Raw genomic sequence first — 54,489 nt, 5'->3', positions numbered from 1 at the left:
GGGCAGACGGTGCTCAGCCGCGCCGTGCAGGCCGCCGGCCTGCCCTGGGACGGCGACCAGGCCCACTCGGCCGTGTACGACACCGAACGCACGGCGCAGCTGTTCTGCGCGGTGCTGAACCGCTGGCGCCAGTTCGCCGAGAAGGACCTGGAAGCCGCGCACGAGGATTGATCGCCGCACCTCCACCGGGAGTCACGCCATGATCCACGACAGCATCCTCGGCACCGTCGGCGACACGCCGATCGTCCGCATCAACCGCCTCGCCCCCGCGGGCGTCACGATGTACGCCAAGCTCGAGTACTTCAACCCGATGTCCTCGGTGAAGGACCGCCTCGCGCTGGCGATCATCCTGGACGCCGAGCAGCGCGGCGAGCTCAAGCCCGGCCAGATGGTGGTCGAAGCCACTTCGGGCAATACCGGCGTGGCGCTTGCGATGGTGTGCGCGGCGCGCGGCTATCCCTTCGTGGCCTTCATGACCGAGACTTTCTCGGTCGAGCGCCGCAAGCTGATGCGGGCACTGGGCGCAAAGGTCATCCTGACGCCGGCGGCCGAGCGCGGCAGCGGCATGGTCAGGCGGGCGGCGGCGTTCGCGGAAAAGCACGGCGCCTTCCTGGCGCGCCAGTTTGAAAACCCGGCCAACCCCGCTTACCACCGCAGCACCACCGGGCCGGAGATCCTGCGCGACTTCGCGGCGAAACGGCTGGACTGGTTCGTCACCGGCTATGGCACCGGCGGCACGCTCACGGGCGTGGGCGAAGTGATGAAGGCCGCGCGTCCCGACCTCAGGATCGCCGTCACCGAGCCCGACGGCGCCGCCCTGCTGAGCGGAAAAGACTGGCAACCGCACAAGATCCAGGGCTGGACGCCGGACTTCGTCCCGGCGGTGCTCAACCGCGACATCTTCGACCTGATCGTGCCGGTGACGGACGTGCTGGCCCGGGACACCGCGCGCGCACTGGCGACGCAGGAGGGCATCTTCTGCGGAATCTCAGGCGGCGGCACCTTCGCGGCGGCGCTGGAAGTGGCCAAGACCCTGGAACCGGGCAGCGTGGTGCTGGCCATGATCCCCGACACCGGCGAACGCTACCTCAGCACCTTCCTCTTCGAAGGCATCAACGAAGGCTCCGACGAAGACTGGGCCGCTGCACTTTAGAGCCTATTTGACGCGGATTTACGCGGATAAACGCGGATAGAACAAAAGATTGGAGTGGACCCGGCGTGCCGGTCCATTCCGCCATGCACCCATCAATATCGCTTTTGCTTTATCCGCGTTTATCCGCGCAAATCCGCGTCCAAAAGCCCTAAGCCGGATCCTTGGGCTTGCGGAAGCGGGCGGCGCGGGCCTTGAGGCCGCGCCAGAGGCCGTAGAGGCTGATCGCGATCCAGGCCAGCTGCATGATGGTGGTCGAAATCACGTCCCTGAAATCCGGCGAGGGGCCAAAGATCGAGACGAGGATGAACACCGCGCCGAACAGGTTCGCGAGCTGGTAGCCCAGCGCGTCGCCCGCCAGCTTGCCGGCCTGCAGCAGGAAGAAGGACACCAGCACGAAGCCGACGCCGGCCAGGCCCACGAAGTCGTACCACTGCAGGCTCATGCCTTCGCTCCCCGCTGGCGGACCACTTCGAACAGGGCCACGCCGGTGGCCACCGACACGTTGAGGCTTTCCATTTCGCCCGGCATCGGGATCTTGACCAAGCCGTCGCAGTGCTCGCGCGTCAGGCGGCGCATGCCCTCGCCTTCGCCGCCCATCACGATGGCGACGTTGCCGGTGAAATCGATCGCGTGGATGGACTGGGTGGCGGCGCCATCCAGGCCGTAGATCCAGACGCCCAGCTCCTGCAGCGCGCGCAGCGTGCGCGCCAGGTTGGTGACGCTGACCACCGGGATGCGGTCGGCGGCGCCGGCCGAGGTCTTGCGCACGGTGGCGTTGATCGGCGCAGCCTTGTCCTTCGGGATCACCACCGCCGTGACGCCGGCAGCGGCGGCGCTGCGCAGGCAGGCGCCGAGGTTATGCGGGTCCTGCACGCCGTCGAGCACCAGCACCAGGGCCTTGCCGGCGGCGGCTTCCACCAGCGCCGGCAGTTCCTTCTCGTCGGTGGGCTTGGCGGCCTCGTAGCGGGCGATCACGCCCTGGTGGCGCAGGCTGCCGACGATGCCTTCCAGCGACTGCAGCGGGATGCGCCGCACCGAGACGTCGCGGCGGCGCGCCGTTTCCTCGATCTCGGTCAGCCGCGCGTTCTTGCCGCCCGCCTCGATCAGCACTTCGCGCACGTGCTCGAGGTCGTGCTCGAGCGCCGAAGCGACCGCGTTGATGCCGGCGATCCAGTTGTCCTTCTTGCTCATCAGAACCTCTTGCGCTTCTTCGGCGGGCCGTCCGGCACCACCAGCTTGAAATCAATGCGCTTGTCCTCGACGCTGGCCTTGAGCACCAGCACCCGCACCGGGTCGCCCAGGCGGAACTTCAGGCCCTGGCGCTCGCCCGCCAGCGAACGGCGCAGCGGGTCGAAGTGGTAGAAGTCGTGCGGCAGCTGGGTCACGTGCACCAGGCCATTGACCTTGGAGCCGGCCAGCTCGACGAACAGGCCGAAGTTGGTGACGCCGCTGACCACGCCGTCGAACTCGTCGCCGACGTGCTTCTCCATCCACGCGCCGCGGTAGCGCTCGTCCACCTCGCGCTCCACCTCGTCGGCGCGCCGCTCCATGGTCGAGCAGTGCAGCGCCAGCGACGACATCTCGCTGGCCGAGTAGCGGTAACCGTCGGGGTCGCCCTTGAGCAACGCGTGCTTGATCGAGCGGTGCAGCAGCAGGTCGGGGTAGCGGCGGATCGGCGACGTGAAGTGGCCGTAGGCCTCCAGCGCCAGGCCGAAGTGGCCCAGGTTCTCGGTCTGGTACACCGCCAGGCTCTGCGAGCGCAGCAGCACGGTCTCGAGCAGCGGCGCATCGGGGCGCTCGCGGATCTTGCGCAGCAGCTGGGTGAAGTCCTTCGGCTTGACCTTCGACCACGGCGGCAGGCTCAGGCCGAACTCGCTCAGGTACTCGAGCAGGTCGGCGTACTTGCCTTCCGGCGGGCGCGGGTGCACGCGGAACGGGGCCGGGATCTGCTTGGCGGTGACGAACTTCGCGGCCTCGACATTCGCCGCGATCATGCATTCCTCGATCAGCTTGTGCGCGTCGTTGCGCTCGAGCATGCCGGCCTGGATGACCTCGCCCTTGTTGTCGAGCACGAAGCGGACTTCGCCCGACTCGAACTCGATGGCGCCGCGACGCGTGCGGGCCTTGGCCAGCACCTTGTAGAGCTGGTGCAGGCGCTGCACCTGCGGCATCAGCGAGCCGATCTGGGCGATGGCCTCCGCGCCGGCCTCGGTGTCGGCCTCGCCCACGGCCTTCCACACCTGCGTGTAGGTCAGGCGCGCGTGCGACTTCATCACCGCCTCGTAGAACTCCGAGGAGGTGACGTTGCCCTCGAAGTCCACCTGCATGTCGCAGGCGAAGCACATGCGCTCGACCTTGGGCATCAGCGAGCAGATGCCGTTCGACAGCGTCTCGGGCAGCATCGGCACCACGAAGCCCGGGAAGTAGACCGAGGTGGCGCGCTTGATGGCTTCGTCGTCGAGCGCGGTGCCGGGGCGCACGTAGTGCGACACGTCGGCGATGGCGACGATCAGGCGGAAGCCATCCTTGTTCGGTTCGCACCAGACGGCGTCGTCGAAGTCCTTCGCATCCTCGCCGTCGATGGTGACCAGCGGCACCTTGCGCAGGTCGACGCGGTCACGCGTCTCGGCGGCGGGCACTTCCACCGGCACCAGCGCGGCCTCGGCCAGCGCCTCGCGCGGGAACACGTGCGGCAGGTCGTGGCCATGGATCGCGGCCTCCACCACCAGCGAAGGCGTGAGCTTGTCGCCCAGCACCAGCAGGATGCGGCCGATCGGCGGGCGGCCGTTCTCGGGCGGCGCGGTCACTTCGACCACGACCAGCTGGCCTTCGCGCGCCTCGTTGCGCTCTTCCGGCGGGATCAGCACCTCGGTCAGCACGCGGCGGTCGTCGGGTACCACCATGCCGATGCGCGAGCGCTCGGAGTAGCGGCCGGTGAGGCGCGTGAGGCGGTGCTCGAGCACTTCGACGATCGCGCCCTCGCGGCGGCCGCGGCGGTCGATGTTGGTGACGCTGGCCAGCACGCGGTCGCCGTGCAGGGCCTTGCGCATCTCGTTGGGCGGCAGGAACAGGTCCTCGCCGCCGTCGTCGGCCTTCATGAAGCCGAAGCCGTCGGGATTGGCGATCACGGTGCCGGCGATCAGGTCGAGCTTGCGGGCGGCGGCGTAGCCGCCGCGGCGGTTCATCAGCAGCTGGCCGTCGCGGACCATGGCGTTGAGGCGGCGAGACAGCGCGTCGAAGCGATCCGGCGCGGCCAGGCCCAAGGCCTGGGCCAGGTCCTCGGCGGTGAGCGGTCCGTCGCTGTCGCTGAGGAACTCGGCGATGGCCTCGCGGCTGGTGATCGGCTGCTCGTACTTCTGCGCCTCGCGGGCCGCGAAGGGGTCGAGCGGGCCGCGCGCGGCGTGCGCGCCGGGGTTGCGGCCGCCGGGTCCGCCGGCCTTGGCCGGCTTCAGGCCCCGGCCCGCGGGCGCGGGGCCGGGCTTGCCGGGCCGCGGCGGCTTGGGGCCGGCCTGCTTGCCGGCCTTGCCGGGTTTGCCGGGCTTGCCGGCGGTGGATTTCGCGGCCGGCTTCTTGCCCGGGGCGGACGTGCTTGCGCTTCCAGGCATCCACGGCGGCAGTTTGCCGCCGGTGCCGCGCTTCTTGGCAGGGGGTGTCATGGCGGCCATGGTACACCCGGCCGCCTGTACCGGACCGCGCGGATGCACGGAACAATTGACAAGGCCCGCGCCCGCGACTAACTTATGCGGCTTCCTCGCGGCTTCGCCGGGAAGCACCTGCCCAGGTGGCGGAATTGGTAGACGCACTAGTTTCAGGTACTAGCGGGTAAAACCGTGGAGGTTCGAGTCCTCTCCTGGGCACCAAATCAGAAAGGCCCGCTTCGGCGGGCCTTTTTCTTTGCCCGGCGCGCACGCCCCCTGCCCTACAATCGCCCCGACCCGCCGGGACGGACGTGCCGATGTCTCCTGATTCGAATCGTGTGGAACACGCGCTGTCGCTGGCCGAGGCCGGGCGACACGACGAGGCCGACGCGCTGCTCGCCCACCTGGCCCGCACGCTGCGCGACCCGATGGCGGCCTGGCACCTGGCCTGGCTGCGGATCGGGCAAGGCGATACCGACGGCGCGCTGGCCGCGCTGGCCGATTTCCCCGACGACGCGCTTTGCAGCGAGCGCGCCCGCGAACTGCTGGTGGGCCAGCGCCGCAACGACGAAGCCCGGGCCCTGCTGCAGCGCGTGCCGCGGCAGCCGCCCCGTCCGGCCGGCTGGGTAGCGACCGCCATCGAGCGCCACTTGGACGGCGACTATGCCGGCGCGGTGGCGGCATGCCGCCAGGCCCTGGCGCTGGCGCCGGCGCATGCGCCGGGCCACAACCACCTGGCCCGCGCCCTGCACAACCTCGGCGACACGCCGGCCTCGATCGCCGAGTTCGAACGCGCGGTCGCGATCGATCCGCACTACCCCGAGGCCTGGCACAACCTGGGCCACGCCCTGCGCGCCGCCAACCAGTTCGAGCGCGCCTGCGAAGCGCTGCGGCGCGCGCTGAAGATCGCGCCCGGCTACCTGTCGGCGCGCCAGGGCCTGGGCGTGACCCTGCTGGCGATGGATCGACCGGCCGAGGCGCTCGAGGCCTTCGACGACGTGCTGCGCCGCGACCGCGACCACGCCGAGGCCCTGCTGCATTCCGCGCTCAGCCTGCAGGCGCTGGCGATGCCGGCCAAGGCGCGCCAGCGCTTCGAACGCGCGATCGAACTTGCCCCGCAGAATCCCTGGGCGCACTACTGCCTCGGCCTGCTGCTGCACGAGCTGCGCGAGCTGCCCGCCGCGCGCGCCGCGCTGCAGCGCTCGCTCAAGATCCATTCCAGCAGCCCCGACGCGTGGGCCGCGCTGGCCGCGGTGGCCGAGGAAGCCGGCGATCCGGCCCAGGCCGCGATGGCGGTGAACACCGGCCTGACGCTGGCGCCGCACCACGCCGTGCTCAACCTCGAGGCCGCGCGCATCGAGCGCCGCGCCGGCAAACCGGCCGAGGCGCTGCGCCGCCTGACCGCGGTGGATCCGCGCCGGCTTGCCGCGCGCGTGCGCCAGCGCTTCCACTACGAGCGCGGCAAGGCGCTGGATGCGGCCGGCACGGATGCCGGCGCCGAAGCCTTCGCCGCCTTCGCCGAGGCCAACGCGCTGGCCATGCAGGAAATGCGCGGTCCGCGGCGCGCGCCGGAAGCGGTGGCCCGGGAGTTCGCCGCGATCGCCCGCTGGGCGGCCACCGGCGCACCGGGTGCGCAGGCCGGGGACGACGGCGGCGACCTGGGCGCCGACCTGTGCTTCCTGGTCGGCTTCCCGCGCACCGGCCAGTTCCTGGTCGAACGCCTGCTGCGCGGGCATCCGGGCCTCGCCCTGGCCAGCGAGGCGGGCACGCTCGAAGGCGTTGTCGGCACGGTGGCCGGGCTGCCCGGCGGCTACCCCGAAGCCATCGCCGGACTCGACAAGGCCGACCGCCAGGTGCTGCGGCGCAAGTACCGCCTGGCGCTGGAGCGCGCCGGCGCCAAGCCCGGGCAGTCGGTGGTGGACATCGCCTCGCTGCGCGCCGCACACGCCGGCCTGGTGCAGGCGCTGTTCCCGCGTGCGCGGCTGCTGCACGCGGTGCGCGACCCGCGCGACGCCGTGCTGCGCAATTTCATGGAGCCGCAGGCGACGCCCGCGGCCTTCCCGGCCTTCCAGACCCTCGAGGGCACCGCCGCGCTGTACGAGGCGCACGAAGGCGCATGGCAGGCGCTGCAAGCGCCGCTGCGGCTGCCGAGGCATGAGATCCGGCACGAACAGGTGGTGGCTGCGCCGTCGGAAACGCTGGCGGCGATCTGCGGCTTCCTGGGCCTGGCCGCCGACCCGGACTGGCTGGCCGCCGCACGCTCACGCCTCGAAGCCAGCCGCCGCCCGGCGACGAATACCTCGGGTCCGCACTGGCACCGCTACCGCGAATCCCTGGCGCCGGTCCTGCCGGTGCTGGAGGCGCACGCACTCAGGCTGGGCTACCCGCGCTGAGCCCCGCCGGCCCCGGCCGACGCCGGGCCCAGGTCAACGCGCCGCCGCGCGCTGCTTCGCCAGTTCGGCGTCAAGGGCGCGCTCGGCGCCGTCCGCATAGGCGGCGCAAGTCATCGGCCGGGCATGGGGCGCACGCGTCTGCGCCGGCGTCCAGCCGCTGGCGCCCGGGTGCGGCGTCAGCAGCAGGTCGCAGGGCAGCGCCCGCACCGCGGCGAAGGTCCGCCGATAGTCTTCGATGATCCGCGGGTAGCGCGGATTGGCCAGCAGCCGGTAGCCCGGCGCGCTCAGGCTGTCGACGTAGGCGATGCGCAGCGGCTTGCCGTCGCGACGATCCTGCCAGGTCCAACTGGTGCTGCCGGGCGTATGCCCGGGCGTGAAGTGCGCCGTGAACGCCATGCCGCCAAGCGAGACGACTTCGCCATCCATGACGATGCGATCGACCACGACGGGCGGGAAGACCAGCTCGTCGCCATAGTGGATGTCGTCGCCGCCGCCGCGCGCCAGCAGCACCGCGGACTCGGCGCTGCCCACCATGCGCGCGCCCGTCGCGCGTTTCACCGCGGCCAGCGGGCCGATGTGGTCGATGTGCGCATGGCTGTACAGGATCAGCTTGAGGTCCGCCGGCGCCACGCCCAGTTCGCGCATCCGCTGCAGCAGCAGGTCGGCCGCCTGCGGCAGGCCGCCGTCGATCAGCACCGCGCCTTCCGGGGTCTTCACCAGCACCGCGCTGAGGCCTTCGGTGCCGACGTACCAGCTGTTGTCGGCAAGTGCGAACGGCGGCACCGGCTGGCGCCAGCTGTCCTCGGTTTCGTAGGCCTTGAGCTGGGGCAGCACGGGCTCCACGGCCACGGCGCTGCCGCAGAGCAGCAGGCCGATGGCGGCGAGACGACGGGGCAGCCCGCGCATCAGGCGAACGGATCCTGCAGCACGATGGTCGACTCGCGGCCCGGGCCGGTCGAGACGATCGCCAGCGGGCAGCCGGCCAGCTCCTCGAGCGCGCGCAGGTAGGCGCGCGCGGCGGGCGGCAGCTTCTCCCACTCGGTCACGCCGGCGGTGGACTCCTCCCAGCCCGGGAACTCGAGGTACACCGGCGTGCACTCGTCCCAGCCGGCGGCGTCCAGCGGCGCGTACTCGGTGCGCTTGCCGCGGTACTCGTACGCGATGCAGATCTTGAGCTTCTCCATCCCGTCGAGGATGTCGAGCTTGGTGATGCACAGGCCGGTGATGCCGTTGATGGCGACCGCGCGCTTGAGCGCGACGATGTCCATCCAGCCGCAGCGGCGCGGGCGGCCGGTGGTGGCGCCGAACTCGGCGCCCTTCTGGCGGATCAGCTCGCCGGTGGCGTCGTTGAGCTCGGTCGGGAACGGGCCGCCGCCGACGCGGGTGGCGTAGGCCTTGGCGATGCCCAGCACGTAGTCGATGGCGTCGGCGCCGACGCCGGTGCCGGCCATCGCGCCGCCCACGGTGGTGTTCGACGAGGTGACGTAGGGATAGGTGCCGTGGTCGATGTCGAGCAGCGAGCCCTGCGCGCCCTCGAACATCACGCGCTTACCCTGCTTGCGCAGCTCGTGCAGGATACCGGCGACGTCGGCCTTCATCGGGTCCACGTAGGCGCCAAAGGCCAGGGCCTCGTCCAGCGTCTTCTGGTAGTCGACAGCGTCCACGCCCAGGTACTTCGTGAGCACGAAGTTGTGGTAGTCCATCGTGGTGCGCAGCTTCTCGGCCAGTTCCTTCGGATAGGCCAGGTCGGCCACGCGCACGCCGCGGCGGGCCACCTTGTCTTCGTAGGCCGGGCCGATGCCGCGGCCGGTGGTGCCGATGGCGGCGCCGCCGGCAGCCTTCTCGCGGGCCTGATCGAGCGCGATGTGGTACGGCATGATCAGCGGCGTGGCCGGGCTGATCTTCAGGCGCGAACGCACCTCGACGCCGTTGCCCTCGAGCTCGGCGATTTCCTTCTGCAGGGCGGCCGGGCTGAGCACCACGCCGTTGCCGATCAGGCACAGCGCGTCGGCGCGCAGGATGCCGGACGGAATCAGGTGCAGCACGGTCTTCTTGCCGCCGATCACCAGGGTGTGGCCGGCGTTGTGGCCGCCCTGGAAGCGCACGACCGCGCCGATTTCCTCGGTCAGCAGGTCGACGATCTTGCCCTTGCCCTCGTCGCCCCACTGCGCGCCCAGCACCACCACCGACTGACCCATGACCCTGACTCCAAGAGTGAATTGAGACCCGGGGGCGACGGTCGCCGGGCGCCCTCGCGGGGCCCAGACGTGCAAAAAGCCGGAGGTCGCCCCGGCTTTGCGAAATTATCCTCGGAATGGCGGGCCGGGGCCAGCCCCGCGTGGCGGCCCCGGGGGGCCGCCCGCCCGGCTCAGCGCTTGTCGGTGCCGAAGTGCTGCAGGAACTCCGAATCCGGGTCCAGCACCAACACGGTCTGGCCGTCGGCCATGGACTCGCGGTAGGCCTCGAGGCTGCGGTAGAAGCCGTAGAACTCGGCATCCTGGCCGTAGGCGCGGGCGTAGATTTCGGCGGCCTTGGCGTCGCCCTCGCCTCGCAGCTTCTGGGCGTCGCGCTCGGCCTCGGCGATGGTCACCTGGCGCTGGCGGTCGGCCTCGGAGCGGATGGTCTCGCTCTGCTCCACGCCCTCGGCGCGCAGCTGGTTGGCCACCTGGGTGCGCTCGGTGCTCATGCGGCTGTAGACCGTGCGCAGGATGTTGCTGTCGTCGGGCAGGTTGATGCGCTTGATGCGCACGTCCACCACCTCGATGCCCAGCGACTTGGCGCCGCGGTTGACGACCTCCAGGAAGCTGCCGGAGAGCTCGGCGCGGCCGGCCGACACCACTTCCTGCAGGGTGCGCTGGTTGATCTCGTTGCGCAGGGCGTTCTTGACGATCGGCGTCAGGCGCTGGCGGGCGGCGTCCTCGTTGCCGCCGTTGGCGGCGCGGTAGTAGGTCGCCACGTCGGCGATCTTCCACTTCACGAAGAAGTCGACGCTGACGTCCTTCTTCTCGGACGTCAGGTAGCGCTCGGGCGCGTCGTCGAGCGAGAGGATGCGCTGGTCGAAGCGGCGCACCTCTTCCACCAGCGGCCACTTGAAGTGCAGCCCGGGCTCGAGGTCGGCGCGCACGACGCGGCCGAGGTTGAGCACGATCGCGGTCTGGGACTCGTTGACCACGAATACCGAGCCCATGGCCGCGAGCAGCGCGGCGGCGGCGAGCAGGACGATCAGGGTGAAATTGCGCGTCATCTCAGCGACCTCCCGGACGGCGTTCGTTGCGCGTGGGCGCGGCGTCTTCCGGCGTGGCCGGCGCGGCCTGGGTGGCCGGCAGGCGCACCACCGGCGCTTCCGTCGGCACGCCGGCGCGGGCCGGGGTGCCGCCGATCGGCAGGTACAGGATGTTGTCGCTGCCGCCGACGACCTTCTGGTTGCTGGCCATCACCTGCTGCATCGTCTCGAGGTAGAGGCGCTTGCGGGTCACTTCCGGCGCCTGCCGGTACTGGGCGGCGAGCAGGCTGAAGCGCTCGGCATCACCCTCGGCGCGGGCGATGGTGGCGACGCGGTAGCCCTCGGCCTCGGTGCGCAGGCGCGCCGCGACGCCGCGGGCTTCCGGCAGCACCTTGCTGGCATAGGCGCGGGCTTCGTTCTCGATGCGGTTCTTGTCCTCGCGGGCGCTGATGGCATCGTCGAAGGCTTCCTTCACCTCTTCCGGCGGGCGCGCGTCCTGCAGGTTGAAGTTCACGACGGTCAGGCCGGTCTGGTAGAAGTTCAGCGACTCCTGCAGGCGCTCCTGCGAGGCGATCACCAGCGCGGCGCGGTCGAACAGCACCGTGTCCATGGTGCTGCGGCCCACGACCTCGCGCACGGCGCTCTCGGCGGCGTCGCGCAGGGTCTGCTCGGGGTTCACCGACCCGTAGAGGAACAGGCGCGGGTCGTCGCGGCGGTACTGGGCGTTGAACTTGATGTCGATCAGGTTCTCGTCCTGGGTGAGCACGCGCACCTGGTCGCTGAGCTCGACCACCTGGGTCGCATCCACGATCGTGACCGTCTCGATCGGCCAGGGCCACTTGAAGTTCGGGCCGGGCGTCATGATGCGGTCGAACTCGCCGAAGCGCAGCACGACGCCGCGCTGGCGCTCGTCCATCAGCTTGAAGCTGTTGAACACCAGCCAGATGCCGACCAGGCCCAGCACCCAGGGCACGGGGTTGAAGCCGCCCGCCGCCGGGCTGCCGCGGCCGGAACCGCCGCCCGAGCCGCCGCCGAACATGCCCTTGAGGCGGTTCACGAAGGCTTCGACCTCGTTGCCGGGGTCCTTCCCCTTCCAGGGATCTTGGTTGCCTTTTCCAGGCTGGTTCCAGGCCATGCTTGCTCCGTCGCGCGCCGCGGGAGGCGGCGTGCTTTATCAGTCTTCCGGATTGTAGGTAGGGGCGCCGGGGGCCACAAGCAAGAGCGCGTGAAGCGGATGACCGCCGGATTCCTCCGCCAGCCGCTCCGCCGCGGCCAGCGGCAGGTCCAGGTCCAGCACCCAGCCGGACTCGTCGCCCTGCTCGGCCTTCACCGCGCCGAGCGCGTGCAGGCGGGCGCGCAGGCGGCCGTCGGCCGGGCCCAGGCGCAGCTGGCCCGACAGGCGCCGGTCGACGAAGCGACGGGCCAGCAGGTCGCGCAGCAGGCCGAGGCCGTCGCCCGCGCGGGCGGAGAGCCAGATCCGCTCGCGCCCCTCCACTTCCGGGTCGTGGCGCGGCGTGGCGCCCTCGATCCGGTCGATCTTGTTGAACACCAGCACCTGCGGGATGTCGCCGGCGCCGATTTCCTCGAGCACCTTGTCGACCTGGCCGATGCGCTCGTCGCGCAGCTCGTCGGCGGCATCGATCACGTGCAGCAGCAGGTCGGCCTCGCGCGCCTCGGCCAGCGTGGAGCGGAAGGCGGCGACCAGTTCGTGCGGCAGGTCGCGCACGAAGCCCACGGTGTCGGACAGCACCAGCGGCGCCACGCCCTCGACGCGGCGCACGGTGGGATCGAGCGTGGCGAACAGGCGGTCGTCGGCGTACACGCCCGAACCGGTGAGCGCATTGAACAGCGTGGACTTGCCGGCATTGGTGTAGCCGACCAGGGCCACGCGCGGCACTTCGTTGCGCATGCGCGCGCGCCGCATCTGCGTGCGCTGCACCTCGACCTTGTCCAGCCGCGCCTGCAGCGACTCCAGCCGTTTCTGCAGCATGCGCTTGTCGAGCTCGAGCTGGGTTTCGCCGGGGCCGCGCAGGCCGATGGCGCCGCCGCGCTGGCGCTCGAGGTGGGTCCAGCCGCGCACCAGGCGGGTGGCCCAGTGCTTGAGCTGGGCCAGCTCGACCTGCAGCTTGCCTTCGTGGGTAGCGGCGCGCTGGGCGAAGATGTCGAGGATCAGGCCGGTGCGGTCGACCACGCGGCGCTTGAGCATCTTCTCGAGGTTGCGCTCCTGGCCCGGCGTCAGCAGGTGGTTCACCAGCACCAGGTCGGCGCCGGTGGCCTCGCAGGCCGACTGCGCCTCCTCGAGCTTGCCGGTGCCGATGTAGTAGGCGGCGTTGGGCTTCTCGACCCGCGCGGTGAGCGTGCCGACTACGGTGGCGCCGGCCGAGCGGGCCAGTTCCGAGAATTCCTCGAGCAGGGCCGGGTCCTGCTGGCCCGGCGCATATGGCTGGATCAGCAGGGCCCGTTCGCCCTTGCGGGCGCGCTCAAACATCAGCGGTCACGCCGGAAGCCAGGGCGGTCAATCGTCCTGGCCCGCCTCGTCCTCGTCGCCGCCACCCGCGACCGCGCCGCCACCCGGACCCACGCGCACGTTGCGCGCCGGCACCACGGTGGAGATCGCGTGCTTGTAGACCATCTGGCTGACGGTGTTGCGAAGGAGCACGACGAACTGGTCGAAGCTCTCGATGGTGCCCTGGAGCTTGATGCCGTTGACCAGGTAGATGGACACGGGGATGCGCTCGCGGCGCAGGGCGTTCAGGAAAGGATCCTGCAGGGATTGGCCTTTGGACATACGGACTCCGTTTTTCTTGTTGTGGCGCGCCAGCTGGCGCGATTTGCGGCCAAAAGGGTCCGTGGCCGCGAATGCCTCGGATTCTAGCAGCACCCGGCGTCAGGGTCGGGCGATGAAGGCCGCGAGCGCCTGCTCCAGTTCAGCCGCGTCGCGGGCCGGGTCGAACCAGCGGGCATCATGCTGGCCGCGCAGCCACGTCAGCTGGCGCTTGGCCAGCTGCCGGGTCGCGGCGATGGCTTCGTTGCGGAAGGTGCCGGCGTCGGTGAGCCCGTCGAGGTGGCGCCAGGCCTGTCGGTAGCCCACCGCGCGCATGGACGGCAGGTCCGGATGCAGGCGCGGGTCGGCCTTCAGGCGCCGCGCCTCGTCCAGGAAACCCGCCGCGAGCATCTGGTCGAAGCGTCGCGCGATGCGTTCGTGCAGCACCGCGCGGTCGGCCGGGGCCAGCACCAGCTTCAGCACGCGGAAGGGAAAACGCCGGGGCGGATGCTCGGCCTGCCATGCGCTGATCGGCCGGCCGGTGAGGCGGAAGACTTCCAACGCACGGGTGATGCGCTGGGCATCCTGCGGCTGGATGCGGCGGCCCGCGGCGGGATCGGCCGCGGCCATCTCGGCGTGCAGCGCCGGCCAGCCGCGCTCGGCGGCTTCGGCGGCGATGGCGGCACGCCGCGCCGGATCGGCCGTGGGCAGGTCGGAGAGCCCGTCGAGCAGCGCGCTGAAATAGAGCCCCGTGCCGCCTGCGAGCAAAGGCACGCGGCCGCGCGCGGCCAACGCCTGCATCGGCGGCAGCGCCTCGCGGGCGAAGTCGGCGGCTGAGAAAATTTCGTGCGGGTCGCGCACGTCCAGCAGGTGGTGGCGCACCCGGGCCCGTTCGTCGGCCGACGGCTTGGCCGCGCCGATGTCCAGGCCGCGATACACCAGGGCCGAATCCACGCTGACGACGTCGGTGTCCAGGCGCGCCGCCCAGTCCAGCGCCAGCGCCGTCTTGCCCGACGCAGTCGGGCCCATCAGGGCGATGGCCAGCGGACGCGGGTCGCGCATGCCTCAGGTGCCGCTGCGGCGCAGCTCACCCTTCACGCTGTCGAACAGGCCCGCCATCGCGGCGCTCGGCTGGCCCAGGCGGCTGACGACCACGATGGCGAGCGTCGCCAGCACCACGCCGGGCACCATCTCGTACAGGCCGGTGTCGGCGAGCAGCTCCTTCCAGAGGATCACGGTCGCGGCGCCGGTGAACATGCCGGCCAGCGCGCCGTTGCGGGTCATCCGCCGCCAGTACAGCGACAGCACCACCACCGGGCCGAAGGCCGCGCCGAAGCCGGCCCAGGCGTAGCTGACCAGGCCCAGCACGCGGCTCTCGGGATCGGACGCCAGCCAGATCGCGAGCAGCGATACCGCCAGCACGGCCAGGCGGCCGATCCACACCAGCTCGCGCTGGCCGGCCCGCGGCCGCAGGAAGCCTTTGTAGAAGTCCTCGGTGATCGCGCTGGAACAAACCAGCAGCTGGCAGCTGAGCGTGCTCATCACCGCCGCCAGGATCGCCGACAGCAGGATGCCCGCGACCCAGGGATTGAACAGCAGCGTCGAGAGCTCGATGAACACCCGCTCCGGATTGGCCGCCACCGCCGCGGCCTGCCCCGGGTTCGCCGAGAAATAGGCGACGCCGAAGAAGCCGACCGCCATCGCGCCGGCCAGGCACAGCACCATCCAGGTCATGCCGATGCGCCGGGCGGCCGGGATCGCCCGCACCGACTCGACCGCCATGAAGCGGGCCAGGATGTGCGGCTGCCCCACGTAGCCCAGTCCCCAGGCGAGCAGCGACACCACGCCGACGACGCTGGCGCCCTTGAAGAAGTCGAGCTTGGTCGGGTCCACCTGCTCGACCAGGGCCAGGCTTTCGGCCGGACCGCCCAGGCCCAGCACCACCACCACCGGGGTCAGGATCAGGGCGAAGATCATCAGGCTGGCCTGCACGGTGTCGGTCCAGCTCACCGCGAGGAAGCCGCCGATGAAGGTGTAGGCGATGGTGGCCGCCGCGCCCCACCACATGGCCTGCGCGTAGGGAATCTCGAACACGCTTTCGAACAGGCGCGCGCCGGCGACGATGCCCGAGGCGCAGTAGACGGCGAAGAACACCAGGATGATCAGCGCTGCCAGCACGCGCAGCAGCTTGCCGCGGTCTTCAAACCGGTGGGTGAAGTAGTCGGGCAGGGTCAGCGCGTTCTGGCTGCGCTCGGTGTAGAGCCGCAGCGGCGCGGCAACGTAGCGCCAGTTGGCCCAGGCGCCCAGCACCAGGCCGATCGCGATCCACGCCTCCGACACGCCGCCGAGGTAAAGCGCACCGGGCAGGCCCAGCAGCAGCCAGCCGCTCATGTCCGAGGCGCCGGCGGACAGGGCGGTGACGAGGCTTCCCAGCGAGCGCCCGCCCAGGATGTAGTCGTCGAAGCTGCGCGTGTAGTACCAGGCGGCGACGCCGATCCCGACCATGCCAAGGATGTAGATGGCGAAGGTGATGTGCAACGGGGACAGCTGGCTCATGGCGGCTCGTCGATGGGCGGTGTGGGCGCAAGCTTAGCCTGTCCCGCCGCGGCTTGAACGGCGCGGCCGGCGGCGTATGCTGGGGCCGGCCCCCTCGCCCGGTTCCGCCATGACGTCCGGCAAAGCGCTCGCCTTCCTGCTCGTGTTCCTGGTGCCGGCACTGATGCCGGCGGCGGCCTGGCTGGGCGTGGCCACGGGCCGGCCCGACGCAATGGCCTGGTTCCCGCTGTTCTTCCTGTTCGTGCTGCTGCCGGCCGCCGACTACGCGCTGGGCCACGACCCGGTGAACGTGCCGGCCGGGCGCGAACGCGAGCTCGCGCTGCGGCCGTGGTTCAAGGCGCTCACCCTCGCCTGCCTGCCGGTGCAGCTGGCGCTGCTGGCCTGGTCGGCGCACTGGTTCGCGAACGCAGGCTTCGGCCCGGCCGGCGTGGCGGGCTGGCTGCTGTCGCAGGGCATCGTCGGCGGCATCCTGGCCATCAACACCGCGCACGAGCTGGTGCACAAGGACGGCCGGCTGGAGCCGTTCGTGGGCGGCGTGCTGCTGGCCAGCGTCGGCTACCACGGCTTCAAGATCGAGCACCTGCGCGGGCACCACGTGCACGTGTCCACGCCCGAGGATGCGTCCAGCGCGCGCTTCGGGCAGTCGGTGTGGCAGTTCCTGCCGCGGGCGATGTGGCGCAACACGCTCAACGCCTGGCGGCTCGAGGCGCGGCGGCTGCGCGGGCTGGGGCTGCCGGCGCTGCACTGGCGCAACGAGATGATCGGCTGGACGGCGCTGTGGCTGGGCTTCGCCGCGGCCTTCGCACTGTGGCTGGGGCCGGTGGGGCTGGCCTTCTTCCTTCTGCAGGGGCTGTTCGCGGCGGGCTCGCTGGAGATCATCAACTACATCGAGCACTACGGGCTCGAGCGCCAGCGCGGCGCCGACGGGCGCTACGAGCGCACCACCCACCTGCACAGCTGGAACTCCGACTACGCGCTGTCGAACCTGCTGCTGTTCCAGCTGCAGCGCCATTCCGACCACCACGCCTTCCCCAAGCGCCGCTACCCCATCCTGCGCCACCACCCCGACAGCCCCCAGCTGCCGGGCGGCTATTCGGCGATGTTCGTGCTGGCCCTGGTGCCGCCGCTGTGGCACCGCGTGATCGATCCGCGGGTGCGCGCCTTCCGGCGAACCGCCGCCGGCTGAGGCCGGCGATGTCCACACAGCCTGTGGACAAGTGTGGGAGAAGTCCTGTGGACGGATTCACGCCAGGCCCGCGGGGCGCGGGTGTCAACCGGGTTGGTCAATTCATGACCAGCGTGTGACTAGTCTTCGTCCGGCCAGCGGATCGTGGCCTTGGTGGCCGCCGGTTTCGGAGCCGGATGCGCGGCCACCGCCGCCCAGACCTTGACGGCATCCACGGTGGCGGCGACGTCGTGCACGCGCAGGATCCGCGCGCCGTATTCCGCCGCCAGCACCGCCGCGGCCACCGAGGCATGCAGGCGATCGCCCACCTCGCGGCCGGTCACCTCGCCCAGGCTGCGCTTGCGCGACAGGCCGGCCAGCAGCGGCAGGCCCAGGTCGAGCAGGCGCGACTGCTGGCGCAGCAGCAGGAAATTGTGGTCGGTGGTCTTGCCGAAGCCGTAGCCGGGGTCGAGCAGGATCCGCGACTTGGGGATGCCGGCCATTTCGCAGGCGAAGATCCGTTCGGCCAGGAAGCGGTGCACCTCGCCGACCACGTCGTCGTAGTGCGGCGCAGCCTGCATGCCGCCCGGTTCGCCCTGCATGTGCATCAGCACCACCGGCACGCCGAGTGCGGCGGCGGCGTCGAGGGCGCCCTCTCGGCGCAGGGCGTAGACGTCGTTGATGAGGCCGGCGCCGGCGGCCACCGCGGCGCGCATCACCTCGGGCTTGGAGGTGTCCACCGAGATCGGCAGCGAGGTCCCGCGGGCCAGGCGCTCGATGACGGGGATGACGCGGCGCAGCTCGTCTTCGAGCGACACCGGCGTGGCGCCGGGGCGGGTGGATTCACCGCCGACGTCGAGCAGGTCGGCGCCCTCTTCCGCCAGCTGGAGGCCGTGCGCGACCGCGGCATCGACATCGGCGTGCTGGCCGCCGTCGGAAAACGAGTCGGGCGTTACGTTGACGATGCCCATGACGCGGGGGCGGTCGAGCTTGAGCAGGCGGCCGGCGCAGTCGAGCTGCGGCGTCAGGTCGAACATGTCATGGGCCTTTCAAAAACGATGTGGGAGGGACTTTAGTCCCGATGCTTCGCGGCGGAAAGCATCGGGACTGAAGTCCCTCCCACAGGGGAGCGTTGGCGCGTGGATCAGGTCTGGGGCATCGGGCCGCCGAGCGGGCCGGCGGCGTTGCCCGGGCCCGGGTCGTCCTTGGAGATGCGGCCGGACTTGGCCCAGTCGGCCGGCGGGCCCGGGCGACGGCCTTCCATGATGGCGTCGATCTGCACGGCGTCGATGGTCTCGTAGGTCAGCAGCGCCTCGGCCATGAGGTGCAGCTTGTCCATGTTCTCGGTCAGGATCGTCTTGGTGCGCGCGTAGGCGCGGTCCAGGATGCCGCGCACCACTTCGTCGATCTTGCGGGCGGTGTCGTCCGAGACCGACTTGTGCTGGGTGACCGAACGGCCCAGGAAGACCTCGTCCTCCTCGTCGCCGTAGGCGATCGGGCCGAGCTCGTCCGACAGGCCCCACTTGGTGGCCATGTTGCGGGCCATCTTGGTGGCGCGCTCGATGTCGTTGCTGGCGCCGGTGGTGACCTTGTCGGCGCCGAAGATCAGCTCCTCGGCGACGCGGCCGCCGTACAGCGAGCTCAGCATCGACTCGATGTGGGTGCGGTTGTAGCTGTACTTGTCGCCTTCCGGCAGGTACATGGTGACGCCCAGCGCGCGGCCGCGCGGGATGATCGTGACCTTGTACACCGGGTCGTGGTCGGGCACGACGCGACCGACGATGGCGTGGCCGGCCTCGTGGTAGGCGGTGAGCTTCTTCTCGTCCTCGCTCATGATCATCGAGCGGCGCTCGGTGCCCATCAGGATCTTGTCGCGGGCGCGGTCGAAGTGCTCCATGCGCACGGTCTTGGCGTTCTCGCGGGCGGCGAACAGCGCGGCCTCGTTGACCAGGTTGGCCAGGTCGGCGCCCGAGAAGCCGGGCGTGCCGCGGGCGATGGTCATCGCCTCGACGTCGCCGTCCAGCGGCACCTTGCGCATGTGCACCTTCAGGATCTGCTCGCGGCCGCGCACGTCCGGCAGGCCGACGGTGACCTGGCGGTCGAAGCGGCCCGGGCGCAGCAGCGCCGGGTCGAGCACGTCCGGGCGGTTGGTGGCCGCGATGATGATCACGCCTTCGCCGCCCTCGAAACCGTCCATCTCGACCAGCAGCTGGTTCAGGGTCTGCTCGCGCTCGTCATGGCCGCCGCCCAGGCCGGCGCCGCGGTGGCGGCCGACGGCGTCGATCTCGTCGATGAAGATGATGCAGGGCGCGTGCTTCTTGGCGGTCTCGAACATGTCGCGCACGCGGCTGGCGCCGACGCCGACGAACATCTCGACGAAATCAGAGCCCGAGATCGAGAAGAACGGCACCTTGGCCTCGCCGGCGATGGCGCGGGCCAGCAAGGTCTTGCCGGTACCCGGCGGGCCGACCATCAGCACGCCGCGCGGGATCTTGCCGCCCAGCTTCTGGAAACGGCCCGGATCGCGCAGGAACTCGACCAGCTCGCCGACTTCCTCCTTGGCCTCGTCGCAGCCGGCGACGTCGGCCAGGGTGACCTTGACCTCGTTCTCGCCCTGCATCTTGGCGCGCGACTTGCCGAAGCTCATCGCACCCTTGCCGCCGCCCTGCTGCATCTGGCGCATGAAGTAGATCCAGACGCCGATCAGCAGCAGGATCGGCAGGAAGCTGGTGACCAGGCTCCAGAACAGCGAGCGCTCGGTCGGCTTCTCCTGGATGGTGACCACGTCGTTCTCGAACAGCGTGTCCACCAGCAGCGGGTCGCGCGGGTTGGCCGTGGTGAAGCGGCTGCCGTCCTTGCGCTCGCCGACGATGCCGATGTTGTTGGCGTCGATGTTGACCTTGGCCACGCGGTCGGCCTTCACCTCGTCGATGAACTGGTTGTAGGTCAGTTCGCTGGACGGCGCGTTCACGGGCGCGGACATGCTCTGGAACACCGCCATCAGCACGACGGCGACGATCAACCAGAGCAGGAGGTTCTTGGCCAGGTCATTCATTTAGTGCTTCCTCGGCGCTTGCCCAGTGCCAGCGCATAGACTTCGTTCGACCGGCGGCGGGAGGCCGCCGGCTTGCGGATCACCAGCTTGTCGTAGCGGGTCCTGAGGTCCTTGACGTAGGCATCGAAGCCCTCGCCCTGGAACAGCTTGATCAGGAAGTTGCCGCCCACCTTCAAGTGGCTCTCCGCGAAATCGCGGGCCAGTTCGGACAGGTACATCGCCCGGGCCTGGTCCACGGTATCCACACCCGTCATGTTGGGGGCCATGTCGGAAAGGACAAGGTCCACCGGCTTGCCGCCGAGCAGGGATTCCAGCTGGGACAATGGCCCGTCCTCTCTGAAATCGCCGTGAATGAACTCGACCCCGGCGATCGGGGGCATGTCGAGGATGTCCAGGGCGATCACGCGGCCCTTGTCGCCGAGGTCGCGGCGCACCACCTGCGACCAGCCGCCGGGCGCGGCACCCAGGTCCACCACCACCATGCCGGGCTTGAGCAGGCGGTCGCGCTCGATCAGCTCCTCGAGCTTGTAGGCCGCGCGCGAGCGCATGCCCTCGGCCTGGGCCCTCTTCACGAAGGGGTCGTCGAAGTGTTCCTTGAGCCAGCGGGGGCTGCTTTTGCTGCGTGCCATGGGTCGGCCGGGCGGCCCCTGGGGAGGCGGAAGTGGCCGCCATGATACCCTACGCCCCCTTTCGAACCCGTCCGGAATGTCATGGCCGCCGCCCTCAGCAACCCCCAGAAGCGTTACCTGCGCGGCCTCGCCCACGATCTCAAGCCGGTCATCCTGGTCGGCGCCAAGGGCATCACCGACAACTTGGTCGCCGAGACCGGCCTGGCCATCGAGCGCCACGAACTGATCAAGGTGCACGTGGCCGCGGGCGACCGCGAGCTGCGAGACGAGTGGATCGCCGAGCTCTGCACCCGCGCCGACGCTGCCCTGGTGGCGCGCATCGGCAACATGGCGGTGCTGTACCGCCGCAGCCAGGACAACCCGCTGATCGTCCTGCCCAAGGCCTGAGCCCGCCGCCCACGTGCAGCTCTCCCAGGAAAACCCCGATTTCATCTACGTGCTGCGCGGCATCAGCCCCGCCGGCGTGCTGGTGAACCAGGAAACCCTCGCGACCAGTTTCGTACTGACCCCCAACCAGTTGGTCCAGGACTGGCGCCCCGCCTCGGTGGCCGACCTGCAGCCACAAGACATGGACGCCGTGCTCGCGCTCCAGCCCGCGCTGGTGCTGCTGGGCACCGGCCCCCGCCAGCGCTTCCCCGCGCCGGCCGTGATGGCCGCGCTGCTCACCCGCGGCATCGGCCTCGAGGTCATGGACAGCGCCGCCGCCGCCCGCACCTTCAACGTCCTGGCCACCGAAGGCCGCAAGGTCGTCGCCGCCTTCCTGGTCCCCGGCTGACGCGGCGAGCGCTTTGCGCACGACATGGGCCCTCTCGGCAGCGACGTCGCCCCGGAGGCCAGTCGCACACCGAAAGGAGATCAAGGGCGAGATCAAAAGCTCTTGGCCGCGGCGTACCCGCGGCATTCGGGGCGACGTCGCACGCTCACCAGGTACTTTTGAAGTGAAGGGCAGGAGGCCCGTAACGGCCGACGTTTGCTGCCAGGGATGGCGCTAGCAAGACGGCGGGCAAAAGTACCTGGTGAGTGGGCGGCGGCGCTGCGACACGGCCATGGCGTGCAGCCGTTCGTGCGCAAGGCGCACGCCTCGGGCCCGGGGGCCCATTACAGCGGCGGGAGGACGGTGAGCGGATCCACGGGCTTGCCGTTGCGGCGGACTTCGAAGTGGAGCATGTCGCGGCTCGTGCCGCTGCGGCCGAGTTCTGCGATCTGCTGGCCGGCGGTGACCGCGGTGCCCTCGCCCACCAGGCGCTGGCGGTTGTGGGCATAGGCTGAAAGCCACTCGTCGCTGTGCTTGACGATGATGAGCTCGCCGTAGCCGACCAGGCCCGCGCCGGAGTACACCACCACGCCATCGGCCGCGGCCAGCACGGGCTGGCCCGCGGTGCCGGCGATGTCGATGCCCTGGCGCTTCGGGTCGCCCGCGGCGAAGCGGCCGATCAGCTGGCCGCGCGTGGGCCAGCGCCAGCCGCCGGCGCTGACCGTGGCCGGCACCACCGGCGCGGACGGCACCACCACCGGCGTGCCCTGCACCGTGCCGGTGCCGGCCGAGGGCGCCGGGACGGTGGGTCGCGCCGGGGTCGAACCCGCCGTCGCGCCGGCCGCCGGCGACACCGCGGAAGAGCTGGCGGGCGACGGGGCCACGGGGCGCGTCGGCGCCGGGGCGGTCGCGGAAGCAGTGGGCGACGGCCGCGCCGGGCTGACGGTCTCGAAGCCCTGGGTCGCGGCAGGCCGCGGCGCGGGCATGCCGGTCACGGAGGCCGTGGCGGCGGCGCGGCCGCCCGCGGGCGCCAGGCGCAGCGTCTGCCCGGGGTAGATCGTGTAGGGCGCGGGGATCCGGTTCCAGCCCGCGACCTCGCGGTAATCGAGGCCGTGCCGGAACGCGATGCCGTAAAGCGTGTCGCCCGCGCGCACGCGGTACTCGCCGCTGCGCGGCGGCGCCTGCACGGATCGCTGGGCCGGCGCGGCGCTGGCCGGGCCTTCGCGCTTGACCACGCGGGACTGCCCGCAGGCCGCGAGCACCAGCGCGGCGGCGAGCATGACGAGGACGCGGGAGAGGGGAGACATCATCCGTGCATGCTCGGCCAGGCGATGGTGCCCAGGATGACTGCCGGCACAACGCGGCGGGCGGGACGCGGTGGCCGGGGCGACCTCACTCAGAGTGTCCCGGGCAGCAGGGGGACGAAGACGACGCCGCCGAGGTCTTCCTGCACCAGCGCGCCGTCGATGCGGCGCACGCGCAGCAGGCGCTGGCCGCCGGCGCCGCCGATCGGCGCGACCAGGGTGCCGCCTTCGGGCAACTGGTCGAACAGCGCGGGTTCGAGCGCGGCGGCGCCGGCGGTGACGATGATGCCGGGGAACGGCGCGTACTCGGGCCAGCCGGCGCGGCCGTCGTCGTGCTTGGTGCGGATGTTCAGGCCGAGGTTGCGGAAGCGGCGGCGCGCGACCCGCAGCAGCTCCTCGATGCGCTCGACGCTGTAGGTTTCCAGCCCGAGCGTGGCCAGCACCGCGGCCTGGTAGCCGGAGCCGGTGCCGACCTCGAGCACGCGCGCGGGCAGGCCGTGTTCGATCAGGGCCGCGGTCATGCGCGCCACCACCCAGGGCTGGGAAATGGTCTGGCCGTTGCCGATCGGCAGCGCGGTGTCTTCGTAGGCGCGGCTGGCGAGGGCCTCGTCGATGAACAAATGCCGCGGCACGGTGCGCATCGCGGTCAGCACGCGCTCGTCGCTGATGCCGCCTTCGGCGCGCAGGCGCTCGATCATGCGGTCGCGCGCGCGCGGCGAGGTCATGCCCAGGCCGTGGGCAGCCGGCTGGGTGTGGAAACGAGGGGTCATGCGCTGGGCTTCATGCCTTCGCCGAGGCCGCCGACCCAGCTGGCCACCTTCTCGAGGGCCTGGTAGCGGGTGAGGTCGACGTGGATCGGAGTGATCGAGATGTGGCCGGTGCGCACCGCGTGGAAGTCGGTGCCGGGGCCGGCGTCCTGCTCGGGCCCGGCCGGGCCGATCCACCAGAGCGGGCGGCCGCGCGGATCCACCTGCTCGATGCAGGCCTCGGCGCGGTGGCGGTGGCCCAGGCGCGTGACTTCGTAGCCGCGCAGCTGCTCCCACGGCAGGTCGGGAACGTTGACGTTGAGGATGGTGTCGGCCGGCAGCGGGTCCACCAGCAGGCGCGCGGTAATCTCGAGCGCAGCGCGGGCGGCGGTGTCGTAGTGGCGGCCGGAATGCTCGCTCGTCACCAGCGACATCGCCACCGCGGGCAGGCCCAGGAAGCGGCCTTCCATCGCCGCGGCAACCGTACCGGAGTAGATGACGTCGTCGCCGAGGTTGGCGGCGGAGTTGATGCCGCTGACCACGATGTCCGGATCGTCGGCCAACAGGCCGGTGAGCGCGAGGTGGACGCAGTCGGTGGGCGTGCCGCCCACGCGCCAGACGCGGTCGCCGAGGTCCTTGACCCGGATCGGCGCGTCCAGCGTCAGCGAGTTGCTGGCGCCGGAGCGGTCGCGGTCGGGGGCCACCACGGTCACGTCGTGGCCCGCGGCCCTCAGGCCTTCGGCCAGCACCCGGATGCCCGGGGCTTCCACGCCATCGTCATTGCTAACCAGTACGCGCATTCGGGGTCCCGCGGAAAGTCCACATGATAGCGGATGCGCCCGCGCCCGCGGCCACCTTGCCATCACCGCGGCGCGGGTTAGTCTTCCCCCATGAAGCGCAAGCCGCCCCGCCCGCCCGCCGTGGCCCCCGAAGACGTCGCGCTGTTCCGCGAGGCGATCGGCGAAGTGCGGGAAATCGCGCCGCCGCCGCCCGCACCCGAGCGCCCGCGGCCGGCCCCGGTGCCGCGCATGCAGGCCCGCGACGAAGCCCTGGCGCTGGTCCAGTCGCGCACCGCCAGCTACCTGGAGGCCACGATCGATGCCGCCGAGGCCCTGGCCTGGCGCCGCGACGAAGTCCCGGAGAAGGTGCTCAAGGCGCTCAAGCGCGGCCAGTACAGCCTGGGCGGCGAGCTCGACCTGCACCAGCTGCGCGCCGTCGAGGCCGAGCGCTGGCTGCGCGAGTTCCTGCACGAATCCCGGGCCCTGGGCCACGCCTGCGTGCGCGTGATCCACGGCAAGGGCCTGCGCACGGCCGAGGGCGGCTCGGTCCTCAAGGCCATGGTGGACCGGATGCTGCGCCAGCGCGCCGACGTGCTGGCCTTCGCCTCCGCGCCCGAGGCCATGGGCGGCACCGGCGCGGTGCTGGTGCTGCTGGCGAAGAAGCGGCCCGGCGAGCGCCTGGGCCTGGGCTGAGGGCTCAGCGGCCGCCGCTGGCGTCGGTGACCGCGCCCAGTTCATCCAGCAGGCCGGTGGCGTAGGCGCCGGGCGCCAGCGCGAAGCGCAGCTCCAGTTCGTCGGCCGCCGGCCACTGCCACTGCAGGTCGTGCACGCGCACGCGCAGCGCGCGGCGCTCCTGCTTCATGCCGGCGGCCTCGAGCCCGGCGCGCAGGTCGGCGAAGGGTTCCACCGCCGCGTCTTCCAGCGCCCGCACGGCATCGCGCGAGCGCAGTTCGCCCAGGCCCCACTGCGGGCCGGTCGGGTGGATGTCCTGGGCCGCGGCGCGCGCCCGCGTGGCCTCGTCGATGGGCTCGGGGCCGAATACGCTCTGGCTGCCGTCGAGCATCCACACTTCGCCCGCGTCGCCGCTGGCCCAGGTGCCGGCCGCGATGCGGGCCGCGAGCACTGCGTTGAAGATTTCCGAGCGCGCGGCCGACAGGTAGATCGAGCGCTGTTCGCGCGGCACCCGCTGGCCGGCGAACATCCGCCGCGCGGCCTCGACGTTGTCGCCTTCGCGGCCGAAGCGCTGGGCGCCGAAGTAATTCGGCAGGCCCTGCACTGAGATCCCCTGCAGGCGCCGCTCGATGTCGCCGCGGTCGCCGGTGACGTCGCGCAGTCGCAGCACGAAGCGATTGCCCTTCAGTGCACCCTTGGGCAGCTTGCGGTTGTGCCAGTGCGAGGCCAGCACGCACAGGTCGTCGGAGACGAGCTCGTCGAGGGCCGGCGCCACGCGCTTGGGGAAATGCACCGAAAACCGCTGCCGGGTGACGGCGTGCCGGTCCTTCATGCCGGCGTAGCCGACGCCCATCTCGGGGATGCCGGCCCAGCGCGCGATGCGCTTGGCGGCGAAGGCGGTGTTCATGCCGCGCTTCTCGACGGTGAGCAGCAAGTGCTCGCCCTCGCCGGTCGGCTCGAAGCCGTCGATCTCCTCGACCTGGAAATCCTCGGGCGCGACCCGGAAGCGGGCCTGCAGCACCGGCGCGCCGTGGGCGCGCGGCAGCCCGCTCACGCGCGCACCAGCAGCGCCACCGCCGTCGCGGCCAGGCCTTCGCCGCGGCCGGTGAAGCCCAGCTTCTCCGAGGTGGTGGCCTTCACGCTCACGGCATCGACGTCTACGCCGAGATCCTCGGCGAGGTTCGCGCGCATCGCGGCGGCGTGCGGCGCGACCTTGGGCCGCTCGCACACCACGGTGACGTCGGCATTGCCCACCGCCCAGCCGCGCTCGGCCAGCAGCGCGCGGCAGTGGCGCAGGAACTGCCGACTGTCCGCATCCTTCCAGCGGTTGTCGGACGGCGGGAAGTGCACGCCGATATCCCCCAGCGCCAGCGCGCCCAGCAGCGCATCGCACAGCGCATGGATCACCACGTCGCCATCCGAATGCGCCACCACCCCGCGCTCGTGCGCGATCCGCACGCCCCCGAGCACGACATGGTCGCCCTCGCCGTAAGCGTGCACGTCGTAACCCTGGCCGATGCGGATGTCTTTCATTGTTTTTCTTCAGCCACTGATGAACACGGATAAACACGGATGAGGACAAATGAATCTGTGTTCATCTGTGTTCATCCGTGGCAAAAAATCAGGTTCCACTCGAGAGCAGGAACTCAGCCAGTGCGAGGTCGGCGGGGGTGGTGATCTTGAGGTTGTCTTCGCGGCCTTCGACGAGGCAGGGGCGCAGGCCGAGGCGTTCCATGGCCATGGCTTCGTCGGTGGGGCGAAGGCCGGCGCGCAGGGAGGCTTCGAGGGCCCGGGTCAGGCCGCCGCGACGGAAGAGCTGCGGCGTCAGCGCGCGCCAGAGATGCTCGCGCGGCTCGGTGGCCTGGCTCTTGCCGAGGTCGTCGGCGCGCTTGAGGGTGTCGCGCACCGGCGCCGCCAGCAGCGCGCCCACCGGGTCGGCTTGGCCGATCAGCAGCAGGCGCGCCAGGTCTTCCGCGCGCAGGCAGGGCCGCGCGGCGTCGTGCACCAGCACCCACTGGTCGGCGTCCACCGTGCCCGGCAGCGCGTGCAGCGCGGCCAGCACCGAGTCGGCGCGCTCGGCGCCGCCGACGCAGGTGAGCACCGGCTTGCCCCCGATCTCGCGCCAGCCGGGCCAGTCGGCATCTTCCGGCGACAGCGCCACCACCACGCCGTCGACGTCGTCATGGGACAGCACCGCGCGCAGGCTGTGCTCGATCACCGTGCGGCCCGCGAGCGACAGGTACTGCTTGGGGCGTTCGCCGCCGAAGCGCGTGCCCCGGCCGGCCGCGGGCACGATGGCCCAGGTCATTCCGCGTCCCCGGCGGCGGCGTCGCGGGGCGCCTCGGCCGCCGGCGGCGGCGCGCCCGCCGGTTCCACCACGCGGTAGAAGGTCTCGCCGGGCTTGATCATGCCCAGCTCGCTGCGGGCGCGGTCCTCGACCGCGGCTTCGCCCGACTTCAGGTCCTCGACCTCGGCCGACAGCGCGTCATTGCGCTGCTGCAGCCGCGCGTTCTCGCGCCGCTGGTCCGCCACCCGCTCTTCCAGCACCCGCGCCTCGCCCAGCGCGCCCTCGCCCCACCACAGCTTCAACTGCAGGCCCGCGAGGACCAGCAGCAGTAGGGCGAAGGGCCACCAGCGGCGCAAGGGCGTCGGCTCAGCGCTTGAGGCTGGTGAAGGCGTCGCGGCCGGCGTAGCGGGCCTGGGCCCCCAGCGCTTCCTCGATGCGCAGCAGCTGGTTGTACTTGGCCACGCGGTCGCTGCGGCAGAGCGAGCCGGTCTTGATCTGGGTGGCCGTGGTGGCGACCGCGATGTCGGCGATCGTGGTGTCCTCGGTTTCGCCCGAGCGGTGCGAAACGATCGCGGCGTAGCGGTTCGCGTCGGCCATCGCGATGGCCTCCAGCGTCTCGGTCAGCGTGCCGATCTGGTTCACCTTGATCAGGATGGCGTTGGCCACGCCCTGCGCGATGCCGTCCTTGAAGATCTTCGGGTTGGTCACGAACAGGTCGTCGCCGACCAGCTGCACCTTGCCCGAAAGGCGCTCGGTGAGCAGCTTCCAGCCGGCCCAGTCGTTCTCGGCCATGCCGTCCTCGATCGTGATGATCGGGTACTGCGCGCTCCAGCCGGCGAGGAAATCCACGAACTGCTCCGGCGACAGGCGCTTGCCCTCGCCCACCAGGTTGTACTTGCCGTTCTCGAAGAACTCCGAGCTGGCCACGTCCAGGCCCAGCAGCACGTCTTCGCCGGCCTTGTAACCGGCCTTGCCGATCGCCTCGAGGATGACCTCGATCGCTTCCTCGTTCGAACGCAGGTCCGGCGCGAAGCCGCCCTCGTCGCCGACCGCGGTACCCAGGCCCTTGCCCTTCAGCACGGCCTTGAGCGAATGGAAGACCTCGGTGCCGCAGCGCAGCGCCTCGGCGAAGCTGTCGCAGCCCACGGGCAGCACCATGAATTCCTGCATGTCGACGTTGTTATCGGCATGCGCGCCGCCGTTGATGATGTTCATCATCGGCACCGGCAGCGACACGGCGCGACCGCCGGCCAGGTGCTGCCAGAGCGGCTGGCGCTTCGACGCCGCGACTGCGTGCGCGTTCGCCATCGACACGCCCAGCAGCGCGTTCGCGCCCAGGCGGCCCTTGTTCTCGGTGCCGTCGAGGTTGATCAGCTTGGCATCGAGGCCGGCCTGGTCGGCGCCATCGAAGCCCTTGATCGCATCGGCGATCGTCGTGTTGACGTTGGCCACGGCCTTGCGCACGCCCTTGCCCAGGTAACGGCTCTTGTCGCCGTCGCGCAGCTCCACCGCTTCCTTGGTGCCGGTGGACGCGCCCGAGGGCACCATCGCGCGGCCGAAGCTGCCGTCCGCGAGCGTGACCTCGGCTTCGAGGGTGGGATTGCCGCGGCTGTCGAGGATCTCGCGGGCGTGGACTTTGCTGATCGTGGTCATTTTGGCTCTGGGGGTAGTGGTAGGGCTTCTTTTTACGCGGATTTACGCGGATGAACGCGGATAGAGCAACAGCACGGGTGGTGGATTCCCCAAGGACGTCACGGCTGGCGAAAAACAGACTTCAATGCTTTTTCCCTATCCGCGTCCATCCGCGTAAATCCGCGTCAACAAATCTCAGCTTTGGCTTTCAAGGAATCCAGACCGCTTGGCAACGCGATCGAGCGCCAGCAGGGTCGTGAGCAGCGCCTCCATCTTCGGGAGCGGCCAGGCGTTGGGGCCGTCGCTGAGGGCCTTGTCCGGGTCGGGGTGGGTTTCCATGAAGAGGCCGCTGATGCCGACGGCCACCGCGGCGCGCGACAGCACCGGCACGAACTCGCGCTGGCCGCCGCTCTTGCCGCCCATGCCGCCGGGCAGCTGGACGCTGTGGGTGGCGTCGAACACGACCGGGCAGCCGGTGTCGCGCATCACGCTCAGCGAGCGCATGTCGGACACCAGGTTGTTGTAGCCGAAGCTGACGCCGCGCTCGCAGGCCATGATCTGCGTGTTGCCGGTGGCGCGCGCCTTGTCGGTGACGTGCTTCATCTCCCAGGGCGAGAGGAACTGGCCCTTCTTGATGTTCACCGGCTTGCCGGCGCTGGCGACCTTCTGGATGAAGTCGGTCTGGCGGCACAGGAAGGCTGGCGTCTGCAGCACGTCCACCACCGAGGCCACTTCGTCCATCGGGGTGTATTCGTGCACGTCGGTGAGCACCGGCACGCCGAGCTGGCGCTTCACTTCGGCCAGCACCTTCAGGCCCGCTTCCATGCCGGGGCCGCGGAAGCTGGTGCCCGAGGTGCGGTTGGCCTTGTCGAAGCTGGATTTGAAGATGAAGTGGATGCCCAGCCGGCCGGTGATTTCCTTGAGCTGGCCGGCCACGTCGACCTGCAGCTGCTCGGATTCGATCACGCAGGGGCCGGCGATCAGGAAGAAGGGCTGGTCGAGGCCGACCTTGAAGCCACAAAGATCCATGGGTTAGTTGCCTCCTGTAGGAGCGGCTTCAGCCGCGAATGCCGCGGACTCGCCGTAGAGCTTCGGGCCTGAAGGCCCTCCTACCTGGGAGCGGGCCTTGTGGTCGCGGGCGGCGCGGATGAAGCCAATGAACAGCGGATGGCCGTCGCGCGGCGTGGAGAGGAACTCCGGGTGCGCCTGGCAGGCCACGAACCACGGATGCGACGGCAGCTCGATCATTTCGACCAGCAGGTCGTCCATCGACTTGGCGCTGATCACCAGGCCGGCGTCCTCGAGCTGGGTGCGGTAGCGGTTGTTGAACTCGTAGCGGTGGCGGTGGCGCTCGCCCACCACGTCCTTGCCGTAGATCTCGCGGGCCTTGGTGCCGGGCTTGAGGCGCTGGTCCTGCAGGCCCAGGCGCATCGTGCCGCCGAGGTCGGACTTCTCGTCGCGGCGCTCCACTTCGCCGCTGGCGGTGCGCCACTCGGTGATCAGGCCGATGACCGGGTGCGCGCAGTTGCGGTCGTTCTCGGTGCTGTTGGCGCCGGCCAGGCCCGCCACGTGGCGGGCGAAGTCCACCACCGCCGCCTGCATGCCGTAGCAGATGCCGAAGTACGGAATGCCCTGTTCGCGCGCGTGCTTGACCGTGAGCACCTTGCCCTCGAAGCCGCGGTCGCCGAAGCCGCCGGGCACGAGGATGGCGTCCACGCCGGCCAGCACCGACACGCCTTCTTTCTCCACCTGCTCGGACTCGAGCCACTTCAGGCGCACGCGGGTGCGCTGGCGCAGGCCGCCGTGCTTGAGCGCCTCGGACAGCGACTTGTAGGCGTCCTGGTGGTCGATGTACTTGCCGACCACGGCCACGGTGACTTCATCCACAGGATGCTCGACCGCGTCCACCACCGCCTGCCACTCGGACAGGTCGGCGGCCCTGGCCTTGTCTTCCAGCCGCAGGCGCTCGACCGCGATCTGGTCGAGCTGCTGGCTGTGCAGCCACAGCGGCAGCTTGTAGATGTTGTCCACGTCCACGCAGCTGATGACGGCCTTCTCGTGCACGTTGGTGAACAGGGCGATCTTGCGGCGCTCGGAGTCCGGCAGCGGCTTTTCGCTGCGGCAGACCAGGATGTCGGGCTGGATGCCGATCGAGCGCAGCTCCTTCACCGAGTGCTGGGTGGGCTTGGTCTTGAGCTCGCCGGCGGCCGCGATGTAGGGCACCAGCGTGAGGTGCATGAAGATGGCCTGGTCCGGGCCGCGCTCGGTGCGGATCTGGCGGATGGCCTCGAGGAAGGGCAGCGACTCGATGTCGCCCACGGTGCCGCCGATCTCGACCAGGCCGACGTCGAAGCCGTCGGTGGCCTCGAAGATGGCGCGCTTGATCTCGTCGGTGATGTGCGGGATAACCTGCACGGTGCCGCCCAGGTAGTCGCCGCGGCGCTCCTTGCGGATCACGTTCTCGTAGATGCGGCCGGTGGTGACCGAGTTCTTGCGGCTCAGGCGCACGCGCAGGAAGCGCTCGTAGTGGCCCAGGTCGAGGTCGGTCTCGGCGCCGTCGTCGGTGACGTAGACCTCGCCGTGCTGGAACGGGCTCATGGTGCCCGGGTCCACGTTGATGTAGGGATCGAGCTTCATCATGGTCACGCGCAGGCCGCGCGCCTCCAGGATGGCGGCCAGCGAGGCCGCGGCGATGCCCTTGCCTAGCGAGGACACCACGCCACCGGTAACGAAGATAAGACGAGTCATGGGATGTGGGGGCGCTGGAAAACCGCATTCTACCGGCTCGGCCGCCCCGGGGCGAGAAACTTTTTCGCATCAATGACTTGAAACCGCGGCCCGGCGGCCCCGCCTTGACCGACCGGGGCGCGACGCCCATCCTGCGGGCCTCCCGCCGCCCTGCCCCACCCGAGCCCACCCCCGGATGAACACCCGCTACAACGCCGCCGACATCGAAGTCCTCTCGGGCCTGGACCCGGTCAAGCGCCGGCCCGGCATGTACACCGACACCACCCGGCCCAACCACCTGGCCCAGGAAGTGATCGACAACTCGGTGGACGAGGCGCTCGGCGGCCACGCAAAGACGGTCGAGGTCACGATCTTCGCCGACGGCAGCTGCGAGGTGATCGACGACGGCCGCGGCATGCCGGTCGACATCCACCCGGAAGAGAAGATCCCAGGCATCGAGCTGATCATGACCCGCCTGCACGCGGGCGGTAAGTTCAGCGGCAAGAACTACACCTTCTCCGGCGGCCTGCACGGCGTCGGCGTGTCGGTGGTGAACGCGCTGTCCAGGCGGGTCGAGGTGTTCATCCGCCGCGAAGGCCAGGAGCACCGCATGGAGTTCCGCGACGGCGACCGCAGCTCGGCGCTAGAGGTCGTGGGCACGGTGGGCAAGCGCAACACCGGCACGCGGCTGCGCTTCTGGCCGGACCCGAAGTATTTCGACACGCCCAAGTTCGCGGTGAAGGCGCTGCGCCACCTGCTGCGCGCCAAGGCCGTGCTCTGCCCCGGCCTGACCGTGAAGCTTTACGACGAAGCCACCGGCGAGCGCAACGAGTGGTTCTACGAGAACGGCCTGCGCGACTACCTGCGCGGCGAACTGGTGGGGCGCGAGCTGCTGCCGGCCGACCTGTTCGTGGGCCACGTGGCCAAGGACACCGAGGTGGTGGACTGGGCCGTGGCCTGGGTGCCCGACGGCGAGCTGGTGCAGGAGAGCTACGTCAACCTGATCCCGACCGCGCAGGGCGGCACCCACGTGAACGGCCTGCGCTCGGGCTTCACCGACGCGCTGCGCGAGTTCTGCGACTTCCGCAACCTGCTGCCGCGCGGCGTCAAGCTGGCGCCCGAGGACGTCTGGGACCGCGTCAGCTACGTGCTCAGCATCAAGATGACCGACCCGCAGTTCAGCGGCCAGACCAAGGAGCGCCTTAGCTCGCGCCAGGCCGCGGCCTTCGTCGAGAACGCCTCGCACGATGCGTTCTCGCTGTGGCTGAACCAGCACGTCGAGGCCGGCCTGCAGATCGCCCAACTCGCCATCGATCGCGCCTCGGCGCGGCTCAAGACCGAGAAGCAGGTCACCCGCAAGAAGATCACCCAGGGCCCGGCCCTGCCCGGCAAGCTGGCCGACTGCATCAGCCAGGACCTGGGCCGCACCGAACTCTTCCTGGTCGAGGGCGACTCGGCCGGCGGAAGCGCCAAGCAGGCCCGCGACAAGGAGTTCCAGGCCATCCTGCCGCTGCGCGGCAAGATCCTGAACACCTGGGAAGTGGAGTCGGGCGGCGTGCTGGCCTCGAACGAAGTGCACGACCTGGCCGTGGCCATCGGCTGCGACCCGGGCGTGGAGAACATCGACGGCCTGCGCTACGGCAAGGTGATCATCCTGGCCGACGCCGATTCCGACGGCCTGCACATCGCCACCCTGCTCTCGGCCCTGTTCCTGCGCCATTTCCCGGCGCTGGTGAGGGCCGGCAACATCTTCGTGGCGATGCCGCCGCTGTTCCGTGTGGACGTGGGCAAGCAGGTCTTCTACGCGCTGGACGAGGAAGAGAAGCGGATCCTGCTCGACCGGATCGAAAAGGAGAAGATCCGCGGCCAGGTCAACGTCACCCGCTTCAAGGGCCTGGGCGAAATGAACCCGGTCCAGTTGCGGGAGTCGACCATCCATCCCGACACCCGGCGGCTGGTGCAGCTGACGGTGGACGACGCCGAGGAAACGCGCTCGCTGATGGACATGCTGCTGGCCAAGAAGCGCGCCTCGGACCGCAAGGCCTGGCTGGAAGCCAAGGGCGACCTGGCCTCGCTCGAGGTCTGAGCCGCCGGCCCCGTCGGCCGGCCCGCGCCGGCGCCCGGTCGAAACCGTGACCCAGTCACCAGAAATGTGACGCATCGCGTCACATTTCGCGTCCGTTCGTTCCTGAATTCGAGCCGCTCGTCGGTCCCGACAGGCGGCGCCGGCCAGTGCTGCGCCTGGCCCGCGTCGGCCGCCAACCTTCACAAATGTGACGCAATTGGCATTTCCGACGCCCGCCCGGCGCTCCGCCGACGCGGCGGCACGGTTGGCACGCTTCCTGCTTCCACCCTCCTGCCCGCAACTGCGCGCCCCTGGTCGGCCCTCCGGCCCGGATTGTCCAGACACACCAAACCAACGCCTTCCGGCGCTAACCAAGGAATCCGCATCATGAAGAACGTCCGTGCCATCCGAGGCCTTGCTCTGACCAGCCTGGCGTCCCTCGGCCTGATCGCTGTCACCCCGGCCTTCGCCGAGTCGCAGTTCGTCACCACCGGTACCCCGACCGTCGCCAACGCCCGCCTGAACTTCCAGGTCAACGTGCCGCGCTTCCTCGAATTCCGCGTCGGCTCGGCCAATGCCGTCGTCGACACCGTCGTCTTCGACGTGGCCGCCGCTGACGTCGGCAACGCCGCCGCGCCGGTCGCCGGCGACATCACCGTGGACGTGGCCCTGCGCGGCAACGGCGGCGCCATCTCCCTGAGCGCCGACACCTCGGCCGACCCGCTCAACAGCGGCGCCGACACCATCCCGTTCAGCGCCATCTCCACCACGCTCGACGCCGGCACGATCAACGCCCCGGTCCTGACCGACGGCGCCAGCGCGCCGGTCGCGGTCGCGGTCACCTCCGGCACCCGCGTGACCAACCGCACGGCCACCTGGTCGTACGAGTTCAACAACGCCGCCGTGTACGGCGCCGGCACCTACGCCGGCCAGGTCGTCTACACCGCGACCATGCCGTAAACCGCGTGGGCGGACCCCGGTCCGCGACGTTGTGATGAAACGAGGGGCGGCGCCTCGCCGCCCCTTTCCTCCGCCACGGAGTGATCCCATGAACCGCATCCGCAAGACCACGGGAGGCCTGCTCCTGCTTGCCACCCTGCTGGCCTGCCAGGGTGCGGCGGCCTATCAGGCCAACATTTCCGCCGACTCGCGCGCGCTGTACCTGCGGGTCGGCACGGGCTCGATGACCTCGGCCCTGAGCTACAACCAGGGCGCCCGCCCGGTGAACAACACCACCGTCCAGACCGTGCTCGTCAACGTCCCCGCCGGCCAGATCGGCAACGGCAACGACCTGCAGATGACCGGCAACGGCGACCTCGTCAGCCACATCGACAACTATCTTTTCTGCAACCCCGGCCAGATCTACATCGGCGCCTTCTTCCGTCGACCGACCGGCGGCGGCGGCAACAACAACGCCACGGTCACGGCCAACTACCCGGCCAACCTGAGCACGCCCGGCGGCGACACCATCCCGATGTCGCAGATCCGTTGGGTCAGCAGCGGCAACGGCGATGGCCCCTTCCAGCCCTTCGCCAGCGGCTCGTTCACGGGCAGCGGCCAGCAGGTGGCTGCCTTCGGCCGCAACCAGTGGAACGAAAGCTGCCTCACCTTCTTCTACGGCAACGACCAGGTGGTCGCGGCCGGCAGCTACACCAACACCGTCACCTACACCCTGAGCGCGCCGTGATCCGGACCCTCGCCCTCGCCGTCCTGCTGCTCCTCGCGCTGCTGCCCGCGCCGGTCGCCGCGCAGGCGTATCCGGTCGACGACTCCGCCAGCCAGGTGCTGGACGGCAACGTGCGCATGCGCTGGGACGACCCGGTGCCGCGCCCCGGGGCCGCCTCCACCATGACCGGCCGGATGACGGTGATCGTGCGGCTCGACGTGTCGCCCTGGCTGGGCCGCACCGGCCGCATCTACAAGAAGCTGGCGCCCCAGGTGCAGGCCCCGGTCCGCGCACAGTGGACCTCGCGCGGCGTGCTGCAGCCGGGCCAGCTGCGCGACGGCGAGCGCACCCTCGTCTACGCCGGGCCGATCATGACCGCGACGCTGGAGGACACCCTGCAAGTCACCCTGCAGGCCGACGGCGATCGCCTGCCCGATCATTCCCGCCTCGAGTTCACCTTCGAGATCGAACTGGAGCCGCAGTAATGAGCCTCGCCGCACGCATCGCCATCGCCCTGCTGGCCCTGGCCGGCGCGCTGCCGGTGGCGGCGCAGGGCTTCGCCGTGCAGGTGGCGCCGCCGCGTTTCGAGGAAACCGCGAAGCCGGGCACCGTGCACCGCAACGTCATCGAGGTCACCAACAGCAGCGACGCCGAAGGTCGCTTCCGGCTCAAGACCGCCGACTGGACGCTGGCGCCCGACGGCTCGGTGCTGTTCTCGGACGCCCTGGCCGAGGGCAGCTGCCGGCCCTGGGTGGCGATCGAGTCGGCCAACCTGGTGGTCGCACCGAACGCGCGCCGCCGGTTCCGCTTCGAGGTAGCGGTGCCGGCCGACGCCGCCGACGGCCAGTGCCGGTTCGCGCTGGTGGTCGAGGGCGAGCCCGAGCTCAAGCCCGATGGCTCGATGCAGGTCAACGGCCGCATCGCGATCATCGTCTACCTCACCATCGGCAACGGCGCGCCGGTGCTGACCCTGGTGGAAACCCAGGTGCAGTCGGTGCAGGGCCGCGACCTGCCGGTGGTCCGCATCCGCAACACCGGCAACGCGCACGCGCGCCTGGCCGGCTTCCTCGACGCCATCGGCAGCGATGGCCGCCGACTAACCCTGCTGCCGTCGGCCGATCCGATCCTGCCGGGCGCCACCCGCGATATCCCGCTGATTCCCGTCGCCGAAACCGCCGACGCGCCGGAACCCGTCCTCAGCTTCCCGCTGCGCCTGAAAGGCCGCCTGGAATCGCCGCCGCTGCGCCTGGACATCGATTCGGACGTGGCGAAGCAGTGAGGCCCTCGCTTGCCATCCAGCCGCTGGCGCTCGCCATCGGCCTGTCGCTTGCGCTTGCCGGCCAGGCGTTCGCGCAGGACACGGGCGAGGAAGGCGCGCCGGCCTACCAGGACCGCATCATTCCCTCCGACCAGCTCGCGCCGCTGCCCGAGGACGAAGGCGAGGCCTTCGATGCCGAGGGCCTGCCCCGCTCGCTCGACCTGCAGCTGCTGGTCAGCCGCACCGAGCGCGGCCCCGAGACCTTCAACGAGCAGGGCCTGACGGTCGGTGGCTTCTGGGAAACCCTCGACCACGGCAGCCTGTCGCTCGATGCGACGCTGCTGCATGCCGATCGCGACCGCAACCAGGACGGCAATGGCTGGGGCGGCACCGCGACGCTGTGGCAGCGCGGCCTGTTCCTGGACGGCGGCTGGCGCGGCGACAATGGGCTGGGCGTGCTCAACACCGCGCTGCCGACGCTGGCGCGCGACCAGTACCGATTCCTGCTGCCCAGCGTTCCCTTCGCCGGCGTCAGCACCGACTGGCGCCAGGCCAGCCGCGGCCTGCAGCTGATGGGCTCCTACGGTCGCGGCGGCGTGTTCGACGGCGCGCGCGTGGTCGGCTTCGAGCGCTCGGATGGCGATGTCGCCAGCCTCGGCGCGCAGTGGGACTGGGCGCCCGGCTGGACCGGCGCCGCGACCGCGCTGGCCACCGACGGCCGCCTGGTGCCCGGCGGCGACGGCGGCGTGCAGATCGAGGACAACCGCACCCGCGCCGTGCTGGTGAGCAACGGCTGGCGCAGCGCCACGCAATCGCTGACCCTGAACCTGCAGTCCAGCGGCGGCGATCCGGCCAGCGCGCTGGGCGCCTGGCTGGACGGCCGCGCCGACCAGGGCCGCTACCAGCACCGCTACGGCCTGTTCCGGCTCGAGCCCGAACTGGCCTGGGGCGCGCTGCCGATCGCCAACGACGCCGAAGGCGCCTACTACCGGCTCAACTATTCCTACGCCCGCTGGAACTGGAACGCCGGCCTCGACCACATCCGGTCGGTCTCGGGCCGCAGCTTCGAAGGCCTGTACGGCAACTTCTACGGCCGCTACCAGGCCAGTACGCGCCTGGGCTATGGCGGTGGCCTGAACGTGCGCGATGCCGACAGCGGCACCGCCTACAGCACCCAGCTGTTCGTCGACCAGCTCAACCGCTGGGGCCAGACCCGGCTGCAGTGGGATTTCGTCGACAACGGCACCGCCGGGGGCGACAGCTGGGAGGTCAAGCTCGACCACACGCTGCCCTTCAAGCCGGGCCAACGGCTGTCGATGTCGCTCAACCACGGCTCGCTTTCCTATGCGGGCGAAGCGGCCACCCGCACCACGTCGGTGTCGCTCAACGGCGGCATCGAGTTCACCCCGCGCCTGAGCCTGGACGGCAGCGCGCGCTACGGTCGCGGCACCGGCCCGGGCGCCTTCCGCGGCACCGACCTCAACCTCAACCTGGCCTGGCGCTTCGCGCGCGAGTGGTCGCTGGTCGGCAGCATCTTCGAGAACCGCGGCGCGCGGCGCTCGCCCTTCATCCTCGATCCGCTCGCACCCGACACCTTCATCGACATCCCGCGCGACCGCTCGCTGTTCCTGAGCCTGCGCTACCAGCACCGCGCCGGCACTGCCTCGGGCGTGCTCGGCGGCCCGCCGGGCAGCCCGGTCGGCAGCATCACCGGCAGCGTCTACCTCGACGACAACGGCGACGGCCAGCGCGCGGCGTCGGAACAGCCGGCCGCGAACGTCACCGTGCTGCTCGACGGCCTGTACGCCGTGCGCACCGACAGCAACGGCGAATTCACCTTCCCGCGCGTCGCCGTCGGCGCCCACGTGGTCACCGTGGTGCCGGACAACCTGCCGCTGCCCTGGTTCGTCGACGAAGAACTCGATCGCCGCGCGGTGGACGTCAGCGTGCGCGACCAGCAGCGCGTCGACATCGGCGCGAGGCGCCAGCGATGAACCACGACAAGACGTCCCTGCTGGTCCGGCTGGTCGGCCTGGCGGTCGCCGCGGCGATCGCGGTGGGCCTGCAGGCGAGTGAGCGCGCCAGCGGCGGCGCCGATCTCTACGGCTATACCCTGGTGGAAAGCCCGATGGGCCCGACCTGCGGCTACGACTACGTCGACCTGGGCGAGCACGCCGAGGTGCTGGCGCTGCAGCCCGGCCATCCGGCGGCCGCCAGCGACGATTTCGCCGCGGTGCTGCCGCTGGCCGAACCCTTCGAGTTCTACCAGCTGCCCAACGAGGCGCTGGTGGTGTCGGCCAACGGCTACCTGGCCGCGGCCGGCTCGCTGGCGCAGGAGGACGGCGCCGACTTCAGCAACGACTGCCGCCTGCCGGCGCGCGCCGACAACGCCGCGGCGGTGCAGGACCGCGTCTACGTCTACCACGACGACCTGCGCGCCCAGGCCGGCGGCCACGTCCGCCACGCCTACTTCCCGGCCTGCCCGCGCGCGGCCGCGAGCGGCGCGGACGAGCCGTGCACGGTGGTCGAGTGGAACCGCTTCGAGCGCGCCACGGCGCTGGCGAGCAGCCAGCCGCTGCGCGCACAGGCGGTGCTCTACCACCGCAGCCATGCGATCGCGCTGCAGTACGCCTCGGTGGACGACAGCCGCGCGGCGCAGGCCACCATCGGGCTGCAGGGACTGGACGGCCGCACCGCGCGCCTCGCCGGCTGCGACCTGCCCGACCGCGTGACGCCTCGCCAGGCGGTGTGTTTCTTCGACCCGCGCCATCGCCCGGCCAGCGCCCGGCGGCTCGTCGCCGGCGCGGCGCTTCCCTAGCCGGCGGAGGCCATCCCGGCACGCAGCAGCGCCGACAGCAGCGGCTGCAGGGCCGCTGCCTTCGCCTCGTCGTAGCACACCGCGTCCTCGTCCATGTAGGTGGGCTGCGCCAGCTCGAGCTGCACGGCGTCCACGCCCTGCGCGGGGCGACCGTAGTGGCGGGTGATGTAGCCGCCCTTGAAGCGGCCGTTGGCCACCCAGGAATAATCCGACTGCGCCGCCAACACCGCCTCGAGCCGCGCCTGTACACCGGGCGCGCAACTGGTGCCCGCCGCGGTGCCCAGGTTGAGGTCGGGCAGCCGGCCTTCGAACAGGAAGGGCACGGTGCCGCGGATCGAATGGCCTTCCCACAGCAGCACGCGGCCGTGGCGTTCGCGCAGGCGCGCGAGTTCCGCCGCCAGCGCGTCGTGGTAGGGCCGCCAGTAGGTTTCCACGCGCGCCTGAACTTCATCCACGCCGGGCGCCTGGCCCGGCAGGTACACCGGCTCGCCGTCGAAGCGCACCGCCGGGCACAGGCCGGTGGTGTTCTGCCCCGGGTAAAGCGACACGTCATCCGGGCGACGATTGAGGTCCACCACGTAGCGCGAATAGCGCGGCACCAGCACCGAGGCGCCGAGCGCGCGCGCGAACGCATAGAGCCGGCTGACGAACCAGTCGGTGTCGGGCACGGCGCGCGCCGCCGGCAGCAGGCGGGCGGCGATGTCGGCCGGCACCTCGGTGCCGTCGTGCGGCAGGCTCACCAGCAGCGGCGCGTCGCCCCGATGCAGGGTGCAGGCGCTCATGCGCCGCGGCCTTGGAAGCGCGAGGGGGCGTAAGGCGCGGGGTCGACCGGCGGCGACCGGCCCAGCATCAGGTCGGCCACCAGGCGCCCGGTGCCGGCGGCCATGCCCATGCCCATCATGCCGTGGCCGGTGGCGAGCCACAGGTTGCTGTGCTTGGGCGAACGGCCGATCAGGGGCAGGTCGTCGACGCACATCGGGCGCCAGCCGCACCAGGTCTCGCGCTTCGCGCCGCCCGGCGGCGAGGCCAGGTACTCGGCGGCGCCGCGCTCGAGCGCGGCGAGGCGCGTCGGGTTCAGGCGATCGTCGTAACCGCTGAATTCCATCGTGCTGCCGAGGCGCAGGCCGTCGTCCCAGGCAGTGACGCAGACGCTGCGCTCCTTGAGCACCAGCGGCCGGCGCGGCACCACGGCCGGGCGGTCGTAGGTGATCGAATAGCCTTTGCCGGGCTGCACGGGGATGTCGAGCCCGAGCATCTGGCCGAAACGCGGCGACCACGCGCCCATCGCCAGCAGCACCTTGCCGCCGCTTCGCCGGCCCTCGCTGGTCTGCACCGCGTCGATGCCGTTGCGGCCGCGCTCGAGCCCGCCCACCAGCACGCCCTCCTCGATCACGCCGCCGGCCTCGCGCACGATGCGCGCCAGCTCCGCGGTGTAGCGGTCGGGGCGCAGCTGGGCGTCGCCGGGGAAATGGATGGCGCCGGCCATGCCGGGCCGCAGCGCGGGTTCGTCGGCCGCGAGCGCGGCGCCGTCGAGCACGCGGGCCGGGATGCCGAGCTCGGCCAGCAGGCCCAGGTCGCGCTGCTGTTTCTCGAGCGCGCGCGCACTGCGGAAGACGTAGTGGAACCCCGAGGCCTCGAAGCCGCAGTCCAGGCCCTGGCCGTACACGAGGTCCTCGGTGAGCGCGCGCGAGAGGTTGAGCAGCGCGCCCTTGGCCACGCCGCTCTGGCGCCAGTCGGCGGCGTTGCAGCGGCCGGCCACCCGCATCAGCCAGCGCATCAGCGCCGGGTCCCAGCGCGGCTTGATGTAGAGCGGCGCCGACGGGCTGAGCATCCAGCGCAGCGCCTGCCCGACCATGCCCGGCGCGGCCAGCGGCGGCGCGTGGCTGGGCGTGAGCGTGCCGCAGTTGCCCCACGAGGCCCCGCCGCCGACCCGTCCCTGGTCGAGGATGCGCACCGAGCGGCCCTCGGCCAGCAGGTAGTGCGCGCAGGCCAGGCCGATCACGCCACCGCCCAGGATCAGGACATCCGCATCGCCGCTCTCGTTCATGCCCGTAGTTTACCCGCCGGCCCGGGGCCGCCGGTCAACGCCGCATCGGCGGCAGCCGCAAGTAGGTGGCCGCCCGCCACAGCCATTCCATCGGCCCCATCCGGAAGCGGGCCAGCCAGGCCTGGCTCAGCAGCACCTGCACGGCGAAGAAGGCGAACACGAACGGCACCTGCCAGGCCCGCGGCAGCTGCTCGAAATATCCCAGCCCCCAGCCCGAGAAGATCCAGGTGCACACCAGCGACTGCACCAGGTAGTTGGTCAGCGCCATCCGCCCGGCCGGCGCCAGCCACATCAACCGCGGCGCCAGCGAGGACTGCAGGGCGCGCTGGATCCAAGCCAGGTAGCCCAGCGCCATCAGCGTGCCGCCCACCGTGAACAGGCCCATCGCCGCCGCCACCGGGAAGTCGGAGCGCACGAAGTCCATGGTCGGGGTGATGGCGCAGGAGACCAGCACCATCAGCAGGCCCACCGGCAGGGCCACGCGGCGAAGGTTGGCGTAGAGCACCGGGAAGTCCTGCGGCCGCGCGATCGCCCCGCTGCGCGCGAACCACGCGCCCAGCAGGAACAGGCCGAGGATCTGCCAGCCCCAGAACACCAGGAAGCCCAGCATCTGCAGCAGGTCTTGCTTGCGCTGCGCCACCGCCTCGGCCCAGGTGCCCGTGCCGTAGGCCTGGCGCTGCGCCTCGAGGTCGGCCGCCACGGCCACGGCGGCTTCCGCCATGCCCTTTTCCATCTCGGCGCCGCCGCCGGGCGCCATCATCACCAGGCTCACCAGGGCGCCCACGAGCAGGAAGAACAGCGACGGCGCCAGGATGAAGGCGGTGCCCCACTTCGGCAGGCGCGACAGCGGCGTGTTCCGGAACAGGAACATCAGCGGGAACGCCAGCAGCGCATACGACACCAGCACGTCGCCGTTCCAGACCAGCAGCGCGTGCGCGAGGCCGATCGCCAGCAGGGCCAGGATGCGGCGCAGGTAGGTGGGCAGGAAGGACCGGCCGCTCGCCTCGGCCCGCATCATCATCACCGCGAAGCCCATGCCGAAGAGCAGCGAGAACAGCGGGTAGAACTTGCCCTGCACGAACACGTAGATGAGCGCGTCGGCCCACCGGTCGGCGCCGGTGAGGGCCGGATCCAGGCCGGTCATGGCGCCCAGCAGCGGACCGACCATGCCCTCGATGTTCATCAGCAGGATGCCCAGCAGCGCGAAGCCGCGCAGGACGTCCATCGCGTCGATCCGCGCGGGGGCGCCGGCGGCGTCGATCGGGGTCGGTTCGGACATGGCGGGCGCTCGCGGCAGGGGGTTCCCGGATCATCCGGGCCGGCTGCCCGCGCCGCAAGCGGCCCGCAAACGAAACGGGGCCCGCCGAAGCGGGCCCCGCGAGTCATCGGTGCCGGCAGCGCGTCAGTGCTGCACGCCACCGTCGCCGTGCACGTGGCCGTGCTCGATCTCGACCGGCTCGGCCTCGCGCACGTCGACGATCTCGACCTGGAAGTTGAGGGTCTTGCCGGCCATCGGGTGGTTGAGATCCACGTCCACCACGGTGGCGCCGACCTTGACCACGGTGACCGCGCGCGGACCCATGTTGGTGCCCAGCACGACCTGCTGGCCCGGCTGCAGGCGCGTCTCGCGGAAGTGCTTCTTGGGCACGCGCTGGACGAAGCCCTCGCGGCGCTCGCCGTAGGCCTGGTCCGGGGTGACGGTGGCTTCGAAGCTGTCGCCGGCGGCCTTGTCCATCATCGCGGCCTCGAGGCCCGGGATGATGTTGCCGGCGCCGATCAGCACGGCCAGCGGCTCGCGATCCCGGGACGTCTCGGTCGGCGGCTGGCCGACTTCGGACACGGTGTAGTGGAAACGGACGACGCGGTTCTTCTCGATCTTCATGATGGTTCCGGGTTGGGCCGGTGACGCGACCGGCGGGATGGGGCACACTCGGCCCGTGACAGCGAGCGCGCATTATCCCGGCCACCCCCTTCCGGCGCCAGTTCCCCGCGCCCACGGCCCGTGTCCCCCGAGGCACCTGCTGCGCGGGCTGTGGCTCGCGCCCCTGCTGGCGCTGGCCGCCTGCTCGTCCGGCCCCAAGCGCTCCGATGCCCCGGCCCGTGTCGCCGCGCCGGCGATCCGCGTGGTGGACGTGGCCCCGGCCGATCCGGTGCGCGCCAACGACGTGCTGATGCGGGCCCTGGGCCTCGTGGGCACGCCCTACCGCTGGGGCGGCAACACGCCGGCCGGCGGCTTCGACTGCAGCGGCCTGGTCGGCTTCGTGTTCCGCGACGCCGCCCAGATGGCCCTGCCCCGCACCACCCGCGAGATCGCCCAGGTCCGCGCCGGCAAGCCGCCGCGCGACCGGCTGGCGCCGGGCGACCTGGTGCTGTTCGGCAAGCCCACCTTCCACGTCGGCATCTACGTTGGCGAAGGCCGCTTCGTGCACGCCCCCAGCACCGGCGGCACGGTCCGCCTCGACCGCCTCGACGGGCCCTACTGGGGCCGCCACTACGACGGCGCCCGCCGCCTGCTGGACTAAGCCGCAGGCTCAGGCCGAAGCCAGAGCCAGGTGCCGACGACGGCCATGATTCCGGTGCCGATGGCAGCCATCCACCACTTCGGGGCGGTCAGGAAGAAGATCACGGCGCACACCGCCATGCTGCCGATCGCCCACTGCTTGGCGCGCCGGCTGACCGATCCGGTGGCCTGCCAGTCGCGGATCATCGGGCCGTAGAGGCGATGCGCGAGCAGCCAGGCATGCAGGCGATCCGAGCCGCGCGCCGCGGCGTAGGCGGCCAGCAGCACCAGCGGCGTGGTGGGCAGGCCCGGTAGGAAGATGCCGACGATGCCCAGGCCCAGGGCCGCGTAGGCCAGCACCAGCCACAGCCAGCGCCGGGCGCGGCGGCCCAGGCTCATTCGGCGCGCAGGCCCGCCACGGCCTGCTCGATGTCCTTGCTCAGTGCCATCACCTTCAGCGCGTACTCGGCCAGCCGCTGGTCGTCGGGATCGGTGGGGCGCCAGGGCGGCACGGTGGATGGCTTGCCCTCGACGCCATCGAGTGCCACGAACACGATGACGCAGTGCGTGCACAGGCGCTCGCCGCCGTCCTGCATCGGATCGCGGGCGCGCACGTCCACCGCGAAATGCATGCTCGAGGTGCCGGTGTAGACCAGCTTCGCGGTCACCGTGACGAGGTCGGAGGTGCGGATCGGCGCGACGAAGCGGATGCCGCCCACCGCGACGGTGACGCTGTAGCGGCCGCTCCAGCCGACCGCGGCGGCGTAGCCCACCTGGTCGATCCACTTCATCACCACGCCGCCGTGGACCTTGCCGCCGTAGTTGACGTCGGTGGGTTCGGCCAGGAAACGGAAGGTGAGTTCGCGCTGTTCGCCGCTCATGCGGGGGCTCCCGAGGTGGCATCGTCGACGGCGTCGCGCACGGCGCGCTGGCGCATGCGCTCGTGCAGGCGATCGCGGTGCCCGGCCAGCTCGCGCGCCAGGCCGATGCGGCCGGCGGCGTCGGCCGCGGCCGGCTGCGAATCGCGCACCCCGCGGAACTCCGCGTAGGCGTCCAGCACGTGGCGGCTGCGCTGCAGCAGCAGCTCGAGCATGATCGCGTCGTCCAGCAGGCCGATCACCGCCACGTCGTCGGGGATCATGTCCTCGGGGTCGCTGAAGTAGGCCAGCAGCCGGAGCAACTCCGCGCGTTCCACCTGGGGCAGCGACCAGGCCTCGTCCTCGAGCATCTCGATCAGCTGGACCACCGACAGCAGGGTCTTGCGGATGTAGCCCGGGGCGCAGGCGATGGGCAGGGTCTCGAGCGCGTGGCGGGCGGCGGCGACGATGTCGCACTCCTCGGCGCAGGCCACCCGCCGCTCGGCCCGGGCCAGGGCTTCGTGGAAGCGCTCGATGTCGCCGGGTTCGAGTTCGAAGGTGATCTTCACGCGCCAATCCTACTTCACGGCCCGGCCCCCTGTGGGAGGGACCGTAGGAGGGCCTTCAGGCCCGAAGCTTTTCGCCGAAACGGTTCGGGCCTGAAGGCCCTCCTACGGGGGGCGGATGAACGCGGGGTTCATGGGCGCTGGCCGGCAGGTCCGGTTTCGCGTAGCATCCGCCCCGTTTGCTGCACGGCTGACCGTTTTCCCCCGGTATGCCCGCCACCCAGGTTCCGAGCCCCGCTCGCCCTGCGTCTGGCCCCACTCCGCACGCCTTTCGCTGCGCAAACCCGTCAGGACCGCCTTGGTCCCTGCCGTAAAACCAGATGCACCAGCTCGCAGCGCGGTTTCAGGGAACGCTCCGGGTTACACGAACGGAGTACAACCATGTCTTTTGAAACCCTTGGGCTCGCGCCCGAGATCACCCGTGCGCTGGCCGAACTCGGCTACGCCAACCCCACCCCGATCCAGGCCGAAGCGATCCCGCTGGTGATGGCCGGCAGCGACCTGATGGGCGGCGCCCAGACCGGCACCGGCAAGACCGCCGCGTTCTCGCTGCCCCTGCTGCACCGCCTGGCCCAGGCCGGCCCGATGCACGGCCCGCGCAAGCCGCGCGCGCTGGTGCTGGTGCCCACCCGCGAGCTGGCCGTGCAGGTGTTCGACAGCCTGCGCGCCTACGGCAAGCACCTGCGCCTGGCCAGCACCACCATCTACGGCGGCGCCGGCATGCAGCCGCAGATCGACGCGCTGCGCCGCGGCGTCGACATCCTGGTGGCGACGCCGGGCCGCCTGCTCGACCATCTCGAGCGCCGCAGCGTCGACCTCTCGCACGTCGAGATCCTGGTGCTGGACGAAGCCGACCGCATGCTCGACATGGGCTTCCTGCCCGCGATCAAGCGCGTGATGGCCAAGATCCCGTCGCGCCGCCAGACCCTGCTGTTCTCGGCCACCTTCGAGGACGCGATCAAGAAGCTGGCGATGGAGTTCCTGCGCGAGCCGAAGGAAGTACAGGTCTCGGTCCGCAATGCGGTCGCCACCAACGTCACCCACATCGTCCATCCGGTCGACGCCAGCCGCAAGCGCGACCTGCTGCTCGAGATCCTGTCCAAGCGCTACCAGGACCAGGTGCTCGTGTTCGGCCGCACCAAGCACGGCTGCAACCGCCTGTCGGAGCAGTTGGACAAGGCCGGCATCAACTCGGTCGCCATCCACGGCAACAAGAGCCAGGCCCAGCGCCTCAAGGCCCTGAAGGACTTCAAGTCCGGCAAGGCCCGCGTTCTGGTCGCCACCGACGTCGCCGCGCGCGGCCTGGACATCCCGCTGCTGCCGATGGTCATCAACTTCGACCTGCCGATGGTCGCGGAAGACTACGTGCACCGCATCGGCCGCACCGGCCGCGCCGGCGCCTCCGGCGAAGCGGTCTCGCTGGTCTCGCACGACGAGGGCGGCCTGCTGCGCGCCATCCAGCGCGTGCTCAAGGCCGACATCGAGATGGTGGAAGTCGAGGGCTACTCGCCGCAGCGCCCGATCCGCATGGGCAACGACGCCCCGTCGGGCCGGCCGGCCGGCGGCCAGCGTCCGCCGCAGCGCCACGCGCGCCGCCCGCACGTCAACAACGGCGAGCGCCACGCGCACGCGGGCCCCAAGAGCCCGCGCGACGGCGGCCGCGGCCGCGGCGGCGAGGCCCGCACCGCGCGCTGATCCCACGCTGCGTTGCCAAGGGAAGGGCCGCCTCGCGCGGCCCTTTTTCGTTTCCGGGGCGGCCTTTTTTTGACGCGGATTTACGCGGATAAACGCGGATAGAGCAAAAAGCCTCAATATTGGGTCCTCGCGGGATGCACGCCCTCGCGTCGCAAAAAAACCGGCTTTGCTGTATCCGCGTTTATCCGCGTAAATCCGCGTCCAAGAACCGCCTTGCTTTCGCGACAAGGCTGCCGGAAGCTGCGAAGCATCTTCGGGGGAGGCAAGGACATGTTGCGGAGCATCCTGGCGGTACTGGCGGGCATCCTGGTGATGGGGATCACCGTGGCGGCGGTGCAGTGGCTCGGGCATTCGATTTATCCGCCGCCCCCGGGCATCGACCCGACCGACCACGACGCGATGGTCGCCCTGATTTCACAGATGCCGAAGATGGCGCTGGGCCTGGTACTCATCGCCTACGCCTTCGGCACCTTCCTCGGCGCCTTCACCGCCACCACCATCAGCGTGGCGCACAAGCGCGGCGTCGCGATCGCGGTCGGCGTGGTGATGCTGGCCCTGGTGGCCCTGAACTTCTCGGTGATCCCGCATCCGGCGTGGATGGTGGTGGCCGGCCTGGCCATCCCGATCCCCTTCGCCCTGCTCGGCTGGCGCCTGGCCCGCTGAAAAAAAGGGGTCAGAGTAATTATTCGTTTGAAGCGAATAATTACTCTGACCCCTTTTTCGGGCGGACGCTGAGCCAGGCGCCGAGCAGCAAGAGGGCCACCGCGACGGCCTGCGTCCAGTGCGGCGTCGCCTGGCCGAAGGCGAGCAGCAGGCCGGTCGAGAGCAGCGGCGCGGCGTAGGACAGCGTCCCCAGCAGCGCGATGTCGCCGCGTTTGGTGCCGATGTCCCAGAGCCAGAAGGCGATGCCGGTCGGGCCCAGGCCCAGCAGCAGGATCAGCGCGCCCTGCCCCGCCGTCGGCACCACCGTGGTTTCCAGCGCGAGGTGCGCGAGGCCGCCCAGCACGCCGACCGCGAGGCAGGCGCCCGCCATCGCCGAACTCGGCACCGCCTCGAACCGGCGGTTGAGCACCGAATACAGCGCCCACGCCAGGGCCGCGCCCAGCGCCGCCGCATAGCCCGGCAGGTGCGCGGGATCGACCTGCACGCGCCCACCGCGCGTCACCAGCAACACCGCGGCCGCGAGTCCCAGCGCGGTGCCCAGCCACTGCCCGGCGCGGATCCGCGCGTCGCCGATCAAGGCGGCGAACACCACGATCAGCAGCGGCCAGAGATAGTTGATCAGGTTGGCCTCCACCGCCGGCGCATTCTTCAGCGCGATGAAGTACAGCGCGTGGTAGCCGAACAGCGCCGCGATGCCCAGCGCGCCCGCAGCCAGCGGCTGCCGCAGCCCAGCCAGGCCGGGGCCTCCCGGCCGCAGCAGCAGCGCGCCGCCGGCCAGGCCGGCGACGCCGAAACCCATCGCCAGCAGCTGGAACGGCGGGATGCCGGCGGTGCCGCCGGTCAGCACCGCCAGCGAGGACCACAGCAGCACGGCCGCGAACCCGGCCAGGGTGGCGCGGCGCGGCGTCATCAGGCGCGCGGCGCCGCGTCGTCGAGGCCGATGTCGCCGGTGGCGCGGTCGTACACCGCCTGGTCGAGCAGGCCGGTTTCCTTCGCCACCAGCACCGGCACCAGCACCTGGCCGGTGACGTTGGTCATCGTGCGCATCATGTCCAGCACGCGGTCGATCGCGACCAGGTAGCCGATGCCCTCGAGCGGCAGGCCGGCGGAGCTCAGCACGACCGTGGCCATCACCATCGCCGTGCCCGGCACGCCGGCGGTGCCGAAGCTGCCCAGCACCGAGGCCAGCAGGATCACGAAGTACTGCGAGGCGCTGAGCTCGATCCCGAAGTACTGCGCCACGAACATCGCCGTCAGCGTCGGGAAGATCGCACCGCAGCCGTCCATCTTGATGCTGGCGCCCAGCGGCACCGCGAACGCCGCATACTCCTGCTTCACGCCCAGCGCATGCGTCGCCGCGCGCAGCGAGGCCGGCAGCGCCGCGAAGCTCGACGAGGCAACGAACGCCACCTGCATCGCCGGCAGTGCGCCGCGCAGGAAGCGCAGCGGATTCAGGCCGTGCGCCAGCAGCAAACCTCCGTAGACGAAGACGATGTGCAGCGCGCAGGCCAGGTACAGCGCCACCACGAACCCACCCAGCGGCAGCAGCCGCTCGAAGCCGTAGCTGCCCACCAGCGCCGCGATCAGGCCGAAGGTTCCGATCGGCGTGACCTCGAGCACGAAGCGCGTCACCTGGATCATCACGTCGCTGGCCTCGCCGGCCAGCGCGCGCAGCTTCGCGGTCTTCTCGCCCAGCTTCACCAGCGCGAAGCCGACCAGGCCCGCGAAGAAAATCACCTGCAGGATCTTGCCGTCCGCCAGCGCCGCGAAGGGATTGGCCGGCACCACGTCCAGCAGCACCGCCACCGGACCAGGCACGACCTTTTCGACATAGGTCTCGGCCACGGCCAGCTCGCCCAGCCCCAGGCCCGGCTGCATCACCGCACCCACCGCGAAGGCCACGCCCACCGCCAGCGCCGCCGTGGCCGCGAACCAGGCGAAGGTGCGCCCGCCCAGCGCCGCCACCGACTGCTGCCCGTGCAGGCTGGCCACCGCGTTGATCACCGCGAAGAACACCAGCGGCGTCGCGATCATCTTGATCAGGGTGACGTAGAGCGTACCCAGCGGCTGGAACCAGGCCGCGGCCTGTTCGCCCAGGGCCCAGCCGGCCAGTGCGCCGAGCACGAAGCCGGCCAACACGCGCTGCCAGAAGGGGATGCGGAACCAACGGGAGACCAGGGACATCGGGCTTGCCTCGAAGAGCGTGGGGGGACGATACCGGGAGGCGGCCACCGGGTCATCCGGTTCTTCACGCCCGGAAACGCAGCGTTGCGGGCGATAATGGCGGCCTGTTCCCGGAGTACCCCATGACCCTGATCCTGTTCCTCGCCGGCCTGGCCCTGCTGATCGTCGGCGCCGACCTGCTGGTCCGCGGCGCCTCGCGCCTCTCGCTGTCGCTGGGCATCGCCCCGCTGGTGGTCGGGCTGACCGTGGTCGCCTTCGGCACCAGCGCACCCGAACTCGCGGTGTCCATCAAGGGCGCGCTCGACGGCCAGACCGACATCGCGCTGGGCAACGTGGTGGGCAGCAACATCTTCAACATCCTGTTCATCCTCGGGCTGTCGGCCCTGATCGCGCCGCTCGTGGTGGACCGGCAGCTGATCCGCCAGGAAGTGCCCATCGTGATCGGCCTGAGCCTGCTGGTCGGCGGCATGGTCCTCGACCTGCGGCTGTCCGCGGCGGAGGGCGCGCTGCTGGTGCTGCTGATCGCCGGCTACACGGCGCTGCTGTACTTCCAGGGCAAGAACGCGCCGGCCAGCGAAGTCACCGACGACCTGCTGCCCACCGGCCCGGCCTGGCTGTCGCGGCTGCCGGCGCAGCTGGCGCTGATCATCGTCGGCCTCGGCATGCTGGTGCTCGGGTCGCGCTGGCTGGTGGACTCGGCCATCACCTTCGCGACCATGCTCGGCGTCAGCCAGCTCGTCATCGGGCTGACCATCGTCGCCGCCGGCACCTCGCTGCCCGAAGTCGCCACCTCGGTCATCGCCGCGGTGCGCGGCGAGCGCGAGATCGCGGTCGGCAACGTGCTGGGCAGCAACATCTTCAACCTCGGCGCCGTGCTGGGCATCAGCGCCCTGGTGTCGGGCAGCGGCCTCACCGTGCCGCCCTCGCTGCTGGCCTTCGACCTGCCGGTGATGATCGCGGTGGCGGTGGCCTGCCTGCCGGTGCTGTTCACCGGGCACCTGATCGCGCGCTGGGAAGGCGCGGTGTTCCTGGGCTACTACGTGGCCTACACTACCTACCTCGTGCTGTACGCGCAGGAGCACGATGCCCTGGACGAATACAGCCTGGTGATGCGCGCCGTGGTGATCCCGCTCACCTTGATCACGCTCGCCGTGGTGGTCGCGCGCGAGCTGCGCCGCCGACGCCGCGCCTGACGCACGGCGCGGCGCGCGCGGCGGTGGCCCGCCGGACAGCGGCGGGCCCTGCGAGTCGCGACCTCAGAACGGCTTGAAGTAGACCAGCCACAGGATCGGGACCACCAGCACCAGCGGCACCTCGTTGAACCAGCGCAGCGCGGTCGGCGATGGCAGCGGCGCGCCGGTGGCGGCGCGCTTGATCCAGCGGCCGGTCACGATGAAGTGCGCCAGCATCAGCGCCACCAGCGTCAGCTTCGCGTGCACCCAGCCGCCGCTGCGGTCGAAGTGCATCCACAGCGCCAGCCCCGGCAGCAGCGCGATGCCGAACATCACGTGGCCGAAGCGATAGAGCCGCGCCCCCATCAGCGCCAGCCGCGCCCGCACCGCCGGCTCGGCACCCGCCTCGGCCAGGTTGACCAGGATGCGCGGCAGGTAGAACACGGTCGCCATCCAGGAAATCACGAACAGCACGTGGAAGAGCTTGGTCCAGAGGTAGGCCATGGGGCGACGGGTCTCGGCGGGGAAAGGAAGGGATCAGCGGCAGTTCGGGCGGCGGCCGGCGCTGCGCGCCTGCTCGTAGGTGGGCATCAGGCTGGGCGCGGCCGCGGCCAGCGTCTGGATGCGGCGCTGCGGATCCGGGTGGGTGGACAGCCAGGCCGGCGCACGGCTGCCGCCGGCCTGCTTCTGCATGTTCTCCCAGAGCGTGGCGGCGGCGCGCGGGTCGAAGCCGGCGCTGGCCATGTAGCGCTGGCCGAGCACGTCGGCCTCGGTCTCGTGCTGGCGCGAGAACGGCAGCGCGATACCGGCCTGCGCGCCCAGGCCCAGCAGGCCCAGCAGCTGCTGGCGCTGGCCGCCGGTGGCGGAGTTGAGCACCTGCAGCGCGGCGTCGGTGGCGAACTGGTTGGACACGCGTTCGGCCGCGTGGCGCGAGGTGACGTGGCCCAGCTCGTGGCCGATCACCGAGGCCAGCTGGTCCTGGTTGGCGGCGACCTTCAGCAGCCCGGTGTGCACGCCGACCTTGCCGCCCGGCAGGGCAAAGGCGTTGGCGCTGGCGTCGTCGATCAGGGCCACTTCCCAGGGCTTGCTGCGGGCCGGCTCGGGCAGCTGGGCGATCAGGGCACGGGCGACGCAGTTCACGTAGCGGGTGGAGGCGGCATCACCGTAGACCTTGCCGCCGGCCTTGACCTGGGCGAAGGCGGTGGCGCCCATCCGGTCCATGTCGGCATCGCCGACCAGGATCAGCTGGGAACGGCCGGTGGGCGTGGTGCTGCAGGCGGCGGCGAGGCCCAGGGTCAGCAGGGCGGCGAGTTTCGCGGGGCGCAGGCGCATGGGGACTCTCCTTCTCGGACCGGGCCCCATGATTGGCGCATCGCCCGGGCGCCGCAAGCCGGGCGCGGTTCAGGTGCCTGAAGCGCCGCTGGGGTACAATCCCGCGCCTTCTTCGTGTCCGTGGTGTGCCGGTATGCGAAGTCTCCCCGATTCAGTCGGACCCAGACCTACGGACTCCCCATGACCGCCCAGACGACCGAGGCGCCCAGCGCGCCGCTGCATTTCCGTGACCTCGCCCTGGGCGAGCCCCTGCTCAAGGTGCTCGCCGAGGTCGGCTACGAGTCGCCCTCGCCGATCCAGGCCGCGACCATCCCGCACCTGCTGGGCGGCCGCGACGTGCTGGGCCAGGCCCAGACCGGCACCGGCAAGACCGCCGCCTTCGCGCTGCCGATCCTCGCGCAGATCGACCTCTCGCAGACCAAGCCGCAGGCCCTGGTGCTGGCGCCGACCCGCGAGCTGGGCATCCAGGTCGCCGAGGCCTTCCAGCGCTACGCCGCGCACATGCCCGGCTTCCACGTGCTGCCGGTGTACGGCGGCCAGCCCTACGGCCCGCAGCTGCAGGCGCTGCGCCGCGGCGTGCACGTCGTGGTCGGCACCCCGGGCCGCATCATCGACCACCTCGACAAGGGCTCGCTCGACCTTTCGCTGCTGAAGAACCTCGTGCTCGACGAAGCCGACGAGATGCTGCGCATGGGCTTCATCGACGACGTCGAGGCCATCCTCAAGAAGATGCCGGCCACGCGCCAGACCGCGCTGTTCTCGGCCACCATGCCGCACGCGATCCGCCGCATCGCCCAGACCTACCTCAAGGACCCGGTCGAGGTCACGATCGAGGCCAAGACCCGCACCGCCGAGAACATCCGCCAGCGCAGCTGGGAAGTTTCCGGCCTGCACAAGCTCGACGCGCTCACCCGCATCCTCGAGGCCGAGCCCTTCGACGCCATGATCGTCTTCGCCCGCACCAAGCAGGCCACCGACGAGCTGGCCGAGAAGCTGCAGGCGCGCGGCTTCTCCGCGGCGTCCATCAACGGCGACGTGGTCCAGGCGCAGCGCGAGCGCACCATCGAGCAGCTCAAGAACGGCAAGATCGACATCCTGGTCGCCACCGACGTCGCCGCCCGCGGCCTGGACGTGGACCGCATCAGCCACGTCGTGAACTACGACGTGCCCTACGACACCGAGAGCTACGTGCACCGCATCGGCCGCACCGGCCGCGCCGGCCGCAGCGGCGAGGCGATCCTGTTCATCGCCCCGCGCGAACGCGGCATGCTGCGCGCCATCGAGCGCGCCACGCGCCAGCCGATCACGCCGATGGAGCTGCCCACCGTGGCCGCCGTCAACGACGTGCGCATCGCCAAGTTCAAGCAGCTGATCAGCGACACCCTGGCCGCCGGGGAGCTGGGCGAGTTCCGCAAGCTGATCGAGGACTACGAGCGCGAGAAGAACGTGCCGGCCATCGAGATCGCCACCGCCCTGGCCAAGATGGCCCGCGGCGACGTGCCGCTGCTGATGGAGCCGCCGAAGTTCGAGGCCAAGAAGCGCGCCTTCGAGCGCGACGTGCAGGCGGCCACCGACAAGTACGCCAAGCCCTCGCGCTTCGACAAGCCCGAGCGCGGCGAGCGCCCGGCGCGCGCCGAGCGTCCCGAGCGGCCCGCCTTCGCCAAGAAGGTCCGCGAACCGCGCACGCCCGACGAGGGCAAGAGCACGTTCCGCATCGAAGTGGGCTACGACCACGGCGTGAAGCCGGGCAACATCGTCGGCGCGATCGCCAACGAGGCCGGCCTGGACGCCAAGCACATCGGCCGCATCGAGATCTTCGAGGACCACACCCTGCTCGACCTGCCCGACGGCATGCCGCCGGACGTGATGCAGCACCTCAAGACCGTCTGGTGCGCCGGCCAGCAGCTGCGCATCACCCGCGACGGCGAGGCGCCGGACACGGCCGGCAAGGCGCCTGGCAAGCCGGGATTCGGTAAGAAGCCGTTCGCCGGCGGCAAGAAGGAGTTCGGGCCGCGCAAGTTTGGTGGCGACAAGCCCGCCTTCAAGAAGCCGCACCGCAAGGGCCCGTCGCACGACTGATTGCGACCGGTAGAGTGCGCGGCATGGAAACCGACGTGATCGTGATCGGCGGCGGCGCCGCGGGGCTGATGTGCGCGCTGACCGCCGGCCGGCGCGGGCGCCGCGTGCAC

The 54,489-nt window shown here is 70.9% G+C and carries 55 protein-coding genes and 1 tRNA gene (2 of these 56 only partly in view); 21 read left to right on the top strand and 35 right to left on the bottom strand.

The annotated features are described in order from the left end of the window. Positions 1–171, top strand: partial view of a ribonuclease T gene (gene rnt, locus VFV21_RS10580; protein ID WP_329669411.1) — the 3' end only. Its footprint begins 450 nt before the window's first position; the window shows 171 of its 621 coding nt (coding positions 451–621); its start codon lies off the left edge, out of view; it ends in the stop codon at positions 169–171. Positions 172–199: 28 nt separating this feature from the next. Beyond that, a complete protein-coding gene (gene cysK, locus VFV21_RS10575) occupies positions 200–1,153 on the top strand; it encodes a cysteine synthase A (RefSeq protein ID WP_329669379.1) in 954 nt (317 codons plus the stop codon). Positions 1,154–1,301: 148 nt separating this feature from the next. On the opposite strand, the gene VFV21_RS10570 is transcribed toward cysK, so the two are convergent. Genes VFV21_RS10570 through rnr form a run of 3 tightly spaced genes read right to left on the bottom strand, consistent with a single transcriptional unit; the run spans position 1,302 to position 4,809 of the window. After that, positions 1,302–1,595, bottom strand: a complete 294-nt coding sequence (locus VFV21_RS10570; protein WP_329669378.1) for a CBU_0592 family membrane protein — start codon at positions 1,593–1,595, stop codon at positions 1,302–1,304. Continuing rightward, positions 1,592–2,344 (bottom strand): 23S rRNA (guanosine(2251)-2'-O)-methyltransferase RlmB, encoded by a 753-nt coding sequence (gene rlmB / locus VFV21_RS10565; RefSeq protein WP_329669377.1) that lies wholly within the window; start codon positions 2,342–2,344, stop codon positions 1,592–1,594. Before rlmB ends, VFV21_RS10570 begins: the two co-directional genes overlap by 4 nt. Beyond that, entirely contained in the window at positions 2,344–4,809 is a 2,466-nt protein-coding gene (gene rnr / locus VFV21_RS10560; RefSeq protein WP_414638552.1) for a ribonuclease R, read from the bottom strand. Before rnr ends, rlmB begins: the two co-directional genes overlap by 1 nt. A gap of 119 nt (positions 4,810–4,928) precedes the next feature. Here rnr and VFV21_RS10555 point away from each other — a divergent pair. Further along, positions 4,929–5,013, top strand: a tRNA-Leu gene (locus VFV21_RS10555). A gap of 95 nt (positions 5,014–5,108) precedes the next feature. Next, positions 5,109–7,184, top strand: a complete 2,076-nt coding sequence (locus VFV21_RS10550; RefSeq protein ID WP_329669376.1) for a tetratricopeptide repeat-containing sulfotransferase family protein — start codon at positions 5,109–5,111, stop codon at positions 7,182–7,184. A gap of 33 nt (positions 7,185–7,217) precedes the next feature. Here VFV21_RS10550 and bla read toward each other — a convergent pair whose 3' ends face one another. The 8 genes from bla to putP all read right to left on the bottom strand — a co-directional run bounded on the left by bla (position 7,218) and on the right by putP (position 15,727). Further along, a complete protein-coding gene (bla, locus tag VFV21_RS10545) occupies positions 7,218–8,090 on the bottom strand; it encodes a subclass B3 metallo-beta-lactamase (RefSeq protein WP_329669375.1) in 873 nt (290 codons plus the stop codon). After that, a complete protein-coding gene (locus VFV21_RS10540; RefSeq protein WP_329669374.1) occupies positions 8,090–9,382 on the bottom strand; it encodes an adenylosuccinate synthase in 1,293 nt (430 codons plus the stop codon). The genes bla and VFV21_RS10540 overlap by 1 nt, the downstream gene beginning before the upstream one ends. A 170-nt stretch (positions 9,383–9,552) precedes the next feature. Next, positions 9,553–10,428: a protease modulator HflC gene (hflC, locus tag VFV21_RS10535; protein ID WP_329669373.1), complete on the bottom strand. Its 876-nt coding sequence runs from the start codon at positions 10,426–10,428 to the stop codon at positions 9,553–9,555. A gap of 1 nt (position 10,429) precedes the next feature. Continuing rightward, complete coding sequence (hflK, locus tag VFV21_RS10530; RefSeq protein WP_329669372.1) at positions 10,430–11,542, bottom strand: FtsH protease activity modulator HflK; 1,113 nt, start codon at positions 11,540–11,542, stop codon at positions 10,430–10,432. Positions 11,543–11,581: 39 nt separating this feature from the next. Then, positions 11,582–12,895, bottom strand: a complete 1,314-nt coding sequence (hflX, locus tag VFV21_RS10525; protein WP_329669371.1) for a ribosome rescue GTPase HflX — start codon at positions 12,893–12,895, stop codon at positions 11,582–11,584. 27 nt (positions 12,896–12,922) lie between these two features. After that, complete coding sequence (hfq, locus tag VFV21_RS10520) at positions 12,923–13,195, bottom strand: RNA chaperone Hfq (protein WP_329669370.1); 273 nt, start codon at positions 13,193–13,195, stop codon at positions 12,923–12,925. Between the two features lie 99 nt (positions 13,196–13,294). Continuing rightward, positions 13,295–14,233: a tRNA (adenosine(37)-N6)-dimethylallyltransferase MiaA gene (gene miaA, locus VFV21_RS10515; protein ID WP_329669369.1), complete on the bottom strand. Its 939-nt coding sequence runs from the start codon at positions 14,231–14,233 to the stop codon at positions 13,295–13,297. A 3-nt stretch (positions 14,234–14,236) separates the two neighbouring features. Next, positions 14,237–15,727 (bottom strand): sodium/proline symporter PutP, encoded by a 1,491-nt coding sequence (gene putP / locus VFV21_RS10510; RefSeq protein ID WP_329669368.1) that lies wholly within the window; start codon positions 15,725–15,727, stop codon positions 14,237–14,239. A gap of 109 nt (positions 15,728–15,836) precedes the next feature. Between putP and VFV21_RS10505 the strand changes: the two genes are divergently transcribed. After that, complete coding sequence (locus tag VFV21_RS10505) at positions 15,837–16,913, top strand: alkane 1-monooxygenase (RefSeq protein WP_329669367.1); 1,077 nt, start codon at positions 15,837–15,839, stop codon at positions 16,911–16,913. 119 nt (positions 16,914–17,032) lie between these two features. Here the strand turns inward: VFV21_RS10505 and folP are convergent, their stop codons facing one another. The 3 genes from folP to rlmE all read right to left on the bottom strand — a co-directional run bounded on the left by folP (position 17,033) and on the right by rlmE (position 20,576). Further along, a complete protein-coding gene (folP, locus tag VFV21_RS10500; RefSeq protein ID WP_329669366.1) occupies positions 17,033–17,929 on the bottom strand; it encodes a dihydropteroate synthase in 897 nt (298 codons plus the stop codon). Between the two features lie 107 nt (positions 17,930–18,036). Beyond that, positions 18,037–19,947, bottom strand: coding sequence for an ATP-dependent zinc metalloprotease FtsH (ftsH, locus tag VFV21_RS10495; RefSeq protein ID WP_414638551.1), 1,911 nt, complete (start codon positions 19,945–19,947; stop codon positions 18,037–18,039). Beyond that, positions 19,944–20,576 carry a 23S rRNA (uridine(2552)-2'-O)-methyltransferase RlmE gene (gene rlmE / locus VFV21_RS10490; protein WP_329669365.1) on the bottom strand — a complete coding sequence of 211 codons (633 nt, stop codon included), beginning with the start codon at positions 20,574–20,576 and terminating at the stop codon, positions 19,944–19,946. The genes ftsH and rlmE overlap by 4 nt, the downstream gene beginning before the upstream one ends. An 81-nt stretch (positions 20,577–20,657) precedes the next feature. Between rlmE and yhbY the strand changes: the two genes are divergently transcribed. Both yhbY and VFV21_RS10480 read left to right on the top strand, forming a co-directional pair. After that, positions 20,658–20,963, top strand: coding sequence for a ribosome assembly RNA-binding protein YhbY (gene yhbY, locus VFV21_RS10485; RefSeq protein WP_290888019.1), 306 nt, complete (start codon positions 20,658–20,660; stop codon positions 20,961–20,963). Positions 20,964–20,976: 13 nt separating this feature from the next. Beyond that, positions 20,977–21,351: an Mth938-like domain-containing protein gene (locus VFV21_RS10480; RefSeq protein ID WP_329669364.1), complete on the top strand. Its 375-nt coding sequence runs from the start codon at positions 20,977–20,979 to the stop codon at positions 21,349–21,351. 323 nt (positions 21,352–21,674) lie between these two features. Here the strand turns inward: VFV21_RS10480 and VFV21_RS10475 are convergent, their stop codons facing one another. The 3 genes from VFV21_RS10475 to surE form a co-directional block, all read right to left on the bottom strand. Next, complete coding sequence (locus VFV21_RS10475) at positions 21,675–22,640, bottom strand: peptidoglycan DD-metalloendopeptidase family protein (RefSeq protein WP_414638549.1); 966 nt, start codon at positions 22,638–22,640, stop codon at positions 21,675–21,677. An 86-nt stretch (positions 22,641–22,726) separates the two neighbouring features. After that, on the bottom strand, positions 22,727–23,404 hold the full coding sequence (locus VFV21_RS10470; RefSeq protein ID WP_329669362.1) for a protein-L-isoaspartate(D-aspartate) O-methyltransferase: 678 nt from the start codon (positions 23,402–23,404) through the stop codon (positions 22,727–22,729). Continuing rightward, positions 23,401–24,180 (bottom strand): 5'/3'-nucleotidase SurE, encoded by a 780-nt coding sequence (surE, locus tag VFV21_RS10465; protein ID WP_329669361.1) that lies wholly within the window; start codon positions 24,178–24,180, stop codon positions 23,401–23,403. The genes VFV21_RS10470 and surE overlap by 4 nt, the downstream gene beginning before the upstream one ends. Positions 24,181–24,270: 90 nt before the next feature. Here surE and VFV21_RS10460 point away from each other — a divergent pair, with 90 nt between their 5' ends. Further along, positions 24,271–24,852, top strand: a complete 582-nt coding sequence (locus tag VFV21_RS10460; protein WP_329669360.1) for a Smr/MutS family protein — start codon at positions 24,271–24,273, stop codon at positions 24,850–24,852. A 4-nt stretch (positions 24,853–24,856) separates the two neighbouring features. Here VFV21_RS10460 and truD read toward each other — a convergent pair whose 3' ends face one another. The 7 genes from truD to VFV21_RS10425 all read right to left on the bottom strand — a co-directional run bounded on the left by truD (position 24,857) and on the right by VFV21_RS10425 (position 31,498). Next, positions 24,857–25,885, bottom strand: a complete 1,029-nt coding sequence (gene truD, locus VFV21_RS10455; RefSeq protein WP_329669359.1) for a tRNA pseudouridine(13) synthase TruD — start codon at positions 25,883–25,885, stop codon at positions 24,857–24,859. Next, positions 25,882–26,364: a 2-C-methyl-D-erythritol 2,4-cyclodiphosphate synthase gene (ispF, locus tag VFV21_RS10450; protein WP_329669358.1), complete on the bottom strand. Its 483-nt coding sequence runs from the start codon at positions 26,362–26,364 to the stop codon at positions 25,882–25,884. The genes truD and ispF overlap by 4 nt, the downstream gene beginning before the upstream one ends. Positions 26,365–26,452: 88 nt before the next feature. Next, positions 26,453–27,139 carry a 2-C-methyl-D-erythritol 4-phosphate cytidylyltransferase gene (gene ispD / locus VFV21_RS10445; RefSeq protein WP_329669357.1) on the bottom strand — a complete coding sequence of 229 codons (687 nt, stop codon included), beginning with the start codon at positions 27,137–27,139 and terminating at the stop codon, positions 26,453–26,455. Continuing rightward, positions 27,136–27,474: a cell division protein FtsB gene (ftsB, locus tag VFV21_RS10440; protein ID WP_329669356.1), complete on the bottom strand. Its 339-nt coding sequence runs from the start codon at positions 27,472–27,474 to the stop codon at positions 27,136–27,138. The genes ispD and ftsB overlap by 4 nt, the downstream gene beginning before the upstream one ends. A 10-nt stretch (positions 27,475–27,484) precedes the next feature. Further along, positions 27,485–28,771 carry a phosphopyruvate hydratase gene (eno, locus tag VFV21_RS10435; RefSeq protein ID WP_329669355.1) on the bottom strand — a complete coding sequence of 429 codons (1,287 nt, stop codon included), beginning with the start codon at positions 28,769–28,771 and terminating at the stop codon, positions 27,485–27,487. 174 nt (positions 28,772–28,945) lie between these two features. Then, entirely contained in the window at positions 28,946–29,779 is an 834-nt protein-coding gene (gene kdsA, locus VFV21_RS10430) for a 3-deoxy-8-phosphooctulonate synthase (protein WP_329669354.1), read from the bottom strand. A gap of 3 nt (positions 29,780–29,782) precedes the next feature. Next, complete coding sequence (locus VFV21_RS10425) at positions 29,783–31,498, bottom strand: CTP synthase (RefSeq protein WP_329669353.1); 1,716 nt, start codon at positions 31,496–31,498, stop codon at positions 29,783–29,785. Positions 31,499–31,673: 175 nt separating this feature from the next. Between VFV21_RS10425 and parE the strand changes: the two genes are divergently transcribed. From parE to VFV21_RS10390, 7 genes are all read left to right on the top strand, one after another. Then, complete coding sequence (parE, locus tag VFV21_RS10420) at positions 31,674–33,563, top strand: DNA topoisomerase IV subunit B (protein ID WP_329669352.1); 1,890 nt, start codon at positions 31,674–31,676, stop codon at positions 33,561–33,563. A 366-nt stretch (positions 33,564–33,929) separates the two neighbouring features. After that, a complete protein-coding gene (locus VFV21_RS10415; RefSeq protein ID WP_329669351.1) occupies positions 33,930–34,502 on the top strand; it encodes a hypothetical protein in 573 nt (190 codons plus the stop codon). Positions 34,503–34,590: 88 nt separating this feature from the next. Further along, on the top strand, positions 34,591–35,229 hold the full coding sequence (locus tag VFV21_RS10410) for a hypothetical protein (RefSeq protein WP_329669350.1): 639 nt from the start codon (positions 34,591–34,593) through the stop codon (positions 35,227–35,229). Further along, positions 35,226–35,693, top strand: a complete 468-nt coding sequence (locus tag VFV21_RS10405; protein WP_329669349.1) for a hypothetical protein — start codon at positions 35,226–35,228, stop codon at positions 35,691–35,693. Before VFV21_RS10410 ends, VFV21_RS10405 begins: the two co-directional genes overlap by 4 nt. Next, positions 35,693–36,487, top strand: coding sequence for a hypothetical protein (locus VFV21_RS10400; RefSeq protein WP_329669348.1), 795 nt, complete (start codon positions 35,693–35,695; stop codon positions 36,485–36,487). The genes VFV21_RS10405 and VFV21_RS10400 overlap by 1 nt, the downstream gene beginning before the upstream one ends. Further along, positions 36,484–38,460: a carboxypeptidase-like regulatory domain-containing protein gene (locus VFV21_RS10395; RefSeq protein ID WP_329669347.1), complete on the top strand. Its 1,977-nt coding sequence runs from the start codon at positions 36,484–36,486 to the stop codon at positions 38,458–38,460. Before VFV21_RS10400 ends, VFV21_RS10395 begins: the two co-directional genes overlap by 4 nt. Then, entirely contained in the window at positions 38,457–39,284 is an 828-nt protein-coding gene (locus tag VFV21_RS10390) for a hypothetical protein (RefSeq protein ID WP_329669346.1), read from the top strand. The genes VFV21_RS10395 and VFV21_RS10390 overlap by 4 nt, the downstream gene beginning before the upstream one ends. Here VFV21_RS10390 and hutG read toward each other — a convergent pair. The 4 genes from hutG to VFV21_RS10370 all read right to left on the bottom strand — a co-directional run bounded on the left by hutG (position 39,281) and on the right by VFV21_RS10370 (position 43,213). Then, positions 39,281–40,066: an N-formylglutamate deformylase gene (hutG, locus tag VFV21_RS10385; RefSeq protein ID WP_329669345.1), complete on the bottom strand. Its 786-nt coding sequence runs from the start codon at positions 40,064–40,066 to the stop codon at positions 39,281–39,283. The two genes, VFV21_RS10390 and hutG, sit on opposite strands and share 4 nt — an antisense overlap. Next, positions 40,063–41,331 carry an NAD(P)/FAD-dependent oxidoreductase gene (locus VFV21_RS10380; protein ID WP_329669344.1) on the bottom strand — a complete coding sequence of 423 codons (1,269 nt, stop codon included), beginning with the start codon at positions 41,329–41,331 and terminating at the stop codon, positions 40,063–40,065. The genes hutG and VFV21_RS10380 overlap by 4 nt, the downstream gene beginning before the upstream one ends. 34 nt (positions 41,332–41,365) lie before the next feature. Next, positions 41,366–42,610, bottom strand: coding sequence for a DUF418 domain-containing protein (locus VFV21_RS10375; RefSeq protein ID WP_329669343.1), 1,245 nt, complete (start codon positions 42,608–42,610; stop codon positions 41,366–41,368). A gap of 123 nt (positions 42,611–42,733) precedes the next feature. Then, the gene (locus VFV21_RS10370) at positions 42,734–43,213 is read right to left on the bottom strand and encodes a peptidylprolyl isomerase (protein WP_329669342.1); all 480 of its coding nucleotides are present in this window, start codon (positions 43,211–43,213) and stop codon (positions 42,734–42,736) included. Between the two features lie 37 nt (positions 43,214–43,250). Between VFV21_RS10370 and VFV21_RS10365 the strand changes: the two genes are divergently transcribed. Beyond that, positions 43,251–43,853 carry a C40 family peptidase gene (locus VFV21_RS10365; protein ID WP_414638548.1) on the top strand — a complete coding sequence of 201 codons (603 nt, stop codon included), beginning with the start codon at positions 43,251–43,253 and terminating at the stop codon, positions 43,851–43,853. On the opposite strand, the gene VFV21_RS10360 is transcribed toward VFV21_RS10365, so the two are convergent. Genes VFV21_RS10360 through VFV21_RS10350 form a run of 3 tightly spaced genes read right to left on the bottom strand, consistent with a single transcriptional unit; the run spans position 43,850 to position 45,257 of the window. Continuing rightward, a complete protein-coding gene (locus VFV21_RS10360; RefSeq protein WP_414638547.1) occupies positions 43,850–44,230 on the bottom strand; it encodes a YbaN family protein in 381 nt (126 codons plus the stop codon). The genes VFV21_RS10365 and VFV21_RS10360 overlap by 4 nt on opposite strands. Beyond that, the gene (locus tag VFV21_RS10355; protein WP_290886474.1) at positions 44,227–44,712 is read right to left on the bottom strand and encodes an acyl-CoA thioesterase; all 486 of its coding nucleotides are present in this window, start codon (positions 44,710–44,712) and stop codon (positions 44,227–44,229) included. Before VFV21_RS10355 ends, VFV21_RS10360 begins: the two co-directional genes overlap by 4 nt. Then, entirely contained in the window at positions 44,709–45,257 is a 549-nt protein-coding gene (locus VFV21_RS10350) for a YkvA family protein (RefSeq protein WP_329669341.1), read from the bottom strand. The genes VFV21_RS10355 and VFV21_RS10350 overlap by 4 nt, the downstream gene beginning before the upstream one ends. 378 nt (positions 45,258–45,635) lie before the next feature. Between VFV21_RS10350 and VFV21_RS10345 the strand changes: the two genes are divergently transcribed. Together VFV21_RS10345 and VFV21_RS10340 are read left to right on the top strand one after the other, a co-directional pair. Further along, positions 45,636–46,949: a DEAD/DEAH box helicase gene (locus VFV21_RS10345; RefSeq protein WP_329669340.1), complete on the top strand. Its 1,314-nt coding sequence runs from the start codon at positions 45,636–45,638 to the stop codon at positions 46,947–46,949. Positions 46,950–47,219: 270 nt separating this feature from the next. After that, the gene (locus VFV21_RS10340) at positions 47,220–47,612 is read left to right on the top strand and encodes a hypothetical protein (protein ID WP_329669339.1); all 393 of its coding nucleotides are present in this window, start codon (positions 47,220–47,222) and stop codon (positions 47,610–47,612) included. Positions 47,613–47,652: 40 nt separating this feature from the next. Here the strand turns inward: VFV21_RS10340 and VFV21_RS10335 are convergent, their stop codons facing one another. After that, a complete protein-coding gene (locus VFV21_RS10335) occupies positions 47,653–48,522 on the bottom strand; it encodes a DMT family transporter (protein ID WP_329669338.1) in 870 nt (289 codons plus the stop codon). Next, positions 48,522–49,796, bottom strand: a complete 1,275-nt coding sequence (locus tag VFV21_RS10330) for a dicarboxylate/amino acid:cation symporter (RefSeq protein WP_329669337.1) — start codon at positions 49,794–49,796, stop codon at positions 48,522–48,524. Before VFV21_RS10330 ends, VFV21_RS10335 begins: the two co-directional genes overlap by 1 nt. A gap of 122 nt (positions 49,797–49,918) precedes the next feature. Between VFV21_RS10330 and VFV21_RS10325 the strand changes: the two genes are divergently transcribed. After that, the gene (locus VFV21_RS10325) at positions 49,919–50,989 is read left to right on the top strand and encodes a calcium/sodium antiporter (RefSeq protein WP_329669336.1); all 1,071 of its coding nucleotides are present in this window, start codon (positions 49,919–49,921) and stop codon (positions 50,987–50,989) included. 63 nt (positions 50,990–51,052) lie between these two features. On the opposite strand, the gene VFV21_RS10320 is transcribed toward VFV21_RS10325, so the two are convergent. Then, on the bottom strand, positions 51,053–51,472 hold the full coding sequence (locus tag VFV21_RS10320; protein WP_329669335.1) for a CopD family protein: 420 nt from the start codon (positions 51,470–51,472) through the stop codon (positions 51,053–51,055). Positions 51,473–51,505: 33 nt separating this feature from the next. Then, complete coding sequence (locus tag VFV21_RS10315; protein WP_414638546.1) at positions 51,506–52,300, bottom strand: M48 family metallopeptidase; 795 nt, start codon at positions 52,298–52,300, stop codon at positions 51,506–51,508. Between the two features lie 180 nt (positions 52,301–52,480). Between VFV21_RS10315 and VFV21_RS10310 the strand changes: the two genes are divergently transcribed. Further along, a complete protein-coding gene (locus VFV21_RS10310; protein WP_329669334.1) occupies positions 52,481–54,379 on the top strand; it encodes a DEAD/DEAH box helicase in 1,899 nt (632 codons plus the stop codon). Positions 54,380–54,402: 23 nt separating this feature from the next. After that, positions 54,403–54,489: the start of an NAD(P)/FAD-dependent oxidoreductase gene (locus tag VFV21_RS10305; protein ID WP_329669333.1), read on the top strand. The gene runs 1,092 nt beyond the window's last position; the window shows 87 of its 1,179 coding nt (coding positions 1–87); its start codon is at positions 54,403–54,405; the stop codon falls past the right edge of the window.

Origin of the sequence: Arenimonas sp. (assembly GCF_036275555.1) — a bacterium.
In the GTDB taxonomy this organism is placed as follows: domain Bacteria; phylum Pseudomonadota; class Gammaproteobacteria; order Xanthomonadales; family Xanthomonadaceae; genus Arenimonas.
This window is presented reverse-complemented; position numbering and strand designations above follow the sequence as displayed.

Excerpts from the sequence above, each read along its gene's own strand:
- cysK (WP_329669379.1), top strand. The coding sequence starts at position 200 with ATGATCCACGACAGCATCCTCGGCACCGTCGGCGACACGCCGATCGTC.
- VFV21_RS10570 (WP_329669378.1), bottom strand. The coding sequence starts at position 1,595 with ATGAGCCTGCAGTGGTACGACTTCGTGGGCCTGGCCGGCGTCGGCTTC.
- rlmB (WP_329669377.1), bottom strand. The coding sequence starts at position 2,344 with ATGAGCAAGAAGGACAACTGGATCGCCGGCATCAACGCGGTCGCTTCG.
- rnr (WP_414638552.1), bottom strand. The coding sequence starts at position 4,809 with ATGACACCCCCTGCCAAGAAGCGCGGCACCGGCGGCAAACTGCCGCCG.
- VFV21_RS10550 (WP_329669376.1), top strand. The coding sequence starts at position 5,109 with ATGTCTCCTGATTCGAATCGTGTGGAACACGCGCTGTCGCTGGCCGAG.
- bla (WP_329669375.1), bottom strand. The coding sequence starts at position 8,090 with ATGCGCGGGCTGCCCCGTCGTCTCGCCGCCATCGGCCTGCTGCTCTGC.
- VFV21_RS10540 (WP_329669374.1), bottom strand. The coding sequence starts at position 9,382 with ATGGGTCAGTCGGTGGTGGTGCTGGGCGCGCAGTGGGGCGACGAGGGC.
- hflC (WP_329669373.1), bottom strand. The coding sequence starts at position 10,428 with ATGACGCGCAATTTCACCCTGATCGTCCTGCTCGCCGCCGCCGCGCTG.
- hflK (WP_329669372.1), bottom strand. The coding sequence starts at position 11,542 with ATGGCCTGGAACCAGCCTGGAAAAGGCAACCAAGATCCCTGGAAGGGG.
- hflX (WP_329669371.1), bottom strand. The coding sequence starts at position 12,895 with ATGTTTGAGCGCGCCCGCAAGGGCGAACGGGCCCTGCTGATCCAGCCA.
- hfq (WP_329669370.1), bottom strand. The coding sequence starts at position 13,195 with ATGTCCAAAGGCCAATCCCTGCAGGATCCTTTCCTGAACGCCCTGCGC.
- miaA (WP_329669369.1), bottom strand. The coding sequence starts at position 14,233 with ATGCGCGACCCGCGTCCGCTGGCCATCGCCCTGATGGGCCCGACTGCG.
- putP (WP_329669368.1), bottom strand. The coding sequence starts at position 15,727 with ATGAGCCAGCTGTCCCCGTTGCACATCACCTTCGCCATCTACATCCTT.
- VFV21_RS10505 (WP_329669367.1), top strand. The coding sequence starts at position 15,837 with ATGACGTCCGGCAAAGCGCTCGCCTTCCTGCTCGTGTTCCTGGTGCCG.
- folP (WP_329669366.1), bottom strand. The coding sequence starts at position 17,929 with ATGTTCGACCTGACGCCGCAGCTCGACTGCGCCGGCCGCCTGCTCAAG.
- ftsH (WP_414638551.1), bottom strand. The coding sequence starts at position 19,947 with ATGAATGACCTGGCCAAGAACCTCCTGCTCTGGTTGATCGTCGCCGTC.
- rlmE (WP_329669365.1), bottom strand. The coding sequence starts at position 20,576 with ATGGCACGCAGCAAAAGCAGCCCCCGCTGGCTCAAGGAACACTTCGAC.
- yhbY (WP_290888019.1), top strand. The coding sequence starts at position 20,658 with ATGGCCGCCGCCCTCAGCAACCCCCAGAAGCGTTACCTGCGCGGCCTC.
- VFV21_RS10475 (WP_414638549.1), bottom strand. The coding sequence starts at position 22,640 with ATGATGTCTCCCCTCTCCCGCGTCCTCGTCATGCTCGCCGCCGCGCTG.
- VFV21_RS10470 (WP_329669362.1), bottom strand. The coding sequence starts at position 23,404 with ATGACCCCTCGTTTCCACACCCAGCCGGCTGCCCACGGCCTGGGCATG.
- surE (WP_329669361.1), bottom strand. The coding sequence starts at position 24,180 with ATGCGCGTACTGGTTAGCAATGACGATGGCGTGGAAGCCCCGGGCATC.
- VFV21_RS10460 (WP_329669360.1), top strand. The coding sequence starts at position 24,271 with ATGAAGCGCAAGCCGCCCCGCCCGCCCGCCGTGGCCCCCGAAGACGTC.
- ispF (WP_329669358.1), bottom strand. The coding sequence starts at position 26,364 with ATGAAAGACATCCGCATCGGCCAGGGTTACGACGTGCACGCTTACGGC.
- ispD (WP_329669357.1), bottom strand. The coding sequence starts at position 27,139 with ATGACCTGGGCCATCGTGCCCGCGGCCGGCCGGGGCACGCGCTTCGGC.
- eno (WP_329669355.1), bottom strand. The coding sequence starts at position 28,771 with ATGACCACGATCAGCAAAGTCCACGCCCGCGAGATCCTCGACAGCCGC.
- kdsA (WP_329669354.1), bottom strand. The coding sequence starts at position 29,779 with ATGGATCTTTGTGGCTTCAAGGTCGGCCTCGACCAGCCCTTCTTCCTG.
- VFV21_RS10425 (WP_329669353.1), bottom strand. The coding sequence starts at position 31,498 with ATGACTCGTCTTATCTTCGTTACCGGTGGCGTGGTGTCCTCGCTAGGC.
- parE (WP_329669352.1), top strand. The coding sequence starts at position 31,674 with ATGAACACCCGCTACAACGCCGCCGACATCGAAGTCCTCTCGGGCCTG.
- VFV21_RS10415 (WP_329669351.1), top strand. The coding sequence starts at position 33,930 with ATGAAGAACGTCCGTGCCATCCGAGGCCTTGCTCTGACCAGCCTGGCG.
- VFV21_RS10410 (WP_329669350.1), top strand. The coding sequence starts at position 34,591 with ATGAACCGCATCCGCAAGACCACGGGAGGCCTGCTCCTGCTTGCCACC.
- VFV21_RS10400 (WP_329669348.1), top strand. The coding sequence starts at position 35,693 with ATGAGCCTCGCCGCACGCATCGCCATCGCCCTGCTGGCCCTGGCCGGC.
- VFV21_RS10390 (WP_329669346.1), top strand. The coding sequence starts at position 38,457 with ATGAACCACGACAAGACGTCCCTGCTGGTCCGGCTGGTCGGCCTGGCG.
- hutG (WP_329669345.1), bottom strand. The coding sequence starts at position 40,066 with ATGAGCGCCTGCACCCTGCATCGGGGCGACGCGCCGCTGCTGGTGAGC.
- VFV21_RS10380 (WP_329669344.1), bottom strand. The coding sequence starts at position 41,331 with ATGAACGAGAGCGGCGATGCGGATGTCCTGATCCTGGGCGGTGGCGTG.
- VFV21_RS10375 (WP_329669343.1), bottom strand. The coding sequence starts at position 42,610 with ATGTCCGAACCGACCCCGATCGACGCCGCCGGCGCCCCCGCGCGGATC.
- VFV21_RS10370 (WP_329669342.1), bottom strand. The coding sequence starts at position 43,213 with ATGAAGATCGAGAAGAACCGCGTCGTCCGTTTCCACTACACCGTGTCC.
- VFV21_RS10365 (WP_414638548.1), top strand. The coding sequence starts at position 43,251 with ATGGGGCACACTCGGCCCGTGACAGCGAGCGCGCATTATCCCGGCCAC.
- VFV21_RS10360 (WP_414638547.1), bottom strand. The coding sequence starts at position 44,230 with ATGAGCCTGGGCCGCCGCGCCCGGCGCTGGCTGTGGCTGGTGCTGGCC.
- VFV21_RS10355 (WP_290886474.1), bottom strand. The coding sequence starts at position 44,712 with ATGAGCGGCGAACAGCGCGAACTCACCTTCCGTTTCCTGGCCGAACCC.
- VFV21_RS10345 (WP_329669340.1), top strand. The coding sequence starts at position 45,636 with ATGTCTTTTGAAACCCTTGGGCTCGCGCCCGAGATCACCCGTGCGCTG.
- VFV21_RS10340 (WP_329669339.1), top strand. The coding sequence starts at position 47,220 with ATGTTGCGGAGCATCCTGGCGGTACTGGCGGGCATCCTGGTGATGGGG.
- VFV21_RS10335 (WP_329669338.1), bottom strand. The coding sequence starts at position 48,522 with ATGACGCCGCGCCGCGCCACCCTGGCCGGGTTCGCGGCCGTGCTGCTG.
- VFV21_RS10330 (WP_329669337.1), bottom strand. The coding sequence starts at position 49,796 with ATGTCCCTGGTCTCCCGTTGGTTCCGCATCCCCTTCTGGCAGCGCGTG.
- VFV21_RS10325 (WP_329669336.1), top strand. The coding sequence starts at position 49,919 with ATGACCCTGATCCTGTTCCTCGCCGGCCTGGCCCTGCTGATCGTCGGC.
- VFV21_RS10320 (WP_329669335.1), bottom strand. The coding sequence starts at position 51,472 with ATGGCCTACCTCTGGACCAAGCTCTTCCACGTGCTGTTCGTGATTTCC.
- VFV21_RS10315 (WP_414638546.1), bottom strand. The coding sequence starts at position 52,300 with ATGCGCCTGCGCCCCGCGAAACTCGCCGCCCTGCTGACCCTGGGCCTC.
- VFV21_RS10310 (WP_329669334.1), top strand. The coding sequence starts at position 52,481 with ATGACCGCCCAGACGACCGAGGCGCCCAGCGCGCCGCTGCATTTCCGT.